The organism is Imperialibacter sp. (genome assembly GCF_048007035.1).
Lineage (GTDB): Bacteria > Bacteroidota > Bacteroidia > Cytophagales > Cyclobacteriaceae > Imperialibacter.
The window spans coordinates 3,082,132-3,138,614 of sequence record NZ_CP180355.1 but is presented as its reverse complement, the minus strand read 5'-3'; the positions used below and the strand labels follow the sequence as shown (position 1 = coordinate 3,138,614).

General features: G+C 45.8%; 57 protein-coding genes, 2 tRNA genes and 1 pseudogene (2 of these 60 only partly in view). 30 read left to right on the top strand and 30 right to left on the bottom strand.

Translation table 11 applies throughout. The annotated features are described in order from the left end of the window. Positions 1–764, bottom strand: partial view of a serine hydrolase domain-containing protein gene (locus ACMVP2_RS13525; protein ID WP_416868054.1) — the 5' portion only. The gene continues 805 nt to the left of window position 1, outside the view; 764 of the gene's 1,569 nt are visible here — the first part of the coding sequence; it begins with the start codon at positions 762–764; its stop codon lies off the left edge, out of view. 92 nt (positions 765–856) lie between these two features. Next, positions 857–1,159, bottom strand: coding sequence for a DUF4286 family protein (locus tag ACMVP2_RS13520; protein ID WP_151996240.1), 303 nt, complete (start codon positions 1,157–1,159; stop codon positions 857–859). 105 nt (positions 1,160–1,264) lie between these two features. Here ACMVP2_RS13520 and ACMVP2_RS13515 point away from each other — a divergent pair, with 105 nt between their 5' ends. The 10 genes from ACMVP2_RS13515 (at position 1,265) to ACMVP2_RS13470 (ending at position 9,385) form a co-directional block, all read left to right on the top strand. Next, positions 1,265–1,888 (top strand): carotenoid biosynthesis protein, encoded by a 624-nt coding sequence (locus ACMVP2_RS13515; RefSeq protein ID WP_339784742.1) that lies wholly within the window; start codon positions 1,265–1,267, stop codon positions 1,886–1,888. A gap of 98 nt (positions 1,889–1,986) precedes the next feature. After that, positions 1,987–2,880, top strand: coding sequence for a MerR family transcriptional regulator (locus tag ACMVP2_RS13510; RefSeq protein WP_339784740.1), 894 nt, complete (start codon positions 1,987–1,989; stop codon positions 2,878–2,880). A 212-nt stretch (positions 2,881–3,092) separates the two neighbouring features. Continuing rightward, positions 3,093–3,605, top strand: coding sequence for an RNA polymerase sigma factor (locus ACMVP2_RS13505; RefSeq protein WP_151996237.1), 513 nt, complete (start codon positions 3,093–3,095; stop codon positions 3,603–3,605). Between the two features lie 3 nt (positions 3,606–3,608). After that, on the top strand, positions 3,609–5,087 hold the full coding sequence (locus ACMVP2_RS13500; RefSeq protein WP_416868053.1) for a phytoene desaturase family protein: 1,479 nt from the start codon (positions 3,609–3,611) through the stop codon (positions 5,085–5,087). 10 nt (positions 5,088–5,097) lie between these two features. Then, entirely contained in the window at positions 5,098–5,940 is an 843-nt protein-coding gene (locus ACMVP2_RS13495) for a phytoene/squalene synthase family protein (RefSeq protein WP_416868052.1), read from the top strand. Then, positions 5,940–6,635 (top strand): lycopene cyclase domain-containing protein, encoded by a 696-nt coding sequence (locus tag ACMVP2_RS13490; protein ID WP_339784733.1) that lies wholly within the window; start codon positions 5,940–5,942, stop codon positions 6,633–6,635. Before ACMVP2_RS13495 ends, ACMVP2_RS13490 begins: the two co-directional genes overlap by 1 nt. A gap of 21 nt (positions 6,636–6,656) precedes the next feature. Beyond that, a complete protein-coding gene (locus ACMVP2_RS13485) occupies positions 6,657–7,502 on the top strand; it encodes a 4-hydroxy-3-methylbut-2-enyl diphosphate reductase (protein WP_339784731.1) in 846 nt (281 codons plus the stop codon). Positions 7,503–7,527: 25 nt separating this feature from the next. Continuing rightward, positions 7,528–7,983, top strand: a complete 456-nt coding sequence (locus ACMVP2_RS13480) for a beta-carotene hydroxylase (RefSeq protein WP_416868051.1) — start codon at positions 7,528–7,530, stop codon at positions 7,981–7,983. Between the two features lie 82 nt (positions 7,984–8,065). Then, positions 8,066–8,665 (top strand): DUF4190 domain-containing protein, encoded by a 600-nt coding sequence (locus ACMVP2_RS13475; protein WP_416868050.1) that lies wholly within the window; start codon positions 8,066–8,068, stop codon positions 8,663–8,665. Between the two features lie 189 nt (positions 8,666–8,854). After that, complete coding sequence (locus ACMVP2_RS13470) at positions 8,855–9,385, top strand: DUF4190 domain-containing protein (RefSeq protein WP_416868049.1); 531 nt, start codon at positions 8,855–8,857, stop codon at positions 9,383–9,385. Between the two features lie 41 nt (positions 9,386–9,426). Here the strand turns inward: ACMVP2_RS13470 and ACMVP2_RS13465 are convergent, their stop codons facing one another. From ACMVP2_RS13465 to ACMVP2_RS13455, 3 genes and pseudogenes are all read right to left on the bottom strand, one after another. Next, on the bottom strand, positions 9,427–11,793 hold the full coding sequence (locus tag ACMVP2_RS13465) for an ABC transporter permease (RefSeq protein ID WP_416868201.1): 2,367 nt from the start codon (positions 11,791–11,793) through the stop codon (positions 9,427–9,429). 45 nt (positions 11,794–11,838) lie between these two features. Next, a pseudogene (locus ACMVP2_RS13460) lies at positions 11,839–12,024 on the bottom strand (permease prefix domain 2-containing transporter); the annotation flags it as partial. A 3-nt stretch (positions 12,025–12,027) separates the two neighbouring features. Then, positions 12,028–12,360, bottom strand: a complete 333-nt coding sequence (locus tag ACMVP2_RS13455; RefSeq protein WP_339784725.1) for a PadR family transcriptional regulator — start codon at positions 12,358–12,360, stop codon at positions 12,028–12,030. A gap of 130 nt (positions 12,361–12,490) precedes the next feature. Between ACMVP2_RS13455 and ACMVP2_RS13450 the strand changes: the two genes are divergently transcribed. After that, complete coding sequence (locus ACMVP2_RS13450; protein WP_416868048.1) at positions 12,491–13,093, top strand: DUF1223 domain-containing protein; 603 nt, start codon at positions 12,491–12,493, stop codon at positions 13,091–13,093. A 180-nt stretch (positions 13,094–13,273) separates the two neighbouring features. Here the strand turns inward: ACMVP2_RS13450 and ACMVP2_RS13445 are convergent, their stop codons facing one another. Further along, positions 13,274–14,533, bottom strand: coding sequence for a dipeptidase (locus tag ACMVP2_RS13445; protein WP_339784721.1), 1,260 nt, complete (start codon positions 14,531–14,533; stop codon positions 13,274–13,276). Positions 14,534–14,809: 276 nt separating this feature from the next. Here ACMVP2_RS13445 and ACMVP2_RS13440 point away from each other — a divergent pair, with 276 nt between their 5' ends. The 4 genes from ACMVP2_RS13440 to ACMVP2_RS13425 are packed head-to-tail and all read left to right on the top strand — an operon-like array spanning position 14,810 to position 17,307. Next, positions 14,810–15,079 (top strand): cytochrome b5 domain-containing protein, encoded by a 270-nt coding sequence (locus tag ACMVP2_RS13440; protein WP_151996227.1) that lies wholly within the window; start codon positions 14,810–14,812, stop codon positions 15,077–15,079. Then, a complete protein-coding gene (locus ACMVP2_RS13435; RefSeq protein ID WP_339784715.1) occupies positions 15,076–15,939 on the top strand; it encodes a BadF/BadG/BcrA/BcrD ATPase family protein in 864 nt (287 codons plus the stop codon). The genes ACMVP2_RS13440 and ACMVP2_RS13435 overlap by 4 nt, the downstream gene beginning before the upstream one ends. Then, positions 15,936–16,745, top strand: a complete 810-nt coding sequence (gene murQ / locus ACMVP2_RS13430; RefSeq protein WP_339784713.1) for an N-acetylmuramic acid 6-phosphate etherase — start codon at positions 15,936–15,938, stop codon at positions 16,743–16,745. The genes ACMVP2_RS13435 and murQ overlap by 4 nt, the downstream gene beginning before the upstream one ends. Then, complete coding sequence (locus ACMVP2_RS13425; RefSeq protein ID WP_416868047.1) at positions 16,738–17,307, top strand: hypothetical protein; 570 nt, start codon at positions 16,738–16,740, stop codon at positions 17,305–17,307. Before murQ ends, ACMVP2_RS13425 begins: the two co-directional genes overlap by 8 nt. A gap of 45 nt (positions 17,308–17,352) precedes the next feature. Here ACMVP2_RS13425 and ACMVP2_RS13420 read toward each other — a convergent pair whose 3' ends face one another. The 5 genes from ACMVP2_RS13420 to ACMVP2_RS13400 form a co-directional block, all read right to left on the bottom strand. Then, positions 17,353–18,264, bottom strand: a complete 912-nt coding sequence (locus tag ACMVP2_RS13420) for a hypothetical protein (RefSeq protein ID WP_416868046.1) — start codon at positions 18,262–18,264, stop codon at positions 17,353–17,355. An 82-nt stretch (positions 18,265–18,346) separates the two neighbouring features. Next, positions 18,347–18,949, bottom strand: a complete 603-nt coding sequence (locus tag ACMVP2_RS13415) for a SprT-like domain-containing protein (protein WP_416868045.1) — start codon at positions 18,947–18,949, stop codon at positions 18,347–18,349. Between the two features lie 6 nt (positions 18,950–18,955). After that, positions 18,956–19,309: a hypothetical protein gene (locus tag ACMVP2_RS13410; RefSeq protein ID WP_416868044.1), complete on the bottom strand. Its 354-nt coding sequence runs from the start codon at positions 19,307–19,309 to the stop codon at positions 18,956–18,958. A 14-nt stretch (positions 19,310–19,323) separates the two neighbouring features. Beyond that, positions 19,324–20,634, bottom strand: a complete 1,311-nt coding sequence (der, locus tag ACMVP2_RS13405) for a ribosome biogenesis GTPase Der (protein ID WP_350097427.1) — start codon at positions 20,632–20,634, stop codon at positions 19,324–19,326. 173 nt (positions 20,635–20,807) lie between these two features. After that, positions 20,808–20,880: transfer RNA gene (locus ACMVP2_RS13400), tRNA-Met, on the bottom strand. Positions 20,881–20,957: 77 nt separating this feature from the next. Here ACMVP2_RS13400 and era point away from each other — a divergent pair. From era to ACMVP2_RS13370, 6 genes are all read left to right on the top strand, one after another. Beyond that, entirely contained in the window at positions 20,958–21,872 is a 915-nt protein-coding gene (gene era / locus ACMVP2_RS13395; protein WP_416868043.1) for a GTPase Era, read from the top strand. Positions 21,873–22,075: 203 nt separating this feature from the next. After that, on the top strand, positions 22,076–22,900 hold the full coding sequence (locus ACMVP2_RS13390) for a hypothetical protein (protein WP_416868042.1): 825 nt from the start codon (positions 22,076–22,078) through the stop codon (positions 22,898–22,900). A gap of 2 nt (positions 22,901–22,902) precedes the next feature. Next, entirely contained in the window at positions 22,903–23,721 is an 819-nt protein-coding gene (locus ACMVP2_RS13385) for a hypothetical protein (protein ID WP_416868041.1), read from the top strand. Further along, positions 23,718–24,545, top strand: a complete 828-nt coding sequence (locus tag ACMVP2_RS13380) for a hypothetical protein (RefSeq protein ID WP_416868040.1) — start codon at positions 23,718–23,720, stop codon at positions 24,543–24,545. The genes ACMVP2_RS13385 and ACMVP2_RS13380 overlap by 4 nt, the downstream gene beginning before the upstream one ends. Before the next feature lie 85 nt (positions 24,546–24,630). Next, a complete protein-coding gene (locus ACMVP2_RS13375; protein ID WP_416868039.1) occupies positions 24,631–25,524 on the top strand; it encodes a bile acid:sodium symporter family protein in 894 nt (297 codons plus the stop codon). Positions 25,525–25,539: 15 nt separating this feature from the next. After that, positions 25,540–26,550, top strand: coding sequence for a 1-acyl-sn-glycerol-3-phosphate acyltransferase (locus ACMVP2_RS13370; RefSeq protein ID WP_416868038.1), 1,011 nt, complete (start codon positions 25,540–25,542; stop codon positions 26,548–26,550). Here the strand turns inward: ACMVP2_RS13370 and ACMVP2_RS13365 are convergent. From ACMVP2_RS13365 to ACMVP2_RS13340, 6 genes are all read right to left on the bottom strand, one after another. Continuing rightward, complete coding sequence (locus ACMVP2_RS13365) at positions 26,547–27,719, bottom strand: AIR synthase related protein (protein WP_416868037.1); 1,173 nt, start codon at positions 27,717–27,719, stop codon at positions 26,547–26,549. The two genes, ACMVP2_RS13370 and ACMVP2_RS13365, sit on opposite strands and share 4 nt — an antisense overlap. Positions 27,720–27,802: 83 nt before the next feature. Beyond that, complete coding sequence (locus tag ACMVP2_RS13360; RefSeq protein WP_416868036.1) at positions 27,803–28,351, bottom strand: 2'-5' RNA ligase family protein; 549 nt, start codon at positions 28,349–28,351, stop codon at positions 27,803–27,805. After that, positions 28,351–30,369, bottom strand: coding sequence for an OmpA family protein (locus ACMVP2_RS13355; RefSeq protein WP_416868035.1), 2,019 nt, complete (start codon positions 30,367–30,369; stop codon positions 28,351–28,353). Before ACMVP2_RS13355 ends, ACMVP2_RS13360 begins: the two co-directional genes overlap by 1 nt. Positions 30,370–30,424: 55 nt before the next feature. Next, positions 30,425–30,928, bottom strand: a complete 504-nt coding sequence (locus ACMVP2_RS13350) for a hypothetical protein (protein ID WP_416868034.1) — start codon at positions 30,926–30,928, stop codon at positions 30,425–30,427. Between the two features lie 99 nt (positions 30,929–31,027). After that, positions 31,028–31,825: a (Fe-S)-binding protein gene (locus tag ACMVP2_RS13345; protein WP_416868033.1), complete on the bottom strand. Its 798-nt coding sequence runs from the start codon at positions 31,823–31,825 to the stop codon at positions 31,028–31,030. Positions 31,826–31,828: 3 nt separating this feature from the next. Continuing rightward, positions 31,829–33,163, bottom strand: coding sequence for a 4Fe-4S dicluster domain-containing protein (locus ACMVP2_RS13340; RefSeq protein WP_416868032.1), 1,335 nt, complete (start codon positions 33,161–33,163; stop codon positions 31,829–31,831). Between the two features lie 85 nt (positions 33,164–33,248). Between ACMVP2_RS13340 and ACMVP2_RS13335 the strand changes: the two genes are divergently transcribed. Beyond that, positions 33,249–33,321: transfer RNA gene (locus tag ACMVP2_RS13335), tRNA-Phe, on the top strand. A 272-nt stretch (positions 33,322–33,593) separates the two neighbouring features. Here the strand turns inward: ACMVP2_RS13335 and ACMVP2_RS13330 are convergent. The 7 genes from ACMVP2_RS13330 to ACMVP2_RS13300 all read right to left on the bottom strand — a co-directional run bounded on the left by ACMVP2_RS13330 (position 33,594) and on the right by ACMVP2_RS13300 (position 38,504). After that, positions 33,594–34,724, bottom strand: a complete 1,131-nt coding sequence (locus ACMVP2_RS13330; RefSeq protein ID WP_416868031.1) for a pseudouridine synthase — start codon at positions 34,722–34,724, stop codon at positions 33,594–33,596. A gap of 27 nt (positions 34,725–34,751) precedes the next feature. Next, complete coding sequence (gene scpB, locus ACMVP2_RS13325; protein ID WP_416868030.1) at positions 34,752–35,318, bottom strand: SMC-Scp complex subunit ScpB; 567 nt, start codon at positions 35,316–35,318, stop codon at positions 34,752–34,754. Between the two features lie 21 nt (positions 35,319–35,339). Continuing rightward, positions 35,340–35,729 carry a TraR/DksA family transcriptional regulator gene (locus ACMVP2_RS13320; RefSeq protein WP_317489381.1) on the bottom strand — a complete coding sequence of 130 codons (390 nt, stop codon included), beginning with the start codon at positions 35,727–35,729 and terminating at the stop codon, positions 35,340–35,342. Positions 35,730–35,839: 110 nt separating this feature from the next. Beyond that, positions 35,840–36,136 carry a ribosome hibernation-promoting factor, HPF/YfiA family gene (gene hpf / locus ACMVP2_RS13315; protein WP_151996202.1) on the bottom strand — a complete coding sequence of 99 codons (297 nt, stop codon included), beginning with the start codon at positions 36,134–36,136 and terminating at the stop codon, positions 35,840–35,842. 26 nt (positions 36,137–36,162) lie between these two features. Beyond that, positions 36,163–37,041, bottom strand: a complete 879-nt coding sequence (locus tag ACMVP2_RS13310) for a tyrosine-type recombinase/integrase (protein WP_416868029.1) — start codon at positions 37,039–37,041, stop codon at positions 36,163–36,165. Between the two features lie 48 nt (positions 37,042–37,089). Next, the gene (gene rpsU / locus ACMVP2_RS13305) at positions 37,090–37,284 is read right to left on the bottom strand and encodes a 30S ribosomal protein S21 (protein ID WP_151996200.1); all 195 of its coding nucleotides are present in this window, start codon (positions 37,282–37,284) and stop codon (positions 37,090–37,092) included. 56 nt (positions 37,285–37,340) lie between these two features. Continuing rightward, on the bottom strand, positions 37,341–38,504 hold the full coding sequence (locus ACMVP2_RS13300) for an acyl-CoA dehydrogenase family protein (protein ID WP_416868028.1): 1,164 nt from the start codon (positions 38,502–38,504) through the stop codon (positions 37,341–37,343). A 196-nt stretch (positions 38,505–38,700) separates the two neighbouring features. Between ACMVP2_RS13300 and ACMVP2_RS13295 the strand changes: the two genes are divergently transcribed. The 3 genes from ACMVP2_RS13295 to rfbB are packed head-to-tail and all read left to right on the top strand — an operon-like array spanning position 38,701 to position 42,087. Further along, a complete protein-coding gene (locus ACMVP2_RS13295) occupies positions 38,701–40,017 on the top strand; it encodes a UDP-glucose/GDP-mannose dehydrogenase family protein (RefSeq protein WP_339791111.1) in 1,317 nt (438 codons plus the stop codon). After that, on the top strand, positions 40,007–41,038 hold the full coding sequence (gene galE, locus ACMVP2_RS13290; protein ID WP_416868027.1) for a UDP-glucose 4-epimerase GalE: 1,032 nt from the start codon (positions 40,007–40,009) through the stop codon (positions 41,036–41,038). Before ACMVP2_RS13295 ends, galE begins: the two co-directional genes overlap by 11 nt. Beyond that, complete coding sequence (gene rfbB, locus ACMVP2_RS13285; protein ID WP_416868026.1) at positions 41,035–42,087, top strand: dTDP-glucose 4,6-dehydratase; 1,053 nt, start codon at positions 41,035–41,037, stop codon at positions 42,085–42,087. Before galE ends, rfbB begins: the two co-directional genes overlap by 4 nt. A gap of 17 nt (positions 42,088–42,104) precedes the next feature. Here the strand turns inward: rfbB and cysS are convergent, their stop codons facing one another. Beyond that, positions 42,105–43,595: a cysteine--tRNA ligase gene (cysS, locus tag ACMVP2_RS13280; protein ID WP_416868025.1), complete on the bottom strand. Its 1,491-nt coding sequence runs from the start codon at positions 43,593–43,595 to the stop codon at positions 42,105–42,107. A gap of 213 nt (positions 43,596–43,808) precedes the next feature. Between cysS and rimP the strand changes: the two genes are divergently transcribed. The 3 genes from rimP to infB are packed head-to-tail and all read left to right on the top strand — an operon-like array spanning position 43,809 to position 48,371. Beyond that, positions 43,809–44,258: a ribosome maturation factor RimP gene (gene rimP / locus ACMVP2_RS13275; RefSeq protein WP_416868024.1), complete on the top strand. Its 450-nt coding sequence runs from the start codon at positions 43,809–43,811 to the stop codon at positions 44,256–44,258. A 10-nt stretch (positions 44,259–44,268) separates the two neighbouring features. Next, positions 44,269–45,510, top strand: coding sequence for a transcription termination factor NusA (gene nusA, locus ACMVP2_RS13270; RefSeq protein ID WP_317489373.1), 1,242 nt, complete (start codon positions 44,269–44,271; stop codon positions 45,508–45,510). A 38-nt stretch (positions 45,511–45,548) separates the two neighbouring features. After that, positions 45,549–48,371, top strand: coding sequence for a translation initiation factor IF-2 (infB, locus tag ACMVP2_RS13265; protein ID WP_416868023.1), 2,823 nt, complete (start codon positions 45,549–45,551; stop codon positions 48,369–48,371). A gap of 223 nt (positions 48,372–48,594) precedes the next feature. Here infB and ACMVP2_RS13260 read toward each other — a convergent pair whose 3' ends face one another. Further along, a complete protein-coding gene (locus tag ACMVP2_RS13260) occupies positions 48,595–49,485 on the bottom strand; it encodes a sugar phosphate nucleotidyltransferase (RefSeq protein WP_416868022.1) in 891 nt (296 codons plus the stop codon). Between the two features lie 87 nt (positions 49,486–49,572). Between ACMVP2_RS13260 and ACMVP2_RS13255 the strand changes: the two genes are divergently transcribed. Together ACMVP2_RS13255 and ACMVP2_RS13250 are read left to right on the top strand one after the other, a co-directional pair. Next, on the top strand, positions 49,573–51,381 hold the full coding sequence (locus tag ACMVP2_RS13255) for a sodium:solute symporter family protein (protein ID WP_339791100.1): 1,809 nt from the start codon (positions 49,573–49,575) through the stop codon (positions 51,379–51,381). A 7-nt stretch (positions 51,382–51,388) separates the two neighbouring features. Further along, on the top strand, positions 51,389–52,126 hold the full coding sequence (locus ACMVP2_RS13250; protein ID WP_416868021.1) for a DJ-1/PfpI family protein: 738 nt from the start codon (positions 51,389–51,391) through the stop codon (positions 52,124–52,126). Positions 52,127–52,146: 20 nt separating this feature from the next. Here the strand turns inward: ACMVP2_RS13250 and ACMVP2_RS13245 are convergent, their stop codons facing one another. From ACMVP2_RS13245 to ACMVP2_RS13230, 4 genes are all read right to left on the bottom strand, one after another. Beyond that, on the bottom strand, positions 52,147–53,193 hold the full coding sequence (locus tag ACMVP2_RS13245) for a hypothetical protein (protein ID WP_416868020.1): 1,047 nt from the start codon (positions 53,191–53,193) through the stop codon (positions 52,147–52,149). A gap of 98 nt (positions 53,194–53,291) precedes the next feature. Continuing rightward, positions 53,292–54,749, bottom strand: coding sequence for a M28 family peptidase (locus tag ACMVP2_RS13240; protein ID WP_416868019.1), 1,458 nt, complete (start codon positions 54,747–54,749; stop codon positions 53,292–53,294). 145 nt (positions 54,750–54,894) lie between these two features. Next, entirely contained in the window at positions 54,895–55,485 is a 591-nt protein-coding gene (locus ACMVP2_RS13235; RefSeq protein WP_151997578.1) for a NifU family protein, read from the bottom strand. Positions 55,486–55,597: 112 nt separating this feature from the next. Next, on the bottom strand, positions 55,598–56,483 hold the 3' portion of the coding sequence (locus ACMVP2_RS13230) for a dicarboxylate/amino acid:cation symporter (protein WP_416868018.1). Its footprint extends 449 nt past the window's final position; 886 of the gene's 1,335 nt are visible here — the last part of the coding sequence; its start codon lies off the right edge, out of view; it ends in the stop codon at positions 55,598–55,600.

The window sequence follows — 56,483 nt, the reverse complement described above, 5'->3', positions numbered from 1 at the left end:
CACTTACCTTTTTGGAGCAAAAGTTGTCCAAATTTAGCCATGTCCTCCGTCTTCAACCTTAGCCCCCAGCCACCTGTGTTGTTGCCCGCCGGATCAGTCTCCCAATCGATCCCCTGAATATGCAAAGGATCGAACAGCCTTGATTTCAAATAGTCGATGACTTTTTGCCCTGTTACTTTGGTTACAATAGCCGACAGCATATAAGTAGCCATCGAATTGTAGAGAAATTTAGTTCCAGGCTTGTTGATGATGGGCGTGTAAAGGAATGACTTTACCCAGAGGCTGTCGCCAGGTATGGTGGCCGACGGGTCTGGATCCTGCCCCACCGACATGGTGAGCAGGTCTTTGACCGTGAGGGCGGCCATGAAGTCGCTCACGCTATCAGTAACATATTCTGGGAAAAACGAAATAACCGAGTCGTTGACAGTCAGCAATTTTTCCGTAACAGCAAACCCAATGGCTGTTGAAGTAAAGCTTTTGCTTGTAGAGTACATGGTGTGCGGCAGCTCTGGGCCATAGGGGCTCCACCAGCTCTCGGCGATCACTTTTCCGTGCCGCAGAAACATGAAACTGTGGAATTCGTGCTTGCTGGTGTCAGCTGATTCAAGAAAGGCCTGAATACTGGAGGAGGGTACGCCCTCTGCTTCCGGAACGCCCCTTGGAAGGTCAATAATTTTTTCCTCTACAGGCTTTTCGCAGGCGGCAAGAAAAAGAAAAAACAGGTATGCCCCATAAAGGGCCTTCATATTGAACTGCTTGATCATAACGAAAGTAGTATAGAGTGAATTTAGCTAATAAAACTACTACTACTTCCTTTGATTAGCAATGGGATGGTGCAAGGGCAGAACAGCAATTACTACACCTCCTCCATCAGCGTTCGAAAAGCTACGTGTTTGTTTTTGTACCTTTCCATATGAGCTTGTACCAGGGCTGGTGCGTATGTTTCAAGATATTCGTTTACCTGTTTCACAGAGGCAGCAAAAAATTGCACACTGTATGTGGCACTTCCGTCCCCTTCGTCGTGCAATAGCTTGAATATTTTGCTCTCAACAAACATTCCCGTAGCCATTACTTTTGGCACATGGATGGACTTTATCCAATGCAGCCATTCGTCTTCAACTACTGATTCTATATTAACCGTGACGTTGTATAATACCATAAATTCAGCCCTTCAGCAGGGGTAGACTGTTAAACAAGTTGGCAAATTCTGTACTATTTTCAAACCAAACAAGCAGCGGCAAGTTTACCTTTCTAACTTTGAGTAATGAGCAGTAAAAACAAGGCGGCACTGGTAATTGTGGTACTTCATGTGGTTGGCACTATTGGCATGCTGTTGCCAGCGTGGGCACCTTTGATGAGGCAACTGACGCCTCTCAACCTTTTGATAGTGGCAGCGCTTGTGGTCATTTTTCAGCAAAACAAAACCCCTCCCTTCTACGCCTATGCATTGCTGTGTTTTTTAATGGCCTTTTTTAGTGAGGTAGTTGGCGTACAAACCGGCTGGCCATTCGGAAGTTACGAATACGGAGCCACATTGGGGCCCAAGCTCTTCGGCGTGCCTTTGCTTATCGGCACCAACTGGCTGATACTGGTAGTATGTACAGCTTCTCTTACACGCTCTATCAACAACAAGTGGCTGGCATCACTGGCTGGTGCATTGCTGATGGTGGGATTGGATATATTGCTGGAGCCGGTTGCTATCATGTCGGACTACTGGAGCTGGCAGGGGTCTGGCATTCCTATTCAAAACTATGTGAGCTGGGGAGCACTTGCCTTTGTGCTCCATAGCATACTTCACCATTTTGGTTTTGAAAACAAAAATGAGCTAGCCCAATACGTTATTTTGTCTCAGGCATCTTTCTTTGCGCTGGTCGGCTACCTGGGCTAACAAAGTTTTTCAAACATTTTAGTTGAGCATTAAGTTTGTCTCATCATAAACCGATTATAAGATCACGTTTAAATTAGAGTGCGATAACGTTTAAGTAAGTGAGCAACTATTCAATCAAAGACCTCGAGCATTTATCTGGCATCAAAGCCCATACCATCCGGATTTGGGAGCAACGGTACAATTTTATCAAGCCCAGCCGCTCCGAAACCAATATAAGGAGCTACGACGATCTCGATTTGAAGCTTATCCTCAATGTTTCGCTGTTGAAAGACAACGGATTCAAGATTTCTCACATCGCTGACATGAGCTCTCAGGAAATTGCTGAGGAAGTTCTGGCCCTTACCGACAAACACCTGCGTTTTCCTGAGCAAATCCATGCACTCACGTTAGCGATGATTGATATGGACGAAGACAGGTTCGAAAAAATCATGTCGTCTAACATTCTAAAGCTAGGATTCGAAAAGACGATGCTTAATATCGTCTATCCATTTCTCTCTAAAATCGGCATCCTTTGGCAAACCGGAAGTATCAATCCCGCACAGGAGCATTTCATTTCGAACCTGATCCGTCAAAAGCTGATAGTTGCCATTGACGGACAATATTCGTCGGACCCTTCAAATGCAACCAAATACCTCCTTTATCTTCCGGAAGGTGAGCTTCATGAGTTGAGCCTTCTTTTTGCCGACTATGTGATCAGATCCAGGCACAATAAAAGCATTTACCTTGGGCAGTCGCTACCTCTTCAGGATCTGGTGTCTGTTTATAACCTGCACAAGCCCGAATTTATTCTTTCCATTCTCACATCGGTTCCTGGCATCGACCAGGTGCAAGGCTATGTCAATAAGCTTTCGGGACTTTTCCCCGAGTCAACCATTCTTCTGTCCGGGTATCAGGTAATAGGACAGGATATCCAAACCCCCGACAATGTGATCATTTTTACTCGCTCCGAGCAGATCACGAGTTTTGTTGAAGAACATAGCGCCGAAGCGTAGTATTCTCAAAGCCCTCAGTCTTCTTTTTTTTCAAAAAAACAGGATACACATGTATCGACAGGTAAAAAACCGCATGCTGTGCTTCGGTTTTCGTATGGGATCACTCTGTCTTGCCTAATAATTTTGTTTAACTATTTTAAAAATAAATTAAACAAAACATTGTTGTTTGTTTAATAGTTTGTAGTTTTGATTAAACAAAATAACTGAACGATATGACGGCTTTAGAATTCAATTACACTCTCAAAGAAATGTCAGGATCATTGAAACCATTCGCACTGAAACTAACCAGGGACATGGAAGATGCGAATGACCTCATTCAGGAAACAATGTTGAAGGCATTCAAAAACCGTGAAAAATTTGCCCCCGGCACCAATATCAAGGCATGGTTATACACAATTATGAAGAACACCTTTATTACCAACTACCAAAGAATGGTGAGAAGGAACACCTTCATAGACACAACTGATAATCTGCACTACATCAACTCATCAGGGAGCAGTGTGCAAAACGATGCCTATTCCAGCTTTACAATGGAGGACATTGAACAAGCGCTGAACAACGTAGATGATGTATACAAGAGCCCGTTCATGATGTATTTCCGGGGATTCAAGTACCACGAGATTGCAGACAAGCTTCAAATACCGATTGGCACTGTTAAAAACCGTATCCACATTGCCCGCAAGGAATTAAAGGCTAAATTGACTCCTTACGCTCACAGCTTCTAATTTATGCCAGCACTGGATATTTGCGTTATCGGCTCAGGTTTTGCAGGGCTATCAGCAGCCACTTGTCTGGCTGATCAGGGCCACAATGTCATTTTACTAGAAAAAAATAAAACGATTGGAGGCAGGGCAAGGAAGCTTGAAGCCGATGGCTTCATGTTCGACATGGGCCCCTCCTGGTATTGGATGCCTGATGTTTTTGATCGGTATTTTGCGCTTTTCGGCAAGAAGCCCTCCGACTACTACCATTTAAAAAGGCTCGACCCGTCTTACACCGTGGTGTTTGATAAGGATGACCACATGAAGGTGCCTGCCAAAATGAGTGAACTGGAGGCTCTTTTTGAATCACTTGAAAAGGGCGCCGGGAAAAAATTGCAGGCCTTTCTTTCCCAGGCAGAATACAAGTATGAAGTTGGCATCAATGACCTTGTGTACAAACCGAGCCGCTCATTGCTCGAGTTCATCGACCCCCGGCTCTTAAAGGGACTGGTAAAGATGGATGTGTTTCAAAGTATGCACAGTCACGTCCGAAAATTCTTTACCAACGACAAACTCATCCGGCTGATGGAATTCCCGGTGCTCTTTCTTGGCGCCATACCAGAAAACACACCGGCGTTGTACAGCCTGATGAACTATGCCGACATGTCGCTGGGCACCTGGTACCCGGAGGGAGGCATGTATAAAGTGATTGAGGCAATGGTTAGCCTGGCAGAGGAGAAAGGTGTGAAGATCCTGACTGACCATGAAGTGGAGAAAATAGTGGCAAAGAATGGGAAAGCTGAAAGTGTGCTTACCGCCAAAGGTGCCTTCAAAGCTGATGTGGTGGTGGCCGGTGCCGACTACCACCATGTAGACCAGCACCTGCTCGACTATGAGCACAGAAATTATAGCCCAAAATATTGGGAGAAAAGAACCATGGCTCCTTCCAGCCTATTGTTCTACATCGGGCTGAACAAGAAACTGAAAAACATTACCCATCACATGCTGTTCTTCGACGAGGATTTTGGCCCTCATGCGAAAGAAATTTATGAAACGCCGGATTGGCCAAGTAATCCCTTATTCTATTTATCTGCCACTTCGGTAACAGACGATACTGTGGCCCCCAAAGGCTGCGAAAACCTTATTCTGCTCATCCCGGTAGCACCAGGCCTGAAAGATGATGAAGCAACGAGGGAAAAATACTACAATATCATCATGGACAGGCTGGAGATTTTAATCGGGCAGGAAGTGAAAAACCATGTGGTATTTAAACAAAGCTATGCACACAACGATTTCATAAAGGACTACCACGCTTTCAGAGGAAATGCCTACGGCCTCGCCAATACTTTGAAACAAACGGCGATTCTGAAGCCTTCGTTGAAAAATCGGTATTTGAAAAACTTATATTATACCGGGCAATTAACAGTACCCGGCCCGGGTGTGCCCCCGACGCTTATTTCCGGCCAGGTAGTAGCCAATGAAATAAAAAAAGACTTTGTCAGATAATAGTAACACTATGAACCACATAGATCTTTTTGACAGCACTGCATTAAAAGTGAGCCAGCTGGTGACAGAGCGCTACAGCACGTCTTTCACCCTTGGTATTAAAACACTGCACAAAAAATTCAGAGATCCTGTGTTCGCCATTTACGGCTTTGTGAGATATGCTGATGAAATAGTGGATACCTTTCATGACCACGACAAAAAGGCCCTGCTGGAAAGATTTAGAAAAGACACCTACGATGCTATTGATGAAAAACTAAGCTTCAACCCTATCCTGCACTCGTTCCAGGCAGTTGTCAATCAATACAAGATCGAAAATGAACTGATCGACGCCTTTCTGCACAGTATGGAAATGGACATTCTCCAGAATGAGTACAACGAAAGTGGTTATCAGGAGTATATCTACGGCTCGGCAGAGGTAGTTGGGCTCATGTGCCTGCGAGTGTTTTGCGAAGGGGATGACAAGCAATTCCAATCGCTAAAAATGCCTGCCCGAAGGCTGGGCGCCGCCTTTCAAAAGGTGAATTTTCTAAGAGACATCAAGAGCGATTTTAAAGAAAGAGGACGCACCTATTTTCCCGGTGTAGACTTCAATAATTTCTCACAAATAAGCAAGGCTCAGATTGAATCAGACATTCAGCAGGACTTCGACGCTGCCTATGAAGGCATCAAAAGGTTGCCCAAGGGAGCCCGGCTTGGCGTGTACCTGGCTTACGTGTACTACCTGACGCTTTTCAGCAAGATTAAAAGGCTGCCGGTTGCCAGAATCATGACTGAGAGGATAAGAATACCAGACTCGAAGAAGATCATTTTGCTGTTCCAAACCTACCTAAAGCATAGTTTAAACAGCTTCTGATGTCTCTCTATCTTTGGCTACATATTGCCACGATCTCATTTCCCCTCGTCAGGTCATTCGAACCAAGAATTGCCTATGCCTCCAGATGGAAGGCATTATTTCCCGGCATTATTCTAACTGCCGGTTTCTTTATTGTTTGGGATGTCATCTTCACAAAAGATGGCGTCTGGGGCTTCAACGCCGATTACCTCACCGGGCTGTTTTTATTTCATCTTCCCATTGAAGAGTGGCTCTTCTTTTTCACCGTCCCATTCGCTTCAGTATTTATTTATGACTGTGTAATTTATTTTGACACAGGAAATAGGCTAAACGTAAAGCTAAACTGGCTGGCGACTCTGCTGGGTGTCCTCTTGATAATTCTGGCCGCTCTTAACATACACAGAGACTACACCTTCTACAGTTTTCTGTTCGGTGGGCTGCTGCTGCTTGCTCAGGGGCTTTTATTAAAGTCTGCCTACCTGGGGCATTTCTTTGTGGCATACCTCATCCATCTTATCCCCTTTCTGCTGGTCAATGGCATCCTCACTGGGGGAGTGACTGAGGCACCTATTGTTTGGTACAACAATGCGGAAAATGTCGGAATACGAATTTGGACGATACCTGTTGAAGACATGGTGTATGCGCTGCTGCTGTTGCTCATGAACATTACCTATTACGAATTCTTTAAATCGAGATTTGGTCTCAAACATAATTGAGGTTAGGTGGTTAAGTAAAGTATGTTGAACCTACGTGTAAATATCGATCCTCATTCTGGCTTCTGCTTTGGAGTGGTGTATGCCATAGAAATGGCGGAAGACATTCTGGAGGAGGAAGGACGTCTGTTTTGCCTTGGCGATATTGTACACAACGACGAGGAAGTGAAACGGCTTGAAAAGAAAGGGCTGAAGATCATCAATCACGACGAGTTAGGTGATATCAGGGACGCCAAAGTGTTGATCAGGGCGCATGGCGAGCCGCCATCGACCTATTCTTTGGCTGTTGACAACAACCTGGAGCTGATAGATGCGTCGTGCCCTGTGGTACTCAAGCTTCAAAACAGGATCAAGAATTCTTTCGACAAAAAGGAAACGATTTACATCTATGGCAAGCCTGGTCACGCCGAAGTAGTCGGACTGCTTGGCCAGACCAACAACGAGGCAGTAGTTTTTCAGGATATCGCTGAACTGGACATCCCTTCGCTGCCAAGGGAATTGACGCTGTATAGCCAGACTACCAAAAGCACGGATAAGTTCTACGAAATTACTCGCATGCTCACGGAGGCAGGCATCAGAGTGAACCCGAATGATACGATATGCCGACAGGTGTCGAACAGAGACAAGGAATTAAGAGACTTTGCCCGGCATTTTGACAAGATTGTGTTTGTGTCAGGCACAAAGTCGTCGAACGGCAAAGTGCTTTATCAGGTATGCAAAAACACCAATCCTGACACTCATTTTATCAGCAACGCTGCGGAGCTGGAGAAACAATGGTTTAAACCTGGTGACACGGTTGGCATTTGCGGTGCCACGTCCACACCCATGTGGCTAATGGAGTCAGTAAGAGACGAGTTGCTGACCTATTGATTATCTTTGTAGTGAAATTCTTGAAATGATCTGGTTGTTCTACACCTTTCTAGTCATTGGCACTTTCTTCTTTATGGAAGCAGTAGCATGGTTTACTCACAAATACATCATGCATGGCATTTTGTGGACATGGCACAGGTCGCACCACAAGCTGCACAACCACACACTGGAGCGCAACGACCTGTTTGCCCTGGTGTTCAGCATTCCCTCCATCGCTTGTATAGTCCTGGGATCTGAATTTCCCGAAATTCGGTGGCTAATGTTTGTTGGCTTTGGCATTCTGGCCTACGGGCTTTTTTACTTCATTTTTCACGACATCATTGTACATCGGCGGATCAAGATCAAGTACAAAGCCAAAAGCAAATACATGAAGCGGATCATGCATGCCCACCACGTACACCACGAAGTGCACACGAAAGAAGGAGCAAGAGCTTTTGGGTTTTTGTATGCGCCGAAGAAATATGACAAGGAAATAAAGTAACATTAAAGCACTTATTTTTCCTTTTTGACTGTATTTTGCCTGTCAAATGAGGCATATTATTCCATTTCTACTTTTTGGTTTTTTGTTGACTCAGTGCAAGTCCAGAAGCTATTATAGATTCTCACCTCCACCTGCCAGCACCTACGAGCAACTCCGTGCCTCTGCATTAAACAATGTAGACTACCAAAATGCAGCCATCGATTCTCTCATCCCGAATGCCACTACACCCGAGAACCTTGAGAGTGGGCAAGATGGTGACAGTCTGTATTCACTTCATGAAAGTCCAGGAAGCCAGAAAAAGGTTTCCACCTCTTCTAAAAAATCTTTCTTGATTAGCTCTTCACACAAAGAACAACCAAAAAATGATGCATGGGCCAACCCCAATCAGGACGACCTGAAGCCCAATGCGCTTGCACACGTGACCTTTTTTTCTGCCATTGGGCTCATACTTTTCTACGTGTTTTTATTATTACCATTTTCATCGCCCATAGGTGTCATATTGGGCCTCTCCATGGCGATTATATCCTTAGCAACCGGCATAATTTCGCTCCCTCAGATCAAAAAATATCATGAAATGGGCAAGCATTTAGCCATTTTCGGAATATCTGCAGGGGGGCTGGCGTTTATTCTAGCTATTTTAGCACTCATACAGATTAGTAAGGCTCCTCCGATTTGGCCGTAGAAATTTATTGCCCTCTACAGCGAGGGAACAAAACTTTGAAATAGCCACGCTCTATATAGTGCTGAAAATGTGCTTCCATTTACTATTTTGCTTGCGAAATAAACACGCACAATGAGGTTGACAGTAGTTAGTTTGCTTTTCTTAGTAATTTTGACGCAATGCAAAGCACCTAAACCGTATCAATTTCACTTGCATTTTTCAAAAAAGTCCGAAAAATTTCATTCAAATGAATTTATCCCGGGCGCTGAGGAGGAAGACCCCTTTTTTGACACGCTGACGTATTTCGAAAAAGACCAGGAAAAAGAATCGCTATACTCGCCGGAGTTCAAAGCTAAAAACCTGAGTCTGGGCCTTGCGGGAAGCGCCTCTGATTCATCCATTGTACCGATCGACCCAGAAATCCTCAAAAGGGACACCTCTCAACTGTCTCCCAGAAATAGCACCATTCAAAAAACCAGCAGTTTGGCACAAATAAGTTTCTTCTCTGCACTGGCCACTATTGCACTGTTCCTTTTACCTATTTCGTACCCCGCTCTTGCTTCTTTTTTGTTCTTAGCCGCTGCCGCCTCAGCCCTAACCATCGGACTGATTGCCATTCAGCGCATTAGAAAGGAGAACCAAAGTGGCTATGGCATGGCTCTGTTTGGAATGAGCATCGGCACCCTTGTGCTGTCGATAGTCGCCCTGTTTGCTTTCTATGGTTATGTCTTGAATCAGTAGCCCGTTGGGTAGTCATTTGCTGATCTGGAACACAGTGCCATTTACTCATCCCTCAAAGCCAGCACCGGATTTTCCTTCGCCGCTCTTAACACAATGAGGCCAACGCTGCTCAGGGCAAACAACAAAACGAGTCCACCAGCACCCACGAATATTGCCGGATCCAAAGCTATATGGTAAGCAAAGCCCTGGAGGAATTCGTCCATCAGGTAATACGCTGCGGGAATGGCAATCACGAAAGCTATCGCCACCAGTAGTAAATAACCCTTCGTTAACGACACCGCCAACTCGCTCAGCGATGCACCCATTACTTTTCTGATACTGATTTCCTTTCGTTTTCGCCGGGTCATGAACGAGGCCACACTAAACAGGCCAAGCGATGCAATGATCAATGCCAGTATTGAGAAAAGTGCGGCAGAAAAGCCAATTCGTTCCTGCTCGGCATACATGTCGGCAAATTCCTGGTCAACAAAAAAGTAGTCGAGACCCTCGTAAGACTGCAACTCCTGCCAGTCGGCCTCCACCCTCGCAAGCACCTCCTGGGTTTTACCTGGCTCAAACCGAATGACTACAAAGTTGAAAAAGTCCTGGATGGGGTAGTGCATAAGCGGTTCGATATCATTTTTTAGCGATTGATAATGAAAATCCTCTGTTACACCCACCACCTTTACAAGGGTACATCCGGCTTCCCCTCCATCACAAAGGTACTTCCCTTCTATCGACTCCCAGCCCAAGGCCTCCATTGCTTTCCTGTTAATAACCGCTGCGTTGGAGTCGCTGGCCAGGGTTCTGTCGAAGCTCCGGCCTTCCACAAATTTCACTCCGAGTGTCTCAAAATAGTTGCTGGCTACGTAGGCCTGCTTCATGTGTAGCCCGTTTTGAGCATCATCTTTATCAGTCAACCGATTGTAATTATCCCAGTATCTTCCTGGCACATTGTGTCCAAAGCTGACAGAGCCAACACCGGGCACCGACCTATACTCATCCTGCCAAAGCTTGATTCGTTTGAGCGCTTTCTCCGAATCACTAAAGTTTTCGGAATTAACTGAGATAGCCAGCAACTGGTCGTCAGCAAAATTGAGGTCTTGCTCTTTCATAAATTGAATTTGCTTCCAAACCACCAGTGTTCCTGCCATCATAAAAATTGAAGCGGCGAACTGGAAGACCAGCAAAGACTTTCGCACGACATCGCCCGATTTCCCCACGGAACCCGCTCCATTCAGGCCTTCCTTCGGCTTAATGGAAGTGGCATAAAAAGAAGGGAACAGCCCACTGAGGAGCCCCAGGCAAAAGACAAGCATCAGGGAGACTCCAATGAGATTGAAATAGTCAAGCGTGGTAAGTTGCAGTTCTATTGAAAACCTTTCTTCAAGGCCAGGGAGTGCCAGGTAAACGACCAGCCAGGCTAATGCTGCCGCTAAAAAATTCACCATGAGCGACTCAATGATAAACTGCGATATGAGCTGCTGTCTCTTTGAGCCAAGCACCTTTCTTATCGTTACTTCTCTGATCCTGACAAGCGCCTGTGCCGTGGCCATATTGATAAAATTGACCGAGGCTATAGAAACTATTATCACTGCCACTATAGCGAGCAGATTAACAATCGACGCATTGTCTGTATCCACAGTTCGGTAGGCAGCCAGCGGCAACAGGGCAATGGCAATATCCTGTTGTTTGTTCGCAAAATTATCTGCCACAATTTTTGCTAGTTTATCATCAATCCTTTCCGGCGTCACACCCTTTTCCAGCATGGCAAAAGCCGGCATGAAGGTGTTGTACCAGTTGGCCATATCTGGATCCATCAGCCATTCAGGCCTGTTGTCCCATCCTGTGAGCACATCAAACTGCATGCTGCTGTTTGATGGCAAATCTTCCAAAACCGCCCCGACTAACCAGGTTTTTTTTGACTGGCTTTCCTGAACTTGCTTGCCTACGGCGGGCTCAAAACCAAACAATTTTTTTGCGACCGTCTCAGTAATTGCCAACTGATCCTTTGTCGACAGCGTCTGTTGCAAATCTCCTTCTTTGACTTTAAAGTCAAACATCAACGCAAAATCAGGATCGACAAGTTTGATGACTTCATGAACTCTTCCATTGTTGGTTTCGAGCCACGGACTGTTCCAGCCGCCGTACCGTGTAGACAGTACTACTTCAGGCAAATCTTCCTTTAATTTAGAAGCCAAGGGCACTTTGCTTTGAAAGTAGGGCTTGCCACCCGCTTCGCTCTCGCCCACTACATACAACTGTGCACTGTTCGCATGGAAGTTGTCGAACGAGCGCTCGAACCTCACAACCAGAAACAACAACACCGAAGCAGCGATACCCAGCGAAAGGCCCAAAAGGTTGATCAGGGTATAAGCACGGTACTTCTTCAGATTTCTGAAACTTACTTTTAGATGATCCTGAAACATAAAAAATGGATTTACTGATGACGGAATAACTGACTTTAAAAGTTTCGGTCGGATGAGTCGGGCGATCTCCCAAATGAAGAGCCATTTCAATTTTCCCGGAGAATTTTCCAGAGCCTTTTGCTCGTATATTTCCAAAAGATCCCCTTCAATCTCTTCCAGAAAATCTGCTTTACAGATTGCCCTAAAAAATCGCATCGGTAAGCGAGGCGGAACAAATTGGGGGGATCTCATGGCTTACGTAAATTTTAAAACTATCGAAGGTATCTCAGACCACAGCTGGGCACGGATGTCTTTGATCTCCTGCAAAGCTTTTTGGGCAGACGCCGTAACTTTGTAATACTTCTTCCGCTTGCCTCCACGCACATTGGAGGTTTCGCCCCATGCAGAGTCGAGATAGCCTTTTTCCTCCAGCCTCTTCAGTGCTGTTTGCAACGCCCCCACGCTGGTACCATAACCCAGTCTGCTCTCCAGCTCATTCTTAATCGACACACCATAGGCGTCGTTATGCAATACAGCAATAGTCAGCAACACAATTTCCTCAAATTCCCCTAGCTGTGTTTTCTTCATAATTTATATTTTTCCGAAATGTAGAGGTTATCATATTAAATTCCTAATTGAAGAGGTTATAAAATCTTTAGCAGTGCACGATTGTCGGCTGGCTTACAGCATATCAGGCCTCTATTTTGTACCTTCAAATATGAAAAAGTGGACAATTGCTATTGGCGTCGTGCTGGCAACTGGCATCGCTGCTTTTCTAACTTCGAAGCCGTTTGTTGAAAAAGAGTCCCTAATTTCTACCTCCAGCAGCGGAACCTTTGCTGTGTTAGAGCTTTTCACATCACAAGGCTGTTCCAGCTGCCCAGCCGCAGACCAGCTTCTTAATTCAATTATTGAAGAAGCTGCTGCCAGAGGTGAGCCCGTCTTCGGCTTGTCTTTTCATGTAAGTTACTGGGACTACCTTGGCTGGAAAGATCCATATGCAAGTTCGGCCTACAACGTTCGGCAAGGCAACTATGTCAACCAACTAAAGGCTGGCAATGTCTACACCCCCCAAATGGTGGTCAATGGAAAAGTTGAATTCGTGGGCTCTTCCCGGAAGGAGGCGGATAGCGCCATCAAAACTGCTTTGGCTAAACCGGGAGGCTATTCGCTAAAAGTTTCAGTGGTTGAAAACGGCGGAGAGCTCCTGGTAAAATATGCCCTGGACAAAGTACCTAACCAGGCATTGATCAATATCGCCCTGGTAAAAAATGAGGTTGAAAACCATGTTGCAAGGGAGAGAACAAAGGACGAACACTGACCCACAAAAACGTTGTTGCGGAGTTTCAAACAGTGGCGGCAGAAGCGGCTGGAGAAGTTTCATTTTCCTTGCCAAACGGTTTGGAACCCGAAGACAGTTCCATAATTGCCTACCTCCAAAATAAAAATGACCTGGCCATCATTGCTGCTTGCCAGGTCATCTTATAATCTCCTGTGCGGCTTAGGCGCCCTTCAGCTCTTTAGATTTATCAAGCACTGCGTTCCAAACTCTGAACACGTTCTGGTAACAAATTTTGGCAATATCCTCTTCGGTGTAGCCACGCTTCAAAAGCTCGTAAATTAGGTTGGGAAACTCAGAAACATCTTTTAAGCCGGTTGGCAGCGAGTCACCCACACCGTCATAGTCAGAACCCAGACCAACATGGTCAATCCCGGCTATCTCTACCACATGGTCAATGTGGTCAGCCACCACACCTACCGTAGCAAACAGGTTGATGGCAGAATCAGCCACATATTGCTTCATATACGCCTGCGCAGTAGAATCTCTGTAGCTCAATCCGTTTTCAGCCAACCAGTTGGTCATGTGCTCCCGCACCTTTTCGCTTTTTTCCCTTACTTCGCCTGAAAGGAAGCTCGACCCGAAGTTGATTTGGATCACACCCCCATTCTCGCCCAGCATCTTGATCATTTCATCAGACATATTGCGCTCGAAGCCCGGCGTGAAATACCGGCAGGATGAGTGAGAAGCGATAGCAGGCACGTCAGTCAGTGCCATCACATCATAAAATGTGCTGTCCGACACATGCGAAATATCCACCATGATGCCCTGCTTGTTCATTTCTTTCACAACCTCCTCACCAAATGGGCTCAAGCCGTTCCAGGTGTAAGTGGTATCGTAGCTGGAGTCGCAAATCTGGTTGTCTTTACCATGGGTAAGCGTGATATAGTTGATCCCTCTATCAGCGAAGTACGCCACATTGGCCAGGTCTTCCATTAAGGGAGCTCCGTTTTCCATTCCCATCGGCAGCGATATCAAACCAGCTTTAAAGTTCTCTTCAATTGCAGCAGGCGTCTTGGCCAAAGCAAATTTATCGGGGTAAGTAGTTGTCAGCTTTTCCACCATACCAATCAGCGAATCGGCCAGGTCTTTGGCTTCCTGTGTTACACCGTAGCTCGACGGAATGTAAATCGACATCATAGGCGCATCCAGACCTCCCTCCTTTGCCCGCACATAATCGAAGTTGCCCTCCGGCGTGCGAACTGACACGTCCATAATTTCCTTTTTCAGGATGAAGCCCGCCACCTTCATTCGATAGGGCAAATCAACGTGGCCATCAGTCAGTATAAATTTATGAGCAAGTGTGTCTGCGTATGCCCTCAGCTCGTCGTCCGACATGGTCGAAACATCTTTCTTGTCTTCATTTGGAGTACTGCACGCCGCTAATACAGCAATTAAAAGGCAGTAGACTAGTTTTTTCATTGTTTTGGGTTTAGTTACGCCATGAAATTAAGTGCAAATGACAAAGAAACCAATAGTTTGTTGTAGAGAACGAAGGAAAACAGCACCTAATTCGCTGTTTCATCTAACAAAATGAGAAAATGATTAATAATAGTATAATATTTAAACCGAAGTGAATGTGGCACTTCGAATTAATTAACTTGCCTGAAAGTGGAGCCTTACGTCTAAATCTGTAGTTGGGCCATGCGGTCGAAAAAATCAAAAACAGCCTAAAATTGAATTGTGTGCGCACACAATATGGATAATTCAAATTTATTGCCGATATTTACAGCCAATCAGCTGGCGCTTCGCAACGGACAGGACCGAGAGGAGGTTTGGATTGCCTACAAGGGGTTCATTTACGATGTGAGCCTTTCCAGGCTTTGGCGAACCGGACTACACTACGAACACTGGGCAGGGCAGGATCTTACCGGTGAATTACCCGATGCGCCACACACTGATTCAGTTTTTGATAAATTCAAATGCATTGGGCGCTTGTCCGGGCATGAAAACACCCAAACACAATGATTCTAATTGCAGACAGTGGGGCAACAAAAATAGAATGGCGTTTGATCACAGAAGACGGCCAAATCAAGCAAGCCAGCTCTGAGGGTTACAATCCCTACGTTCAAGAAGATGAAGACCTCCGAAAAGGAGTGCAGGAACACGTGCTTCAAGTGGTAGGGGCGCACAAAATAACGGAGCTGGCGTTTTATGGTGCTGGCTGCGGAAGCGTGGAAAAAAATAAAAAAGTAGCGGAAGTACTAAGACCATTTTTCCCGGCAGCCTCCATTGAAGTCAACAACGATCTATTAGCTGCCGCACGGGCACTATGTGGTAACGAGCCAGGCATTGCCTGCATTTTGGGCACCGGATCCAACTCGTGCTATTACGACGGTGAAAAAATTGCTGCACAAGTACCCTCACTCGGCTATGTGCTGGGCGATGAGGGAAGCGGTGCCAATATGGGCAAAAAGTTACTCATAGCAGCCATCAGAAACAGGCTCCCATCCTCTCTGCAGGAGGCGTTCAACAAAAGATTTGCATTGACGGAAGAAGACCTGCTTGAAAACGTGTACAAAAAGAAGTACCCATCCAGGTTTCTGGCCAGTTTCATGAAGTTCCTGATGCACCACATCAAGGAGCCGTATGTGTACAAGCTGGTCTACGATTCATTCACCGAATTTTTCACGGAGATAGTCATGTCTTACAAAGACCACGACAAACTTCCCGTGCACTTCACCGGCTCGGTGGCCTTCTATTATGGCAACATCCTGCGCCAGGCAGCAAGCGATCAGGGTGTCACGGTCAAAAACATCATTGAGGGCCCAATAGCAGGCCTCACGCTGTATCATCAGGAAAAAACCTTTGGAACGAGTAAAGTATGAGCACCACCGAAAGCAGTTCATCTTACAATGACCTGGAACAAATGTCTGTTCTGGAGCTTTTGACCAACATTAACAAGGAAGACCAAACAGTTCCTTTGGCTGTTCAGAAAGCATTGCCCCAAATAGAGGCGCTGATCTCCCAGATCGTACCCCGTATGAAAGATGGTGGCAGACTGTTTTACATCGGGGCTGGTACCAGTGGCAGGCTGGCGATTGTGGACGCCTCCGAATGCCCGCCAACCTATGGGGTTTCGCCTAATGTGGTAGTGGGCATTATGGCCGGCGGCGACAAAGCCATCAGAAAATCGGTAGAACATGCCGAAGATGACCCAAACCAGGCGTGGAAAGACCTTGAGGCATACAAGCCAACAGCAAAAGACACACTTATTGGAGTTGCCGCATCTGGCAGAACGCCTTATGTAATCGGAGGGGTGTCGGAAGCGAGGAAAAAAGGACTGCTCACGGGCTGCATCACCTGCAACTCAGGCACTAAGCTGGCCGAAGCAGTAGAATATCCTATTGAGGCGGTGGTAGGGCCGGAGTTTGTAACCGGCAGCACCCGCATGAAATCGGGCACAGCCCAAAAACTGGTACTCAACATGATCAGCACCACGGTGATGATACAGCTGGGCCATGTGAAAGGTAACAAAATGGTGGACATGCAGCTGAGCAATGAGAAGCTGGTGCAACGGGGCGTGCGCATGGTGATGGATGAGCTGAAAATCGAAGAACCGCTGGCTGCGGAGCTCCTGCAAAAATATGGTTCAGTGAGAGGAGCAGTCGACAATTACCCGTCGCATGCATGAACTAGAGCCTTTCTACCGATGGCTTACCTATTACGACCCTTCCACGGATCCCAACTCCCCTTTTGAAGGGAAAGAATACAACTACGACGTTTACTCCGAAACTGTGTACGGCTACTTCCTCGCCCCCGGCTGGGATTATATGGGGTCCGAAACGCTTTACATGAAAATCCTCTACGCCGAGTACGACGAAGGCTATGTCGTTTTTGAGTTCATTGGCGAATGGAACGATGCCCTGCACAACGACATCATGCACCTGAAGCGGAACATCGTTGAGCACTTCGAGCGGTACGACATCAACAAATTCATTCTCATAGGTGAGAATGTGCTCAATTTCCATGGTTCCGACGACTCCTACTACGAAGAATGGTTTGAGGAAGTGGAAGATGGCTGGATTGCCATGGTCGGTTTTCGGGATTTTGTACTTGATGAAATGAAAAACTTCAATATCGACTCCTACGTCAACTTTGGCGGCACCCTACAGATCGACAACTGGAGAACCCTGACGCCGAAAATCTTCTATCAATTAGTGGAGCAGCAGATACAGAGGAGGATTGGGGGGTGAAATGGTCATCCCTTAGTTTATACCTACGACAACTTCACTTATAAATCACTTTTGAGATCGTAGTTGTTTTTCAGACCTCAGCCAATAAATATTTTTATCCAGTTTTCCCACGATGGTACGAAGCTCAAATGATCCATGCATAATACTCGTGGATTTCAGTTCGTGAGTAGTATAAACCAAGCGATAAGAGCCATAGGTATCATGATTGAAATAAGTACAGACAGAATCGTCTTCAATGTATACGTACTCTCTAACCAGCTTAAGCTTTTCCAAGAATTCAGCAAACTCCCCCTTGTCGGATTCCAAATACTCCACTACAGAGTTCGGAACCTGCTCAATCGTCACGTCATTGAGTGTATACACCCACTGGTTTTGGTATGTCTTTGGCAGATAACCTTCCCGCTCAATTGTCAACGTTCCACTGAAAATCTCGTCGTTATTTTGACGTCGCTCCCGAGTTGGTGTCAAGCCTTCAAAATTGCTATAATTTATCTTATGCATCCCTTTTGATCTAGATAACTCGAAATGTTTTAGCCTAAGCGTATAGTCATTTCGCCATTCCCGATAGTTGGCAGATATCATCCTATTGGTTCTCGATTTCAGGAAGGAAAAGATGGCATCAAATTCAGCTAACTCGTGCTTATAATAAGCAGGAAATTCATTCTGCTCAAATTTACCACGTCGGTAATCAATGTAGTGATGTTGAAGAAAAACTGTCCAAACAACTGTAGCTGCCACAGTCCCGAGAAGAATTACCTTGAATAGTAAATAAAACCGACTTCTGTCAAACGGCATATAAGAATGTCTTTCAAAGGAGATTGGCTTCTCAGTCTGAGTATTAATGTTAGACTTTGGTAAATCAACATCGTCTCCATACACTTGCTTAAGTTTCTTGAATGCTTTTTTGGGCTTTCTTGTGTAATTTTCCCTACGCATTCCAAAACCCATGTAACCCATAGCGAAAAAGTTGGTTTTTGGGAACGTTTATTAAACCTAAAAAATGCCCCTCGTCCGATAAGTTAAAGAAAATAAGTCAATATCACCCCAACCTCTCCACCCTCGCCACTTCCGAAATCAAATACTTCCTTCCGGTCTTCATCTCCAGACAAATGGAGCGGGTGCGCTTTTTGCCTTCTTTTTTGAAATGTCGTGATTCAAGCAGGAATTCTTCACCAATGACAAGCTCTGCCAGCAATATGCCACTTTTGTGCACATCATATTTGGAAAGGGCCATCATCAGGGCGGGGTCGGAGCAGGAAGCCGCTTTGGGGTTGGCCAGATGGCGGCGGAGCTTCAGCCCCAGCTCATAAGGAAACGCTCCAGCTTCCACCATAGGAAACAGCACTTCCTTAAAAGTGTTTTTCCACTCAGCACCATGAGGGGCTATTCGTCGGCCATATTTTTCGAAAGCCTGCAGGTGGGCTACCTCGTGCAGATAGGTAACCGTAAAAGCATAGGGGTTGAGGTCTTGATTGACTGTAATAATGGGCTTCTTGCCCTTATTAAAGCGGAAGTCGCCGAGCTTGGTGGAGCGGCCTTTGACCACCTTCAGTGTGAAGCCATGCTTCACCCAAAGGTCAAAACAATACTGGGAAGCCTTTGGCGGCAGGTATTTTTCGAAAACTGCAAACTGTGACTGCAAGCGGGCTTAAGGTAAGTCTTCTACGTCTCTCTCAATGGTGATTTTCACATCCTTTAAATCACGATGGATGTTGCGAAGCTCTTTCCTGATTTGCTCTCTTATTTTCCGCACATCTCTGTCTGACACGTCTACTTTGATCACGATATCGTCGAGCCCATCCTCCAGATCTATCCTGATCTCCTCTACATCATCCATGGCATCGCCGAGCGATTCCTCCACGTCTTCGAGGGCTTCGTTGATGATGTCCTCAATTTCGTCTCCGTCAACATCAATGGTTATGCTGAACCTATTGTCGTCACGTCGGTCGCTGCATGAGCTGATCATGAAAGCGACAAAAAGTATTGCTAACAACTTTTTCATAGGATAAAACTACCCTATTTCTGTCTGAAAAACAACGTGATGGGTGAACCGGTAAAACCAAAGTGACCACGCAGTTTATTTATCAAATACCGCTGATAGGATTCTTTGATGTACTGAGGATTGCTACAGAAAAAGGCGAATGAAGGCGTCTTTGTCGGAAGCTGCGTGATGTATTTGATGTTGATAATTTTGCTTTTGACAGACGGCGGCGGAAATTTTTCTATTTCCTTCAACATAATATCATTCAGCTTGGAGGTCGGAACCTTTTTTATTCGGTTCTCGTGAATTTCCATGGCCAGCTCAATCGCCTGAAAAATTCTCTTCTTGGTTACTACAGACGTGAATATGATGGGTACATACGCCATATCGCCAAGCTTTTCTATCATGGCTTTGGTAAACTTGTCGGCGGTTTTCTCGTCCTTCTCCACCAGGTCCCACTTGTTCACCATGATCATGATGCCTTTTTTGTACTTGTGGGCCAGGTTGATAATGCTCATGTCCTGCGCTTCCAGGCCAAGTGTTGCATCGATCATGACAATACTCACGTCGCTGTCCTGAAGGGCCTGAATGGATCGCAGCACAGAGAAAAACTCTATGTCTTCCTTCACCTTGGCTTTCTTGCGAATACCAGCGGTATCTGTCAGAATAAAGTCCTTGTTAAAAAGGGTATAGCGGGTATCGATAGCATCACGGGTGGTGCCGGCCACATTGGTTACAATGGTTCGATCCTTGCCAACCAACATATTCAGAAAAGAAGATTTGCCTACATTGGGCCTTCCCAGAATAGCGATGCGGGGTATGTCTTTGCCCGGATCTTCGTCGCCGTCTTCCTCAAAATGCTTTACTACTTCGTCCAGCAACTCGCCCGTACCCGAACCGCTATTGGAAGAAATAGGAAACAAGTGCTCTCCAAGTCCCAGCTCGTAAAACTCATTGGCAGCAAATATTCGTTCGGTGTTATCGGCTTTGTTGGCCACAAGCAGTACAGGCTTGTTTACACTCCTCACCACGTTGGCAAAGTCCCTGTCCCATGGCGTAACTCCCTCACCGCAGTCAACCATAAATAGAATGACCGACGCTTCTTCGAGCGCTTCTACCACCTGCTCTCTGATGGCAGCTTCAAAAATATCATCTGACCCCACCACATATCCGCCGGTATCAATCACCGTAAAATATTTACCAATCCACTCGGCATAGCCGTAGTGGCGATCCCTGGTTACGCCGGGTTCGTTGTCCATAATGGCCTTTTTCTTCTCAATCAGTCTGTTGAAGAAAGTGGATTTGCCCACGTTGGGCCTGCCTACAATTGCTACGATATTTGCCACTGGAAAATAAAAGATTAGTAATAATGAATGAGGAAATCAGCCACGATGGCTCCGCTGAAAACAAATACTATTGGTAAAATTCGTCATAATAATTCAGAAAAGCTCCTCCGGCTTTTTCGCTACCATAACAACGCATAACAAAAAGGCCTCAGCGTGCGCTGAGGCCTTGTTAGTAGCGGGGACAGGACTCGAACCTGTGGCCTTCGGGTTATGAGCCCGACGAGCTACCAACTGCTCCACCCCGCGATATGTTTGTTAAAGGGCTACAAATGTAAGGCAGCTTTTAAGCAAAAACAAGTACCTTTACAGAATAATTCAAAAGAATGTCAAAAAAATCTACTGATCAGCCGCCGACAGCGTTCCGCTCTGGATTTGTGTCCATCATCGGCAAACCCAACGTCGGCAAATCTACCCTCATGAACGCCCTCATTGGCGAGCGCCTCTCCATCATCACTGCAAAGGCCCAAACTACCCGTCACCGCATTTTTGGCATTCTGACAGGCAAAGATTTTCAGATAGTGTACTCCGACACACCCGGGGTAATGAAGCCTCAGTATGAGCTGCAGGAGGCAATGATGCGTTTTGTGTACCAGTCGCTGGAAGATGCAGATATGATCCTTTTTGTTGTCGAACTGGGCGACAAAATGGATGGCGACAACGTCGAAATTCTGGAGCTCCTGAGGAAGAGCGGCGTACCGGCCCTTTTTGTGATCAACAAAATCGACAAGTCAAAAGGCAGCCAGCTGGAGGACAAAGTGACCTACTTCAAAGAGTTTTCGGGTGATATTCCTATTCTCTGCATCTCCGCCCTCGACAAGACCAATCTGGAGCCACTGTTTGACCAGATACTAGAAAAGCTGCCTGTCCATCCGCCCTACTTCCCTGAAGATGAAATGACAGACCGAACCGAGCGGTTTTTTGCATCAGAAATCATCAGAGAGAAAATATTTCTGAACTACAAAAAGGAAGTGCCTTATAGCTGCGAAGTAATCATTGCTTCATTCAAAGAGGAAGAAAAAATTATCCGGGTGATGGCGGAGATTTTTGTTGAGCGAGCCACGCAAAGGGCGATCATTATTGGTCATGGGGGGCTGGCTCTGAAAAAAGTGGGTATAGAGGCAAGGAAGGACATGGAAGCATTCTTCGGCAAGCAGGTTCATCTCGAAACCTATGTGAGGGTTGAAAAAGACTGGCGGCAAAATAAGCTCAAGTTGAAAAGGTTTGGCTATGTGGATTGAACCCCAGCCAAAAAATGACTTCTACCACATGCTTTTGAGCTACGGAAGGTCAGTCATAATTCACCAAAAATAGATTCCCAAAAAACTTTCTTTCCTGCCAACAAACAGGAAAAACTTCTCCTTATTCATCATAATAAAACTATCAGCTTTTCCATTTTCTAAATTATTCCTATTTTAAGCACTTGCTCAAACAGGAATAACCAATGCTATCCAGAAAAAATGGCCTCATATCGGGTATTATAATATTTACATATTTTTTTCCACAAACATTCTACGGGCAGGAAGTTATTATAGGGAACGCCCTGAGCTCTGACAATGCGCTTTTGAATATTGGCTCAGACAAGGGCATATTACTTCCCCGGCTTACTTCCGTGCAGCGGGCTGCAATACCCAGCCCCGCCAATGGATTGATTGTATACGACATCGAACAACACTGCTATTACTACTATAACAGCCGCAGTGGCTGGGAAGCGATGAAGCCGGTGCCAGCGGGAATAATTACGATGTGGTATGGGGATATTTCTACCTACTTTCCCGGAGGCGTGGGGGTTAAGCACATGGCAGGGTGGGCGATTTGCGACGGTAACAATGGAAGACCAAATCTGGGAGGCAAATTCGTAGCTGGCTACTCAGGGTCAGGAGACTATGCGACTATTAATGGCACGCCTGGAGGATCTGGAACAGTAGGCCTTGGAGTAGATAACTTGCCAAGCCATACTCACACCATTACTGACCCAGGTCACAACCATGCCGTCACACTTCCCGCAAACACAAGTCATACGCACACTATCAGCTACAGCTCCAGTAGCTATGGAGCAACTTTCGGGCGGGCCGACGATCATCTCTCCACCATCGCCTATAGAGATGGTGGCACTATTGTTGACTATGACGTCACAACAGGCAATGGTTCTTTTTCCGCATCGATGAGTCCCGCTAGTGCAAACATTTCATTGCAAAACAATGGGTCGGGTGCTGCCTTCGACAACCGCCCACCTTTCTATGTTCTTGTTTACATCATGAAATTATAGCCATGAAGTTTCCAGCTAAAATTAATCTGATTTTTGTGTTTGCCTTTCTCCTGGCCAACTATACCAACGCTCAACAAGGCGCAGCCATAGGAACGACTAACCCGGAGCCGTCGGCGGCCTTTCAGGTTGGAGAAAGGATTTCCAATATCAATAAAGGAGTGCTCATACCACGAACTACTACATCAATTGTCGACCCCACCGATGGGCTGCTTGTATATAACATATCCTCCGGATTCCTTGCCTACTCCCAGGGGGGCGTTTGGACAGATATTACACCAGTACCCTCCGGCACCGTTATTATGTGGGGAGGAGATGTCTCAAGCTTGCCGGATGGCTGGGTGCTCTGCGACGGAAACACCTATAATCTGCAAGGGGCTGTAACATCAGGTGGCATCCCAACGCCCAACCTAAGGAGCCAATTTATAGCTGGCTATTCTAACGCCGGAGACTATGCCACGCTGAACTCCGTCACCGCAGGTGGAGCCTTTCATACACTTACGGAGGCCGAAATGCCTTCACATTCACACGCCATCTCATCTGATCACACGCACAGCATAGGTTTTACTCCAGGTGCTCACGATCACGATTTCTCTGTCAGCGACGCCGAAAAGAGCACCGGCGCTATCGCAGGCGCCAGCACTGCACCTGTTGCCGGATTTCACTATCTCCCGGTAGCCAACCCCAAATCAACTTCAAAGGTAGGAACGGCCATTGGCGTTAGCGGTTCGACGACAGGGATTTCCGTGGGGGAAACCGGCTCAAGTCAGGCCATCGACAATAGACCCCCGTATTATGTATTGGCCTTTATAATGAAGCTATGAAAAAGAGAATTCAACCTCATCGATGGCTACATGCCGTTGCCTTCATTTTTATAAGTTTCTCCTCAAAGGCACAGGAATCAACAGACTTTCTTTTTATTGGCACTGGGCCAACCCCGCCTTACGAAAAGGCCGTCGTTGTCATTGATGTCCAGGAAAAAAACAAAGGTGTACTATTGCCCAACTACGCTGCCGGAACCAACGACGGCACCAACCATAGAAGCCACCCGCTGGCGTCCGAAGAAGGAATGATGTACTACGACTCTAACGGAAATAACGTGAGTGTATACAATAGCACCAATGGTGTTTGGAATTCATTGGGTTTTCTCCCGGTCAAAAGCATCGTGATGTGGAGTGGAGATCCAAACGCACTTCCAGCTGGCTGGTATCTCTGCGATGGTGAAAATGGCACTCCGGATTTAAGAGGCAGGTTTATTGTGGGTCTGAACCCTGGTGGTTCAGACTATCCCTCCAAGGGCCCAAGTGGCGGTTTTAACCATATAACGATTAACGAGGCCATGCTGCCTAACCATTCACATGGGGTAAACGACCCTGGTCATGGCCATGCGGCTACCTTGACTCATGATCATAATTATTCTGTCACAGAATACCGATCCATTATTCCGAACACAAATAAAAGCATGGTGGGGCCGGGGGGCTCTCCAAGCAACACAAGTTCGGTCACCACAAGCTCAGCCTCATTTACCGGCACGTTCTCTGTCTCCTCAAGCGGTGTAGGAGCAACTGCTGGCGCTACCGGGGGAGGTCAACAATACGACAACCGACCTCCTTATCTCGTACTGGCCTTTATTATGCGAGTAAACTAGTCAAAAAAGGCGGCCGCAGAAGGAGATTTAGATATCCGCTGAACGACCATTTTTCTTACTATCTTTCGCCTTCCTTAAATACAACATGGAAGCGATAGACAGTGTGCACCTCAATTTTAACCAGGGAACAGCCTGGGGCCTTAACTTTCTGCTGGCTTTTATTATGTTCAGCGTTGCTATCGAACTCACAGTTACCGATTTTAAAAAGATTGCTCAATACCCGAAGGCAGCTTTGATCGGGATAGTCTCTCAATTTCTTCTTCTCCCATTTCTGACTTTCCTGCTCATACGTGCCTGGGAGCCTGCTCCAAGTATTGCCCTCGGCATGATTATGGTAGCCGCTTGTCCTGGTGGCAATGTCTCCAATTTTTTCTCTTTTATGGCAAAAGGTAATGTGGCGCTGTCCGTCACCCTTACAGCCTTTTCGACTGTAGGGGCTATTCTTTTCACCCCGATCAACCTGTCTTTCTGGGCTAGTCAATACGAGCCAACCGCCAGATTGCTGACCAAAGTGGATCTTTCAGTTTTAGATGTGTTTACCGCTGTATTCATTATACTAGGCGTGCCACTTCTCGTCGGCATGACAGCAAAACACAAAGCCCCCGAATGGTGCCTGAAATATGGCAATGTGTTTCGTAAGGTTTCACTGGGCATCTTTGCACTATTCGTTGTTGGAGCACTTACCGCTAACTACGAAATATTTTATAAACACATTTACCTGGTTGTCATCCTGGTATTGATCCATAATGGGCTTGCTCTGGGCGGAGGTTATGCCCTGGCCAGATTCTCGGGTTTGACTTCCACCGATCGCCGGACAATTGCTATTGAAACAGGAATTCAAAATTCAGGCTTGGGACTTTTGCTCATATTTACTTTTTTTGACGGCTTGGGAGGCATGGCGCTGATTGCCGCCTGGTGGGGCATCTGGCACATGGTATCCGGGATGACGGTCAGTTACCTGTGGTCCCGTTCCAATTAAACTTTAACGACATTCATGCTTTATTTCATTTTTCGGCCAATTGTTAGGGTCGCTCTATGGTTTTTTTACGGCCATTTAAAGGTTTCCGGCCTCGAAAATTTACCCAGGAATGCTCCTGTTATACTTGCCCCTAATCATCAGAATTCCTTTTTAGATGCTATTCTGCCGGCCTGTTTTCAGCCCCGGTCACTCCATTTCCTCACCCGCTCTGACGTTTTCAAAAAAGGACTGATACAAAAAATTCTTTTTGGCTTTCATATGTGGCCTGTGTACAGGCAGCGTGATGGCAAGGATACACTAGGAAAAAATGAAGAAGTGTTTAAAAACTGTAGTCAGCTGCTGAGGAGTAATGGATGTCTGCTACTGTTTCCGGAAGGTGACCAGATTTGCGCACACAACCTTAGGTCTCTAAAAAAAGGAATGGCTCGCATCGCCTTTCAAACCGCTGAGGAATCCAACTTTGAAAAGGAAATTTACATTGTGCCAGTGGGGTTGAATTACGAGCATTACTGGAATTTCAATACGGCGTTTCAGATGCGGTTCGGCAAACCAATAAAAGTGCTCGATTTTCAGAAAGACTATCAAGAGAGCGAACAAAAAGGGCTCCTGTCACTTACCAAAGCAGTGAGTGAGGGTATGGAGCAGGAGATCATCCAGATTGGCAGCCGGGCCAATGAGCATTTTTGGTTCGAAGAGGCGGGCCTTTCAGGGGTGGATTTAACGTCACCTGAATTTTTCAGAAACATAGACGTTGACTCAAGACCTGCGCCCAAGCCAAAGAAAAGAAAAATCAACGCCCTTGCCCGTGCTTTACACTGGCCCGTGCTCACACTCCTTGCCAGTTTTTTGAAAAGTAAAATCAAAGACAACAAGTTTCTTGGTGCGGTAAAGTTCGGAATGGGCATGGTCTTCTTCCCGATATATTACCTGATTGTATTCACCGCCGCTGTAGCGCTTTCTGGCAGTTGGTGGCTGGGAGCGGGATTAATTGTTTTTATGACTCTATCCCTGAAGATAAAAAGCTAAGCTTTGCTGTACTCAAAAGTGCCATGCGCACTGGAAATCGTGACAAGCGGGCTAGCTGAGGCCTTCACCTCACCTATAATTTGCGCATCAACTCCGAAACTGTTGGCAATTTGAATCATGTTCTCAGCTGAATCAGCGTCGGTATATATTTCCATCCGATGCCCCATATTGAACACTTTGTACATCTCCTTCCAATCCGTACCACTTTCTTCCTGAATGATCCTGAATAGAGGAGGTACATCAAACATGTTGTTTTTTACAACATGATTCTCAGTGATAAAGTGGAGTACTTTGGTTTGTGCTCCCCCGCTGCAATGGACAATTCCATCAATCGCTGCCCGGTGGTGTTTAAAAATCTCCATCATCACAGGTGCGTATGTCCTTGTGGGAGACAGCACCAGCTTGCCCATATCCAATGGCACGCCAGCTACCCTGTCGGTTAGCTTGTATTTCCCTGAGTACACCAGGTCTCTTGCTACAGCAGCATCATAACTTTCCGGATACTTGTCTGCATAGGCTTTTTCAAAAACATCGTGACGTGCAGAGGTGAGTCCGTTGCTGCCCATACCTCCGTTGTAAGCGGCTTCGTATGTCGTCTGCCCATAAGATGCCAGTCCAACAATCACATTTCCTGGCTTTATGCCATCAGTAGTAATCACGTCCGAGCGTTTCATTCTGGCGATCACCGTGCTGTCTACTATGATGGTTCGAACCAGATCGCCAACGTCGGCAGTTTCTCCGCCGGTCAGCGCTATGTTCACACCATGATCCCGAAGCAGTTGCAGCACTTCCTCAGTACCGTTGATAATCGCAGAGATGACTTCTCCGGGCACTTTGTGCTTATTACGTCCAATGGTAGAGGAAAGTAAAATATTGTCAGTGGCGCCTACGCAGAGCAGGTCGTCGGTGTTCATAATGACTGCGTCCTGAGCAATACCCTTCCAAACACTCAAGTCTCCTGTTTCTTTCCAATACAGGTAGGCGAGCGATGATTTGGTGCCTGCACCATCAGCATGCATGATATTGCACCACTCAGCGTCGCTGCCCAGCATGTCAGGCACAATCTTGCAAAATGCTTTGGGGAAAAGGCCCTTGTCAAGTTTAGAAATTGCCTGGTGCACGTCTTCCTTATCGGCCGACACACCTCGTTGCAGGTAGCGCTCGTTCATGTGGCAAAAATAAGCGACCCACAAGAATTGTTTGTCCTCTTTAACTAATTAATTGAAAACTAATGAAGACACGGCAACCCAGATCAAATAGCGAACTCCTTCAAAAGGATGTTTTTCCTTGTTTCCGGGTCTTCTTTGTAGACGACAATTTTCCGGCATTCAAAAGCATCGGGAACAGACGCACTGGCAAGAAACTTAATCGCCTTGTCGTAGTTGTCGCCCTTGATGTAGTTGCCAATGGTGATGTGGTGCCTCAGGTATTTTTCAAAATCCTCATGCTGAGGTTTCTCTCCCAACAAATATTCTTTGAAGGCCTGGTGAAGGCTATTGGTTAATACCCTTAGAGGAAGCGATTTCTCCACATCCACAAAAATCAGCCCCCTGCCGGGCGCCGTAATTTTATTCAGCGAAATATCGAACGGAAGAGCCCCTGTCAATACCTTTTCGACTGCCTGCACCAAGGGCTCAAGGTGGCCCGGTTCAACTTTCAGATAAATGAGGGAAATGTGTGGCTCATAATCCCAATAAAAATAGTTGCCTATTTTCTCCCTGAGCTGGAGCTTGAGTTTTTGGATATAAGAATAGACAGGCTCTGTGGGGAGCAAAAATACCTTTACAGTGTCGAACGCCATTACTCTTGCTCTCCTCCATTTCCCCGTTTAAAATACTTGTCAAACTCATCGTCCTCCAGCGAGCCAGGCTGGTCTTCGTCTTCTATGATGAACTTAGACTTGTCGTATTTTGTCACTTTAAATTCGGTGCGGCGGTTGACCTGATGCTCCTCCTCAGATTGTGCTTCTTTGATGATCAACTGAGTTTCTCCGTAGCCTCGGGCCACCATACGGGAGGCGTTTATCCCCTGCGAAACAAGGTATCTAACTGCTGATCTTGCCCTTCTATCAGAAAGGTCAAGGTTGTAATCATCAGGAGCCCGATCATCTGTATGAGAAGCAAGCTCAATTTCAATCTCCGGGTTATCTCTCATGAGCTGCGCCAGCTTGTCGAGTTCCACGGCGGCATCGGCCCTGATGTCGTCCTTGTCCAGATCGTAGTAGATATTTTCCAACACAATCGGCTTCTGCATAATAATTTTCTCGAGCCGGATTTTTGTCTCAAAAGTTACGTTAGTGATCAGCTCAGTAAGTGTGCTTCTGTCAGGGGTTTTACCTACAGTGCTAAAGTCGATCCTTGTGGTGAAGTAGTCTGGCTTTTCGGCTACCAGGTAATAGTTTTCCTCCCCAAAAACCTGGAAATTAAAAGAGCCATCATCACCCGTAAATGTTTCGCTAATCAGCTTGTCATCTTTTTCATCCAAAAGCCTCACTTTGGTATTGCCAAGAATCTCATCCGTTCCTGTAACCCCTGGTGTGACTGTTGTGCCCGCCAAATGGAAATTGATAATTTTCAGATTAGGGTCGTCATTGACAAAGGTATAGATGTCGTCATCGCCCTTTCCGCCAGGCCTGTTGGAAGAAAAGAAGCCTCTGGTAGGATTAAAAAGGAACAAGCCAAAATCGTCTCCTTCCGAGTTGACTGGTGCCCCAAGGTTGTCAACCCTCATAGCTCCTCCCTGCCTCTTGGCCACAAAAATATCCATGCTACCAAGCCCAGGATGTCCGTTGGAGGAAAAATAGAGTGACCCGTCTTCCGCCATATAAGGAAATGCTTCGTCACCCGCTGTGTTGATTTCCGGCCCCAGGTTTCTGATATCCACCCATCTGCCCCGGTTGTTTAACGTGGCCGAATAGATGTCGCTGCCACCCAGTCCGCCGGGCCTGTCCGACGCCCAGTACAGTGTAGTACCATCGGGGCTCATTGCAGGACTGCTGTCCCACGACGAAGGCTCGTTGACGTTGACCGGCCTTGGGGTGGACCAGCGTCCGTTTCTGTAGCGGGTAAAAAACAAATTAATTTGCTCGGCATCGCTGCTTTTCCCTGTGTTACCTTTGGCAAAAATCATGGTGTAGCCATCAGGCGAAAAAGCAACAGACCCTTCGTTCACTCCCGGGTCGTTAATTATCGGATCCAGTGCTTTCAACGATGTGAGGTCAACAACTGCCCCTCTTGTTTTCACACTGTAAATATCTGTAAAACCTGTGCCAGTGGCCTTGTATACTTTTCCGCCATCTCTGTTGGAGGTGAAATACAAGTCGCCCTTATTGTACACTGGGCTATATTCCGCAGCTGGTGTGTTCACCGTTTCAAGGTTTTTTACTCTGTAGTACGACTCTCTGTCTTTTAAAAGATCAAGCTTCTCAAGGCTGGCCAGGTCATCTTCCGCAAGCTTCTTGATAGATGGCGTTGAGGCTTTCAGCAAATAGTCGTTCAGCGCATCTTTCGCATCCTCATATTTCCCTACAGCTTTCAGGGCCTGAGCATAATCAAACCAGGCCATTTCATCATCAATGCCATTCTGAATAGCCGCCCGGTAGTAGGGCATCCCCTGGCCAATTTTGTTCGACTTCTTGTAAGCTTCCGCAAGCCGATAATTTAGATCCGGATCCCGTGGATTTTTCTTCACCAGTGTTTGATACTGGTTGATAGCGACGTCATATTCCGCATTGGCATATGACTTCTCTGCTTTTTTGGAAACACTGCATCCAGCCAGAAAAAACAATCCCAATACTAGTCCCAAACAGGTGTTTCTCATAACAACTACAATTAAACGAGGTACAACCTTCAAACACTCAATTTAACGAATGTCCCTATTGAAAGGTATGCGCAGTTTTAAAATAACGTTTCAACCAGGTGTCTCCAGCCGGCACCACCCAATTCGCTTTCAGGTCTTGCTTTGTACTTATCAGTGTGTTGAATACCCGAGAATCGGCCTCTAGCTCACCTCCCGCTACCTTTGGCTTTATTTCCTGCAGCTTAATCCTTTCCAGAGATTCACCGTTTTTAAAAATCACAGTGTCTCTTGTAAAAAAGTCTGCTTTAAGTTTTTTCTGAAGCACCTGGAGTTCGTGAACAGACGCATCAATACTGCAACCTGAAGCACCAGAAGACGATTCGTCGACTGCGATGATGACAAATACTTTGTTTTCTATGATGAAAGAACTCGTAAGCGGCTGGTTATGGGCCTTCCAGGAATCAAGAAATGAAGTAAGCGAACCGGAAAGCCATTCCACTTCTTCGTCGGTAAGGAATCTATTGCATTGGTACACCCACAGCCTACTGGTGTCCTCCATCTGATCAAAAGGAATAAACATGCCTTATAATTTTTAGTAAATATAAAAGCCCGGGGCTATATGAACTAATCGAGCCGTTGCTATTACTAATAATTACAATAAAACTAAAGTTCCAATCACCTACGAATTTGACAGGTCAGGGTTTGACGCCAGAATAAGCTCTGCCAGATCAAGCACCCTCACTTGACTTTCCTTTTCCTTGTTCTTTACCCCATCCGACAGCATGGTCATGCAGAACGGACAAGCGGCGGCTATTACCTCCGCACCGGTTGACAGCGCCTCCTCCGTTCGTTCAATATTAATTTCCTTGTTCCCTTTTTCAGCGTCCTTAAACATTTGTGCTCCTCCGGCACCGCAGCAAAGGCCATTAGTTCTGCATCTCTTCATTTCTACCAGGTCAGCATCAAGTGCGGAAATCACCTCTCTAGGCGCTTCATACACCTGATTGGCCCGACCGAGATAACAGCTGTCATGATAAGTAATCTTTTTACCCTTAAAGGCCCCGCCAGCCACCTTCACTCTGCCTTCATTGATAAGTTGCTGTAGGTAAGTAGAGTGGTGGATCACCTCGTAGTCGCCGCCGAGGCTGGGGTATTCATTCTTCAATGTATTGAAACAGTGAGGGCAGGCAGTCACTATCTTTTTTATTTCATAGCCATTAAGCACCTGAATATTGGCCATGGCCTGCATTTGAAACAAAAACTCATTTCCCGCACGCTTGGCCGGATCACCGGTGCAGGCCTCCTCCTGGCCCAAAACTGCAAATTTTATCCCGGCATGGTTCAGGATTTTAACAAAGGCGGTTGTCACTCTCTTGTAACGGTCATCAAAAGATCCGGCACAGCCTACCCAGAACAACACTTCCGGCGACTCTCCTTTTGCAGCCATTTCGGCCATCGTTGCTATCTTATACTCCATTGCTTAGTCGTTTGAAGGTTCTTGTTTCAGTTCGTCGGCCCACTTGAACCGGTCGGAGGGAGGGAATTTCCAAGGGGCAAAATTATTCTCGATATTTGAAAACATCGTATTCCAGGATGCTGGCGAGCCCGATTCTTCCATGGCCACATACTGGCGCATCTGTACGATGATATTCAAAGGGTCAATGTTAACCGGACAGGCTTCAGTACAGGCATTGCATGTGGTGCAAGCGTTGATCTCCTCTTTGGAAATATGGTCACCAAGAAGAGACTTGCCGTCTGCTCCTGGCTCTCCACCCCTAGCAAGAAAGCTCCCGTACTCTTCTACCCGATCTCTCGTGTCCATCATGATTTTTCGGGGGGACAGCTTTTTGCCAGTTATATTGGCCGGACATTCGGAGGTACAGCGACCGCACTCAGTGCAGGCGTAGGCGTCCATCAGGTTCTTCCAGCTCAAGTCGACCACATCTTTAGCACCAAATCTCCCTACCTCAGCTGGCGGTGCGGCCTGATCCGACTGAATGCCGAGCATCATTTTTACCTCGTTGGTCACTGTTTCCATGTTCTCAAACTTTCCTTTCGCATTCAAGTTGGTGTACCATGTGTTCGGGAACGCCATAAAAATGTGCAGGTGCTTTGAGTAAGTAACATAAATAGCGAAGGCCAGAATGCCAATAATATGAAACCACCATGCAAACCGTTCAACAACTACCAGCGTCCCAGGGCTCATTCCGTCGAATATTGGAATAAGCAGAGAGCTGATGTAGAGGTTACCTGTTTGATGATAGGCTTCCGGCATTTGCCCTTGCAGCAGTTGATCGGTGGCATTCATAGTCAGAATGGCCAGCATCAGTATGCCTTCAATCACCAAAATAAGATTGCCGTCCAGTGCCGGCCACCCCTTCATCTCAGGCTTAGTGAATCTTGGCACTCTCAAAATATTTCTCCTTATCAAAAAGACAACACAGGCAACTAAAACTGCCAGCGCAAGAAATTCGAAAAAATTAATTGCCACACCATAAATGCTGCCGAGCAAAGGAGCAAACAGCCTGTGCGTTCCCAATATACCGTCGAGCACAAACTCCAGCACCTCCAGATTGATAATGAGAAAGCCTGTATAAATAAAGAAGTGAAAAAAGGCAGGAATAAAACGTTTAAACATTTTCCTTTGACCGAAAGCCACAAGCAGCATGGTTTTCCATCTTTCACTTTTGCGATCCGATCTGTCAATGGATCGTCCCAATAAAATATTTTTTCTTATCTGCCGTATTCGACCGAGAAGCATAAAGCCCGCAACGGCCAGAATAGCTAAAAAAGCAATTTGCGGAAGGTAGGTCATGTTGTTTGTCGCTAGTTTCCTTTATTTTTCAAAATGTTTTTGGATCAAATCATTTAATCCATACTTTTGCATTCTCATTTCTGAGGGTGCTGTAGCTCAGTTGGTAGAGCATCGGACTGAAAATCCGTGAGTCGGTGGTTCGAATCCACTCAGCACCACATCCCTTAAATGCCTTCGCTAGCGAAGGCATTTTCTTTTTTACCTCCCCGGCCCTTTTTTTTCAACCCAGCGATAATCTTTCAACTGCGCTTTCATTGTTTCGAAGATATAAAGGATTTGTGAAAAATAGTATGCATGCATACTAATTAATTGACCGAAAACATCCCAGTCAACAACAATTCGAAAAACGACTCATGGACGTTGCCAGGGAACCGGAATGGCTCCCATGCAGCAGCAAAACTAAAGAGGTTGTAAAGCCTGTGAGACTGAATTAGGTGAAGTTCTTCAGCATATTAATTTCCGACTTCGTAAGCATACGCCAGGTGCCCCTGGTAAGGTCTTTTTTGGTAAGCCCTCCATACATCACCCTGTCGAGCTTCACAACGTCGTAGCCCAGGTACTCAAAAATACGTCTGACAATCCTGTTTCTACCGACATGGATCTCGATGCCAATTCCTATCGAGTCTGGTGACACGATTTGAATGTCGTCTGGCTGAACGAGGCCATCCTGCAGCTCCAGTCCGGCCTTTATTTTAGCCAGGTCCTCAGCCTTCAATGGTTTATTCAGCTCAACATAGTAAATCTTCTTTACCATGTGTGACGGGTGACTCAGTTTTTTAGCCAGTTCACCATCGTTGGTAAAAAGCAACAGCCCACTTGTGTTCCTGTCGAGCCTGCCAACGGGATAAATCCGCTCTTCACAGGCATTGGCCACCAGTTTCATCACAGTCTTCCTGTTCTGCGGATCGGTAACTGTAGTTATAAAATCTCTGGGCTTGTTCAACAGCAGATAAACCAGCTTCTCAGCCTTCATCACCCTTCCATCAAACTTCACAACGTCCTTTGGCCCCACCTTAAGCCCAAGCTCGGTTACCACCTTACCATTGATGGTCACTTTTCCCTCTTCAATCAGCCTATCAGCCTCCCTACGTGAAGCGATGCCAGCATTAGCAAGGTATTTATTCAAGCGCACTGGCTCATTGGGAGACACAGGCTTCTCATCGTATTTATGCTTAAAAGGCTTCCCTGCCGCCCCGCCTTTTCTCGGGCCTTTTGGTGCACCTTTGCCTTTTGGCTTACCGGCAAAACGGGAAGTCCTTTCGAACGCTCCTTCTGTAGCGTTGTCAGGCGAACTTCTTTTCACACGACCAGTCGGCTTTTCACCAAAGCTACCTGCCGATTTCCTGGGACGGCTGGTGCCCTCTGAAGAACCTCGCCTATTCCGGCCTTCCGACGGCTGACTTGAGCCATCAGCAGAGCCTGTAGCAGGCCCCTTGCGCCTGGCAGAAGGCCCTGGCCTTTTAGGGCCATCGCTTCTCTTGCCTGGCTCGCTACGTTTGCCCGCACCAAAAGACGGCTTATCGTCGGAGAATTTCTTTCCTCCTTTAAATGGTTTCTTCATAAGTGGAATGTAATAAAAAAAGAGGGGTTATTCTTCCGATTTGGTCTCCCCAATCTCATTTTCTTCTTTGAGAAAGTCTTTGGGGGTCGGCATTTCCTTCAAATCGTTAATGCCAAAGTAGTCCATAAATTTGCTGCTAGTGCCGTATAAGAGCGGCCTGCCCACACCTTCTGACTTGCCCTTAATTTCAACAAGCTCCTTTTCCAGCAGCTTTTGCACAGCGTAGTCGCAATTAACGCCACGAATTTGCTCGATCTCCGATTTGGTCATTGGCTGCTTGTAGGCAATAATCGACAAAGTCTCGAGAGAGGAAGTGGACAACCGTCGTTTGGATTGCTGCTTCAGCAAAATGCCAATACTGGCCTGGTAGGCTGGTTTGGTGAGAAACTGATAACCTCCTCCAGACTTTACAGGTTCAAAGGCAAAGGTTTCCGCACTATATTTTTCTTTTAGTTTTTCAATCGCAAGGGAGATGTCATCTCCAGGCACTTCAGTGCCGAACATTTCTTCGAGTGTACTCTTCAGTTCTTCATCCTTTACCGGCTTGGGTGAGCAAAAGATGAGCGCTTCAATATGATTAACAAGATAATCCAACTGCTATAAACCCCTGCGAATTTAGTTTCGTGACTGCTTCAATTTAGCTTCAATAGAATGCATAGTGTGGGGAACAGCTTTTAAACGTTCCTTAGAGATCAGCTTTCCAGTATCAACGCAAATGCCATAGGTGCCATTTTTTATCCTTACCATGGCATTTTCGAGTTGCACCATAAATTTTTGCTGCCTTGATGCCAGCTGGCTCAGATTTTCTTTTTCCATCATGTCGGCCCCGTCTTCCAGCACCTTTATGTTTCCTGAGGTATTATCCGTGCCTTCATCGTTGCTTCGGCTAAGCGACTCCTTGATGTATTTAAGCTCACTTCGTGCCTTATCGAGCTTTTGAGAGATTATTTCCTCAAATTCTTTAAGCTCTTCGTCTGAGTATCTGGTTCTTTCGTCTTGGCTCATAGCATTTCAAATTTTACCTAACCTGGCGCCCCAAAGGTTTTCAAAAATAAGGCAAATGTATGTTTTCATACCTGAAAAAGAAAGGCCCGCTACTAAACGGGCCTTTCTTTTTAAGCTACTTTTTGCTTTTCCTTAAATTTTTTCAGTTGCCTTCGCAAGGCTTCCACTGCCAGATCGGTTGCAGCTTCAAAAGATTTAGACTGCTCTTTGGCAAACAATTGCGAGCCAGGAATATTCAGCTTTATTTCAACTACTTTGTTTTCTACATCATTCTTCTCGAGACGCATAAATACTTCACCATCTATAATCCTGTCATAAAAGGTATTTAGCTTATCGGTTTTCTTTTGAATGAAGTCCAACAATTTAATGTCGGCGTCGAAGTGGATTGAATGCATCTGCAGTTTCATAATACTAAAATTTAAGGGTACAACAATTAAGCCTTTGGATGGGCTTGTTTATAAACAGACTTCAGCTTATCAAGTGTATTGTGTGTGTACACCTGAGTAGCTGCTAAATTGGCATGTCCAAGTAAATCTTTTACAGCGTTAAGATCAGCTCCTTTATTGAGCAAATGGGTGGCGAAGGTGTGTCTAAGTACGTGCGGGCTTTTCTTTTCCGAGCTAGTAACCATATTCAAATACGCTTTTACCGTCCTGTAAATCATCATAGGATAGGCCTTACCTCCCTCATCAGTTACTATCAAAAAGTTAGAGAAATTTTCAGACAAATGCTCCTTCTTAAGGAGAATATATTTTCTAACTTCTTCAACAAGCGGGGCCGGAATAGGGATCACCCTTTCTTTGTTTCGCTTGCCTAATACCTTAACGTGCCCCTGATAGAAATTGATGTCTTCATCCTTTAAATTAATTAGTTCGGAAAGGCGTATGCCTGTGCCATACAAAAAATCGAGAACAAGCTTATCTCTGCCACCAACAAACCCCTCCGGAAAAGGAATCTGGTCAAGCAGTGTGGTCATTTCGCTTTCCCTCACGAAGGAGGGCAGCATTTTGGAAGTTTTAAGCGGCTTGAGCTTGTCGGCTGGGCTTTTTTCGATCTCCTCCCTACGCAGAAGAAACTTGTAGTATGACTTGAGAGAGGCAATTTTCCTGTTAACTGACTTGCTTTCCAGGCCCTGTTCAACAAGGTGGATAAGCCAGGTTCTCAATGCCTGGTAGTTGGCATCCTTTAACCCGTAAGAAAATTCACTATTTAGAAATGACTCAGCCTGAGTTAGATCACTCTTATATGAGGTAAGGGTATGGGGGCTAAGCCTCTTTTCGAATTGGAGGTATTTGAGAAAAGAATCAATCATAAGTTAGTGAAATCACCTTATTCACTAACTTATGAAATATATCCGCTATTATAAATTTTCCTGACCCATCATTTGCTGACGGTAGGCGGCTTTGATTTTTTCTTCTCTGTTTTTTACAGAAGGCTTAACAAAGAAAGTACGGCTGCGAAGCTCCTTAAGAACACCTGTTCTTTCGAATTTCTTCTTGAATCTCTTAAGTGCCTTGTCGATTGACTCGTTTTCCTTAATGTTTACTACGATCATTTCGTTAATTAATTATGGGCTGCAAAGATAAAGTTTTTAATTCCAAAAACTCAAATTTATTTCAATAGTTCTCTTGAGATCACCACCTTTTGAATTTCAGAGGTTCCCTCGCCAATAGTGCAGAGCTTAGCATCCCGATAAAATTTCTCGACCGGGTAGTCCTTGGTGAAGCCATAGCCCCCGAAAATCTGCACTGCGTTGTTGGCCACCGAAACGGCCACTTCAGAAGCGTAGTATTTCGCCATTGCAGATTCCTTTGTCACTTTTCCCTTCCTGTTTTTTATGGCGCCTGCCTGATCGGTGAGCAGTTTGGCTGCTTCCAATTGGGTGGCCATTTCGGCAAGCATAAAGGAAATTCCCTGAAAGGAAGAAATAGGCTTATTGAATTGATGTCTTTCCTGTGAATAGGCCAATGCAGCCTGCAAAGCGCCTTCAGCAATGCCACAACTTAACGCAGCTATTGATATCCGGCCTCCATCCAAAACTTTTAATGATTGTATAAAGCCGTCGCCAACATCTCCCAGAAGGTTTTTCTCGGGAATTCTACAGTCCTGAAATATCATTTCAGCTGTTTCAGACGCCCTCATGCCCAGCTTATCTTCCTTTCGGCCTCCGGCAAAGCCTGGTGTGCCTCTCTCGACTATAAAAGCCGACATGCCATGAGAATCACCCGTTTTGCCAGTTCTTGCTATCAAAACAGCTATGTCGCCAGAAATGCCGTGGGTAATAAAATTTTTGGCTCCATTGATCACCCATTCCTTCCCATCCTTCACTGCTGTAGTTTTCATATTGGCAGCGTCCGAGCCTGTGTTAGGTTCGGTAAGCCCCCAGGCACCAATCCATTCTCCTGATGCTAGCTTTGGCAGCCACTTCTTTTTTTGCTCGTCATTTCCAAATTGAAGCAGGTGCCCCGTGCAGAGGGAATTGTGGGCAGCCAGTGAAAGCCCTATGGAAGGATCCACTTTCGATATTTCTATAATAGCGGTGATGTATTCGAGATAGCCAAATCCTGACCCACCCAGTTCGTGAGGCACCATCACTCCCATAAGACCAAGCTCTCCCATTTTATGAAAAAGCTCTTTAGGAAAGTGCTGGGACTCATCCCACTTTTTAATGTTTGGAGAAATTTCCACCCTGGCAAAATCTCGCACCATTTCCTCAATCATCTTTTGGTTTTCCAACTCAACTTCCTCGTTTCGTTCTTTTGTCAATGTATCCATGTTGTTTATTTGGGCTGTATAAAATAAAAACGCAATTGTCCATCGTTAGTTTAAACCAACCACCAGCAATCTATCACTGCTGGTCTTAATGTCAGGTTTAATTAACTCCAAAAAACGTTCATTTACCGAAAGAACTGGTGTAATTATTTTGCAGATTGATAGATTTGCAGCAGACTAATAAGAAAATCCGAACAATATGAAAATTGCTGTAGTTGGAACTGGCTATGTTGGACTTGTGACTGGTACCTGCTTCGCCGAGACGGGGAACCACGTAACGTGTGTTGACATCGACGAAAAGAAGGTTGAAAAACTTAAGAATCAGATCATGCCCATTTATGAGCCTGGTTTGGACGTTCTCTTTGAAAGGAATATTAAGCAGGGCAGACTCGATTTCACTACCAACCTTAAGGAAGGTATCAAGGACGCAAAAATTATTTTTCTGGCACTACCCACACCTCCCGGTGAAGATGGCTCTGCCGACCTTAAATATATATTGAAGGTGGCCAGCGACCTTGGCCCTATTCTTAGCGAGTACACAGTAATTGTTGATAAAAGCACTGTCCCTGTTGGCACTGCCGACAAGGTACATGCTCAAATAGCAAAAAATGCAAAAGTGCCCTTTGACGTGGTTTCAAATCCTGAGTTCCTTAGAGAAGGTGTCGCAGTGGATGATTTCATGAAGCCAGACAGAGTGGTGATTGGCACCAGCTCGGACAAAGCGAGAAAAGTGATGGATCAGCTTTATGCACCATTCGTTCGCCAGGGTAACCCGGTTATTTTTATGGATGAGAAATCAGCAGAGCTCACGAAGTATGCCGCCAACTCATTCCTCGCCACCAAAATCACATTCATGAATGAGATTGCCAACATGTGTGAACTATTGGGTGCAGATGTTGACATGGTTAGAAAAGGGATTGGCACAGATACCAGGATCGGAAAGAGATTCCTTTTTGCTGGCATCGGATACGGTGGAAGCTGTTTTCCAAAGGATGTGCAGGCATTGGCCAAATCAGCACAGGAAGTTAAATATGACTTTAAGCTTCTAACCTCGGTAATGGATGTGAATCAGGAGCAGAAAACCAAACTGATCCATCGTGCCAAAGCATTTTACAATGGGAGCCTGAAGGGCAAGACTTTCGGTATCTGGGGTCTGGCATTTAAGCCCTATACAGACGACATCAGAGAAGCACCAGCCTTAGAGAACATTAAAGAGTTGCTTGCACTTGGTGCCAAAGTGAAGGTGTACGATCCGGAAGCCATGGAAAACGTTAAAGAGCTTTTCGGCAACACCATAGAATTCTGTAGCGACGAGTATGCTGCAGTTGATGGTGCTGATGCACTGTTTATTATGACGGAATGGCCTGTTTTCAGAACGCCTGAGTTTGACAAGCTTCAGTCTCTGCTCAAGTCTAAGGTTATTTTTGACGGCAGAAACTTGTACGACACACAAGCGATGGAAGATCTAGGGTTTACATACTTCAGCATCGGTAGAAAAGACGTTGATGGCAAATAATCAAATTCTCGTCACAGGCGGACTTGGTTATATTGGCTCCCATACGGTTGTGGAGCTGATCAATGCCGGTTTCGAGCCGATCATTATCGACAACCTGTCTAATTCCGAGGTCAAAGTATTAGATGCTATCGAGAAGATCACCGGCAAGAGGTGCCTATTTCACCAGGTTGAAATGTGCAACTATCCTGAGCTGGAATCAATTTTTATAAAATACCCTGAAATGAAGGCAGCAATCCATTTTGCTGCCTTCCTTTTGGTCAACGAATCTGTCGACAATCCGCTTAAGTATTATGAGAACAACTTATTGTCGACTATCAACCTTCTAAGGTGTCAGTCAAAGTTTGGAACCAAAGGGTTGATTTTTTCGTCGTCCTGCACTGTATACGGAAATCCCGAAGTATTGCCCGTCGCTGAAAACGCACCCATTCAGGAGGCTGTTTCTCCCTATGGCAACACCAAAAAAATGTGCGAGGACATCATCAGAGACGCAACTGTTGCCTCCGACGTAATGGCGATAGCTTTGAGATACTTCAACCCCATTGGCGCACACCCTACATCGCTGATTGGCGAGGTTCAGCATGGAATGCCACATCATTTGGTGCCTTTTATTACTGAAACGGCGCACGGGAAAAGGGAGTTTCTCAGAGTTTTTGGTGACGACTACAACACAGTTGACGGATCGTGTGTCAGAGACTATATCCATGTAATGGATGTAGCCAAAGCGCACGTAAATGCGGTGCAGCGGTTCGCAAATGGAGCCATGGAGTCTTCATACGAAGTATACAATCTGGGCATGGGAGTGGGTATGTCGGTGATCCAAATGATTCAGGCATTCGAAAGAGCAACAGGTATTAACATCCCTTATAAAATTGTTGACCGAAGGGGAGGCGATGTCGAAGCAGTTTATGCAGATACGTCTCTCGCCAACAAAAAATTGAATTGGAAAACTCAATTCGGCATTGAAGAGGCTTTAAAATCAGCCTGGGACTGGGAAATAGCACAGGCAAAACTGAAACAATGAAAAAAATATTAATTACCGGAGGAGCTGGCTTTATTGGCTCGCATGTGGTGAGGCTGTTTGTAAATAAATATCCTGATTATAAGATTTTCAATCTTGACAATCTTACGTACGCCGGCAATCTGGAAAACTTAAGAGATATTGAAGATCGTCCGAACTATACTTTTGTGAAAGGGGATATTACAGACGAGAAATTTATTTTTGACCTCTTCAAAAAAGAACAGTTTGACGGCGTACTGCACCTTGCCGCTGAGTCTCATGTAGACAGGTCTATCTCCAACCCAATGGCGTTCATAAAAACGAACGTTATTGGCACAGTTACCTTGCTAAATGCCGCAAAGGACATTTGGAAAGATTCGTTCGAAGGAAAGAGGTTCTACCATATTTCAACCGATGAGGTGTATGGCTCACTTGGTGACGAAGGCTTCTTCACAGAAACCACTTCCTATGACCCACAATCACCCTATTCAGCCTCAAAGGCAAGCTCAGACCATTTTGTGCGGGCTTATGCCAACACTTACGGGCTCCCTGTGGTGGTTACAAACTGTTCGAACAACTACGGGCCTTACCATTTTCCGGAGAAGCTTATTCCGCTTTGCATTCATAACATCAAAAACAGCAAACCTTTGCCAGTTTATGGAAAAGGCGAAAACATCAGGGACTGGCTGTATGTGGTTGATCATGCAAGAGCCATAGATACTGTGTTCCACAAGGGCACAATTGGCGAAACCTACAATATTGGTGGGTTTAATGAGTGGACAAACATTGATGTGGTGAAGCTTCTTTGCAAAATCATGGACAAAAAGCTGGGCAGGCCGGAAGGGACTTCTGAAAAGCTCATTACCTACGTAAAAGATCGTGCCGGTCACGACATGAGGTATGCCATTGACGCCAACAAGATCATGAAAGAGCTGGGCTGGGAGCCTTCGTTGCAGTTTGAAGAGGGGCTCGAAAAAACAGTAGAGTGGTACCTGGCCAATGACGCCTGGTTAAGCAATGTTACCTCAGGCGACTATATGAAGTACTATAGCGATCAGTACGAGAAAAGATAAACCAAAAATGATTGGGCTTATTCTTCGTAAGCCCAATCAATTCCCTGCTTCATATCTTTTAAGGTAATTCCCTCATTTTTGAGCAAGCTCCTTATTTCATCTACTTTTTCATAGTTTTTAGCTTCCTTCGCCTCTTTATAAAGCGTAAGCAAAATACCGATGAGGTTCTTAGGTTCTACCGCCAGTTCTTCTTTTAGCCCGAGAATCTCTTCCACAAAATTTAGATAAGTCGATTTCAGCTTATCGAAGCCCTCTTGTCCGATTTCTCCATACTTAAGTCCACCTGTTTGCAGCGAGTTGATCTTTTTCAAAAGATTGAACAGGTGCCCAATAGTAAGCGCAGTGTTGAAATCGTCGTTCATTGCCCTGTAGCAATTATCTGCCAAACCATTGATTTGGTCGACAGCCTGCTGATTCAAGGCCACTCCTTCTTCCGGAACGAACTTCATTTCCTTAATAAGCTTCAATCCATTCATCAGCTTCTTGTAGCCTTTGTTCGCAGCAGATAAAGCTTCATTTGAAAAATCGAGGGTACTGGCATAGTGGCTCTGCAGCATGAAGAAACGCACCGTCATTGGGCTGTAAGGCTTGTCAAGCAGTTCGTGTGTGCCAGTGATTAGCTCTGACGGCAGAAAGGAATTACCCAGCGACTTACTCATCTTCTGGCCATTAACTGTTAGCATGTTCGTATGCAGCCAGTATTTCACAGGCTCTTTACCGGACGCACCCACTGATTGAGCTATTTCACATTCATGGTGGGGGAACTTCAGGTCCATGCCACCGCCGTGTATATCAAATGACTCTCCAAGGTATTTAGTGCTCATCACGGAGCACTCCAGATGCCAGCCGGGGAAACCAATACCCCAGGGAGAGTTCCAACGCATGATATGTTCGGTAGAGGCATTCTTCCAGATAGCAAAATCCAACGGATTTCTCTTTTCATCCTGCCCATCGAGCGCCCGGGTGTTAGCAATTAAATCATCAACGACTCTGCCAGAGAGTTTACCATATTGATATTTCTCATTGAATTTGCCTATATCAAAATACACAGAGCCCTTCGATTCGTAAGCATAACCCTGCTCGATAATCGTTTTGATCATCTCGATTTGTTCGAGAATATGGCCAGTTGCCGTCGGTTCTATGCTGGGAGGCAAAGCGTTGAAAATATCCATCACCTGATGGAACCCATTGGTGTATTTTTGCACCACCTCCATGGGCTCCAGGTTCATGAGCTTTGCCCGTTTTCCTATTTTATCCTCTCCGTCGTCAGTATCGCCCGTCAAGTGCCCTACATCTGTAATATTTCTGACGTAGCGAACCTTGTATCCCAGATGCAAAAGGTATCTGTAAATAATGTCGAAACTGATAAACGTGCGAACATTACCCAAATGCACATCATTGTAAACCGTAGGCCCGCACACATACATGCCCACGTAGGGCGCATTGATGGGCACAAACTCTTCCTTTTGCTTAGTTAAAGAATTGAATAATCTTAGTTTCGGGATCATGCGGCAAATTTAACAATTGTAAGCAGAAGGCAACATTCTTTATTTAAGGAGTCCTCCGCTTAACATATTTGCATTCAAACGATCACAAGAACACTTTGTTTGGGAGAAGTTTGAGAAGGCTCTTTTGTTAACAAGAAAAATTAATATAAATTTGCGGCTGGATTAAGAAAAAAGGGGACGAGCGTCCCCTTTCTTTATATAGTTTGGTTTGGTATGGCTGAAGAATCGATCATAAAAGGTTGGCTTGATGAAATGATAGACAGTAGCCTGTTTGTGGTCGAAGTATCGCTAACCGGCCCAAAAAGCTACCAAAAGCTAAGAGTATTTCTGGATGGCGACAATGGAATCACCATCGAACAGTGTGCGAAGATTAGCCGGAAACTAGCTGCCAAACTAGATGAAGAAGACTTGATCAAAGATGCGTATCAGCTGGAGGTATCTTCTGCGGGCATTGACCAACCGTTAAAACTGCTTAGGCAGTACTATAAGAACATAGGCAGGTCGGTGAAGGTGTTTAAGACCGACGGAAAGGAAGAAAAAGGCAAGCTGGCAGCTGTGAGTGAACAAGAGATTCAAATCGAAGTAAAAAATAAAAAAGTCACCGAAATGAGCACAATACTATTTCAGGACATTCATCATACAAAAGTTTTAGTCACCTTTTAGGCAGTTTACTATGGATAGCGTATTTCTTATAGAATCCTTTGCGGATTTTGCAAAGAGAAAAAACATTGACCGCCCAACAATGATCCGTATCCTGGAGGATGTGTTCAGGACTATGATCAGGAAGAGATTTGAAACTGATGAAAACTTTGACATCATTATCAATGCGGACAAAGGAGACCTTGAGATTTGGCGATTCAGAGAAATCGTTGACGATAACTCGGAAGACATTTGGGATCACGATAAAGTAAGCCTTACAGAAGCGAGAAAAATAGAGCCTGACTTTGAGATTGGAGAAGAAGTAGCAGAAGAAGTTAAGCTTGAAGACTTTGGTAGAAGAGCGGTACAAATGGCCCGCCAAACGCTTATTCAGAAAATCAAAGACCTTGAAAAGGACATTCTTTTCCAGAAATATAAAGAACTCGTTGGCGAGATTATCCTTGGTGAAGTTTACCAGGTGCTTGGAAGAGAGATATTGCTGGTTGACGCTGAAGGGAATGAGTTGATACTGCCAAAATTTGAGCAGATCCCTAAGGATCGCTTCAAGAAGGGAGAAAATGTGCGTGCGATTGTTCATAGAGTGGAAATGGTCAATGGAAACCCAAAGATTATTCTTTCCCGAACTTCGACGGTTTTCCTTGAAAGACTTTTCGAAAGCGAAGTACCCGAGGTGTATGATGGCTTGATCACCATTAAAAAAGTGGTTCGTGAGCCTGGCGAAAGAGCCAAGGTAGCAGTAGAGTCGTACGACGATAGGATTGATCCGGTTGGCGCCTGTGTGGGTATGAAAGGCTCAAGGATTCACAGCATCGTGAGAGAGCTTGAAAATGAAAATATAGACGTTATCAACTATACTGAAAACACTGAGCTGTATATATCCAGGGCATTGAGTCCTGCGAAAATATCCAGCATGAAAGTGGAGCCCGAAAATGGAAGAGTGTCGGTGTACCTCAAACCTGATCAGGTATCGTTGGCGATCGGAAAAGGCGGACAAAATATCAAGCTGGCCAGCCGCTTGGTGGATCTTGAAATCGATGTGTTCCGTGAGCTTGAAGGCCACGAAGTAGAGGACGTATCGCTCGATGAGTTTTCAGATGAAATTGAGGGCTGGGTAATTGACGAGCTCAAGAAAATCGGCCTCGACACTGCCCGTAGCGTTCTTAATTTGACAAAGGAAGAACTCATCCGAAGGACCGATTTGGAGGAGGAAACAGTACAAGATGTGCTCTCTATCCTACGTCAGGAATTTGAATAATAATTTTAATAACACGCTTTAAAGAGTCATATTTGCGTATGAGTGAAGACAGAATGTGGAGACTAAGCCAGGTCGCCAGAAAGTTGAATGTTGGTACAAATACCGTCATTCAGGCTCTGGAGAAGAAGGGCTTTTCAATCGATAGCAGCCCGAATGCCAAGCTCACTCAGGAGCAGTACGATATTTTGGCAAGAGAATTTGCTACTTCTGCCCACGAGAAAGAAGAAGCTTCCGGCATTACTATTGGTAAGAAGCATTCTGACAATGTGGTTATCAATACGAACTCTCCACAGGAGAGCGGATCGTCTGATGAAGAAGAAGAAATCTTAATAAAGAACCTTTCCAGCAAAGAGCAGCCTAAGGAAGAAGCTGTTGAAGAAGTGGAGGAGCCAACAACTCAAACCCCTAAACTTCAGGGAATTAAAGTAGTTGGTAAAATCGACCTTGAGCCCAAAAAAGCTCCCAAAAAGGAAGAGGAACCAGCCCCCAAAGCTGCTACTCCTGAGCCTCCTAAGGAGGAAAAGAAAGTAGTAGAGGAAGCACCTAAAGTAGAGGCCAAAGTGGAAACACCTGAGCCTCCCACCGAAGTTGTTGAAGAACCCAAGGCTCCAAAAGAAGAACCCAAAGAGGCTCCTGAAAAAGTTGCAGAGGAGCCGCCAATGCTGGCCAAACCTGAGCCAATTATCAAAAAAGAAGATCGGGTAATTGAGGCTAAAGCCGACGCTCTCAAGGGTCTGACTGTTCTTGGAAAAATAGAACTGCCAGAAGCAAAGAAAAAGCAGCCAGTTGCCAGCTCTGACGATAGAGACAAAAAGAAAAAGAAACGCCCTCGTAAGCGCATAGTTGTTGAAGGAAAAGACGGTGGTGACACTCCGAGATTCAAAAAACCAGAAGGAGACAGACCTGCCGGCGCACCAGGTAAGGGCCGATTTGAGAAGAAAGAAGAGGTTTCTGACAAGGAAATCCAGGATAAAATAAAAGCTACTCTCGCCAGATTAAGCAAAGGCAGTAAGCCAGGCCAGGGAGCCAACAGGTCGAAGTACAGAAGGGACAAGAGATCAGCCAAAGCTGAGGCGGAAGAGGAGAAGATGCTTCAGCAGCAGGAAGATTCGAAGACACTTAAGGTGACTGAGTTTATTTCTGCCAATGACCTTGCCTCACTGATGGGGGTTTCTGTTAACGATGTAATTTCTGCTTGTTTGAGCATGGGAATCTTCGTTTCCATTAACCAGCGTCTCGATGCAGAAACCATTACTGTGATAGCAGACGAATTCGGTTTTGATATTGAATTCTCAACCTCAGAAGAAGAGTCGGAAGCTATTAATACTGAGGACGATATTGAGGACGATGAGCCCAGAGCTCCTATCGTTACCATCATGGGCCACGTTGACCACGGTAAAACTTCCCTTCTCGACTATATCAGGAAGACCAAAGTTACAGCCGGTGAGGCCGGTGGTATCACACAGCACATAGGTGCATATGATGTAGAGACAACGGGCGGCAACAAAATTGCCTTCCTTGACACACCCGGTCACGAGGCATTTACCGCCATGCGTGCAAGAGGTGCAGCACTTACCGATATTGCAATTATTGTGGTGGCAGCGGACGACAACGTGATGCCTCAAACCAAGGAAGCCATTAACCACGCAAAAGTGGCTGGTGTTCCAATAGTAATTGCTATCAACAAAGTTGACAAGGCAAACGCCAACCCAAATAAGATCAAAGAAGAGCTATCCCAAATCAACATTCTTGTGGAGGATTGGGGTGGAAAATACCAATGCCAGGAGATTTCAGCGAAAACAGGACAGGGCATTGACGACCTGTTAGAAAAAGTACTTCTGGAAGCTGAGATTCTTGAGCTGAAAGCTAAGGCTTCTAAAAAGGCCGTAGGAAGTGTTATCGAAGCTTCTCTTGACAAAGGCAGAGGTTACGTAGCTACCGTGATGGTGCAAAACGGAACCCTGAATATTGGTGACGTGGTATTGGCTGGCTCTCACTTCGGCAAAGTGAAAGCGATGTTCGACCACAGAGGCACCAGGCTGAAACAAGCGGGACCTTCCACACCAGTGCTTTTGCTGGGGCTTGATGGTGCGCCTCAGGCGGGTGAAAAGCTGAACGTAATGGAAAGTGACCGTGAGGCACGTGACATTGCCTACAAGCGTCAGCAAATCCAACGTGAGCAGAACCTTCGGACTAAGAAGCACATTACGCTTGATGAAATTGGGCGTCGTTTGGCCATTGGCTCATTTAGAGAACTCAATGTCATTGTGAAAGGTGATGTGGATGGCTCTATTGAGGCACTAGCCGACTCACTGCTTAAGCTTTCTACACCGGAAGTCCAAGTTAACATCATACATAAAGCAGTAGGCCAGATTTCAGAATCAGACGTCTTGCTAGCCTCCGCTTCCGATGCGATCATCGTTGGCTTCCAGGTACGTCCTTCGTCTAGTGCACGCCGCTTGGCCGAACAGGAAGAAATCGAGATCAGACTTTACTCCATCATCTACGATGCCATCAACGAAATCAAAGATGCCATGGAAGGCATGCTGGCACCGGAGTTCCAGGAGGTTATTACTGGTAACGTAGAGATTCGTGAAGTATTTAAAATTTCGAAAGTTGGTACTGTAGCTGGCTGTATGGTGACTGATGGTTTCATTAAGAGAAACAATCAGATCAGAATAATACGTGACGGTATTGTGGTTTATACTGGCGAAATACAGCAGCTCCGCAGATTCAAAGACGACGTGGCCGAAGTAAAACAAGGTTACGAATGCGGAATAAGCATCAAAAACTTCAATAACCTCGAAGAAGGGGATATCATTGAAGGCTTTGAGCAACGTGAAGTAAAACGCTCTCTTTAAGAGAGGTCATACATAAAACTAAATCCGGCCAGTTGGCCGGATTTTTTTGTTTCTGGAACCATGAAACTACTCCAGGCAGCACTACTCTTTTTATTCTTTCTGACGTCAGCAGGCCTTTACCGCCCCTGGTGGGTGCTGTGGTGGCTACCCCGTCAAAACAGAAAAAAGGTACTCCTGATTTATGGAATACCTTTTCTTCTGATACTTGTCTTTTATGCTGTTTTCAGCTGAGCCCGGAAGGATACTCTCCGCTACTGACCAGCTGATGCAATTTTTTCATAACCATATCTTTCTCCTGGCTATAGGTTACACCCATCCAATCGTTGCCATCAGGCAGCACATCAACAATAGCATTCTTCTTCTGCATCAGGTTTGTAACTGCTGACGGAATATAAAACTCTGCCTTCAGCTCATTTTTATTGGCTTGATAGAATTCCTCCCAAATACCCACAAGTTCAGGAAACAAAGCTGGAGTGAAACCCCAAAAGTTCATCGAGACGAAGCCTTTGGGATCTAAAATTTCCGGGTTGTTTACGTTTTCCTCATTGACAATATTTGCACCCGACTGAAGTATTTTGGTTTTCTCCACTACAGAAATCAATTTGCCTTCAGCATCCACATTGCAAATACCTCTTGCCACCGATCCGGCATCTGAGAGCGTCTCCATCAAAGGATAGCCCACCATGCTAAAATGAAGAGCAGTTGGGTCAACCGACTGAAGGAATTTTCCCATTGCCAAATAAGCCTTTCTCCCATAAAAGTCGTCGGCATTGATAATAGCGAACGGCTCTTTTACCACGTCTTTCGTCGCAAGTACAGCCTGGCCAGTTCCCCACGGCTTCACCCTGTCAGGATGCTGCGCAGGGGGTGTCTGAAATACAAACTCAATCTCAATCTTATCACCCCACCACTTATTCAGGTGCTTGTACAAAACGTCCCGCAAATCTTTACGGGTGATAATAACCACCTTGTTAAAACCTGCTTGAATTGAGTCATAAATTCCATAGTCCATCAGCCACTCACCAGAGGGCCCAAAAGAGTCGGCCTGCTTTATTCCACCGTATCGACTTCCTATCCCGGCGGCCAGTATTACCAAACTTGTTGATTGCGTCATATTATCTGTAATTCTTTTTTTAATGGGGTCTGTTTCGGCATGCAAATTTTATATTTTACGGGTTCGAAACAAAAACTATACTCCAAAATGGTCTTAAGCACACTCGACTGGGTAATAATAGCGGTTTTTTTTGCTATTGTAGTAGGAATTGGATGGGTTGCCTCACTCACCGCTGGGAAAAGCACCTCTGAATACTTTTTAGGTGGAAGAGGAATGCCGTGGTGGCTACTGGGGATTTCCATGGTAGCTTGTACCTTTTCAGCCGATACTCCCAACCTTGTCACGGGCATGGTTAGAGAAAACGGAGTGGCCAAAAACTGGGCCTGGTGGGCGTTTCTAATCACAGGTATGGTAACCGTTTTCATCTATGCCAGGCTTTGGAGGCGCTCCAATGTAATGACCGACCTGGAGTTTTATGAGTTGCGGTACAGCGGCAAGTACGCTTCCTTCCTACGGGGATTCAGGTCCCTGTATCTTGGCATTTTCTTCAACTGCCTGATCATGGGAACAGTTACACTGGCCGCCATTAAGATTGGGCAAATCATGCTCGGCATCGAAAACCCTGTCTACATCGTGGTGGGTGCTTCAATAGGGGTTGTTATTTATGCAACGATAGGCGGCATAAAAGGAGTAATCTGGGCAGATTTTTTTCAGTATTCTATCGCCATGCTTGGTGCCGTGATAGCCGCAGTGGTTGCAGTCAGCGATGAGAGAGTAGGCGGCCTGACCAAGCTGCTGGCCCACCCGGCTGTAATGCCTAAACTGGATATTTTCCCAAGTTTTGACGACCCAAAGCAGTTCTTGCCTTTACTCATTATCCCCATCGCAGTGCAGTGGTGGTCAGTTTGGTACCCTGGTGCAGAGCCTGGCGGCGGCGGCTATATTGCGCAGCGAATGTTGTCAGCCAAAGATGAAAAGAATGCAATAGGTGCTACGTTACTTTTTAATTTCGCACACTACGCACTCCGCCCATGGCCATGGATTCTGGTGGCCCTTGCGTCGCTGGTTATCTTCCCCGACCTGGCATCAATAAAAGCTGAGTTCCCCGGCATTAGCGATAACTACCTGGGCCACGACATCGCCTATCCAGCCATGCTAACGCTTTTGGGCACTGGATGGAAGGGGCTTGTAGTTGCTTCGATTATTGCGGCCTACATGTCTACCATTGGAACGCACCTCAACTGGGGCTCATCCTACGTGGTCAACGACTTTTATAAGCGCTTTGTAAAGCCAGACGCCACTGAAAAACAGCAAGTGTCTATCGCCAGATTCACCACTGTTGGACTGATGGTTTTTGCAGCCACATTTTCCCTCACTATCCTTAAGAATGCCACCCAGGCCTTCGATATCCTTCTTCTCTCAGGAGCAGGCACTGGTGCCATTTACATACTGAGGTGGTTTTGGTGGAGAATCAACGCTCTTACCGAAATTGTTGCCATGGTAGTTGCCACTGTGCTAGCCTTTCTGCTGGTGCTGGTCATTAGCCCCGAAGCACTTGAGAACGCTTATCTGGACATTTTCTCAACTCGCCTTCTAATTTCCCTGTTTGGTGTGAGTGCTGCATGGATCTCCACTACTCTGCTCACTAAGCCAGAGGATAAAGAGACCCTGAGGAGCTTCTACCTTAGGACTCAACCCGGCGGGCCTGGGTGGAAAAAGGTCGTTGATGAAGCCATGAGTGAGGGAATTGTGCTGGATGCATCCAAAGGAGCAAACTGGCAAATGCCACTACAAATAATGATGGTGTTTGTCGGTTGTGTGAGCATCTACTGCTCGCTGTTTGGCATAGGAAGCTTTATCTACGGAAACATCGGCCTTGGCTTTGGTCTTTTGGGCATAGCCGCAGCTGGTACGTTTATTCTGTTCAGAAACCTGGGCAAGCTTTCATTGAAGTAAGTGCCTTATGGATAATAGGAAGATTAATATTGCTGCTGTTGCCCTGGGAACAGCACTCCTATTTTCCTTGCAGGCATGTCAACAAAACGGGGAATCCGCAGCAGCAGATTTCTCGTTTGCCTCTTCTCACCTGCCGACTGACACACTGAATGTTGGCTTCCTCGCCATCAATGGTGTATACAATTCGGAGCTAATGGCGCCTTTTGACGTGTTTCAGCATACCGTATTTCACACCACACCAGGCATGAAAACATTTATCGTGTCTCCCACCCATGAGCCGATCAAAACATTTGAAGGGATCAGAATCATACCCGATTTCAGTTTTGAAGATACTCCGACGATTGATGTACTGGTGGTGCCAAGTACTGAGCACAACATGGATACCGATTTGCAGGATTCCGTTCTGATTGAATTTGTCAAAGAAAAGGGCTCCCAAGCCAAATTTATTATGTCGTTGTGTGATGGCGCATTTCTTTTGGCCAAAGCTGGCCTCCTTGATGAGGTAAAGTGCACCACATTCCCCTCAGACATTGCGAGGTTTAAAGAAACCTTCCCTCACCTCAATGTACAGGAGGGTTACAGCTTTGTGCATGACGGAAAAGCCATTACTTCCTCAGGCGGCGCCAAATCATACGATCCTGCCATGTACCTGGTGGAATATCTGTATGGTGACAAAGTGGCCAGAGGCATAGGGGGCGGCTTAGTGATCGACTGGAGGCTTGAAGAAGTAAAGCACCTGAGATAGGGCAAATAACGAGCTTTCAGCTAATCCTGAAACTCGAATCGTTTGCTGAATGTCTCCGTTCGTTTGGACTTATAATCATAAATCCTGATTTCAAAAAAGTAATGCCCTCTGTCTATAAGCTCTTGAAAATTGTATTGGAGCACTGCCAGCTTATAGTCTTTCACAAATTTATTGGAAAGTGTTCGCTTACTAACTGCATCCGTGATGGTCACTTGCAGATTAGTGTTTTTTCGAACAGCAAAGGGGAAAAACACTGTCGTGTTCTGCCTTGCTGGCGTTGGTTCAGTTAGTGCAGCCTGTTGATGTAGATACAACCTGTGCTCGTTGTTGGCGTCAACGAGATAAACATCATAAGAGTACTTTCCAAATTCCATCAGGGTGTCTTTCAACAGGTATTCAGACCCCACGCCACCACGGCTATTGAAAGCCAATGGCAACTGCCAACGTTTATTGTCAGTCTTACTTGCTCTTATAACGGAAAAATGGCTCACCTGCGATGTATCGGGCTGGTATTCCCAGCGCAACTCGACTGTTTTCTCATTGACCTCCAATAATCCTTCCGCCAAAGGGTCTTCGATCAGCACCGGAAGTCCATTGGCTTTGTCCGACACCTCGATAGTAAAATCGCAGAAGTCTCCCAGGTACCCGTCTATTATCATAAAGTGCCTGACATTAGGCTCAGGGCTATTTACTTTAAAATAAAAATCGTCGGCGGTGGCAGGTGAGTTGCAGGAGATAATCTCGTAGGTCTCCGTTTGGCAAAGTTCACCTTTGAAAACGACGAGCTGTACGCCCCTACCATCCTTGCAGCGCTCGTGCCGCACATTGATGTAAAATGAACTGCCATCAGCAGGTATATAGGAAAACCACTGATCGTTGTGGTACTGTATGCATTGGCCGGTAAGCTTTTCGTCAATGCAGGCTCTCTCCACAGTATTGTTGTCGGTAGAAGAGTGTGTAGGCGTATTAAGAACTAGTTGGCTAACACCAGTTGACAGGTCATTAGAAGTTTGAGCTTTGGCCCAAAAAGTGATCAAAAACAGAATTAATGTAAAAAGCGCCCTCATTATGTGACATTTGGCCTTACAGCAAGATACACACCACTTACTCCACTGGGAAATAAAAAAGGGGCAGCCGCCCCTTTATATTATATATGTGTTTCTTGTCAATCGTCAGCTGACCATCTCCAGTCGCCCTGAATCCTCAGCTTAAGCTTCAAGCCCTGATCTTCCAGCAACTTGCGAGTGCTTTCGTCATCCAGCTTAGCTGCTGGAAGCTCCTGAGCCCTGTCCAATTCGTAAAGCATCATGCTGCAAAAGCGAACATTGTTGATCAGATGCTCTTCATTCACAAGGTCGATGTCATCGCAGTCAGCATGATAACAGTCGTACACCGAACGATCCAGGTTACTTACCGGTGCGAAGAAGGGGACGCCTTCCAGCATAAACGACTGATGGTCGCTATGAAGACCAGCCCTGTTCGCAAATTTATTAGTGAATGTGCTATCCACTGCCTTGATCCTGTCGCCTGCATCTACAAAAAACTTTTCGGCCTCCAACCTGCCACCAGCATTAAATCCAACAGCATTAGAGGAAGCGTCCAGATTGAAAACATATTTCAGGTTCTCAATTTCGCCTGATTCTTTGAGGGCATTAACATAATGTTTCGAACCCAGCAGTCCTTCTTCTTCCCCCATCCACATCACAAACTTAAGTGTTCTGCGTGGCTTGATGTCCAGCGCCTTAAAGGTTCGGGCTATGTCGATAACAGAGAAAGAACCGATGCCGTTGTCGATAGCACCCGTTGCCAAATCCCACGAGTCGAGGTGGCCGCCGGTAAGAATAACTTCGCTGGCCTTGTCTGTTCCAGGGATAGTGGCCACCACATTTCTTGCTTTGATCACTTCGCTGAAGTTTGTCATTTCAAGCTTGGCTTTCACCGCTCCGGCAGCCAGCTTGTCTTTTAATGAAAGGCCATCCTCATAGCCAATGCACACCGCAGGAATTGGAATAAGGCTTCCGGTAACCGAGGCAGTTCCGGTCAATAAAACCCCACCTTCTACCTGGTTGAAGAAAATAATTCCGGCAGCGCCATTGTCGATCGCCAGTTTTGTTTTTTCAGACCTATGCAAGTTTTTAGAAGGGTCGACTGTCTCAGGCAAAATACTTATATATACGAATACAACCTTCCCCTCTGCTGCGCCCGGGTTAGCCTCGTAGTCTTCTTCTATTCCGTTGCCCATGTCAATAATTTCGCCTTCAAGGTTTACACTAACAGGTGAGTGGGCCAGGCTGACAGAGCTTACCTCTTCCCAATCGGATCCACTACTAAACTGCGTTTTTACTTCTCCACGGCTCCACGACTCAACCTCGAAGGGGTCATATTCAACGTCGATGCCATACGACTTGAAGAGGTTGTAGGTGTATTCCTCGGCTTTAGCGCCATTCTCAGACCCGGTGAGTCTGTGTCCTACTGTTGCCATGCAATCTGCAAGCGTAGGATACACTTTTGAGTTAGCCAGCGTCTCTTTGTTGATCTCCTCCAGCATGTTCACTGGCGGCTTTTGCTCACAGCCAGCTATGGCAAGTGTGGCAGCAAATAAAACGGTTAAATGTCTTTTCATTGATTGAAATTTAGGTTAGTCCTGCGATTTACTAACAAAAAAGGAGAACCTGAAAGGTATTTTTATTGATGGTTATCCAGTTTTAGAATAAAAAAAGCCCCGAAGTGAATCCCTCCGAGGCTAAGTATCTTTGTAACTATTGCGTTTATAGGCTGACTGCCTCTACTGACTGCACTTCAGGCACCATTCTTTTGAGCAAGTTCTCAATACCTGCTTTCAATGTCACCATGCTGGAAGGACAGCCGCTGCAAGAGCCCTGCAATGCTACTTTTACAACGCCGTCTTCAAAATCCTGGAACACAATGGCTCCGCCGTCCGACTCAACTGCAGGCTTGATGTATTCTTCCAACACGCTCTTGATGTTTTTTACCACATCCGGGTCGCTGTCGAGTATGTCGTTTTGAAGGGGATCGGCCTTTATCAAAACAGGTTTTTCAGCTTCCAGGTATTCCCTGATATGGGTTTTCAGCTGATCCTGAATATCTATCCACTCCACATTTTCGTCCTTTGTGATCGTTACAAAGTTATTCATGTAGAATACCCTCTTTACAAAGGCGTAGTTGAAAAGCTCTTTAGCCAGGGGGGCATGCTCAGCGCTCGCCTCATCGGGGAAGTCATAGTTTTCACCTTCCCCTACCAACATAAAGTTGGCGACAAATTTTAATGAATTGGGGTTGGGATTGTTCTCCAGATACAGAGTAACAAGCCTTTGAGACTTCTTTATCGTAGATTCCATTGGTTTCAGAATTTTAACTTACTTAGGAACAACCTGCTGCCAAATAAGTTCAGTAGTGCTGTTATGTGTTTTAATGCACCAAAGATACAACCTGTCAACGACAAATACCCGCTCAGGAACCGGCGTCAGAATTAAGGAGGCCTTTGTCAAATTCGCTGGCGAGGTCGCCCTCCGAGGCAGCCACTATCACAGCTACCGAGGCATCACCGGTAACATTCACAATGGTGCGAACCATGTCGAGAGGCCTGTCAATAGCAATTATCAAGGCTAGCCCTTCAGGCTCCACACCTATAGCGCCCAACACGATCACCAGCATAATTAGCCCCGCACTTGGTACAGCCGCCGCTCCAATAGACGACAAGGTGGCGGTGAGCACGATAATTAGCTGGTCAGCGAGCGTAAGATCGTGGCCAAAAGCCTGCGCAATAAACACGGCCGATACTGCCTGGTGAATGCTGGTGCCGTCCATGTTGATGGTGGCACCAAGAGGAAGCACAAAGCTTGTGACTTCTTCCGACACACCAAGGTTTTTCTCCACACAATCCATGGTTACAGGCAGAGTAGCCGCACTCGAGCTTGTTGTGAATGCCAACATCTGAGCCGGAAAAATACCCTTGATGAATTGTACGTACTTTATTTTTGTGAAAATTCTAATAAAGAGGGGGTATATAAGAAAAATCATAGTACCCAGTCCTCCAAGAACTGTGAGGGCGTAAACCCCCAGTGCTTTAAACAAATCAACAGCACCTGAAGGGTCATCTCCGGCGATATCAACAAGCAGCCCTGCAATGAGCGCAAAAACGCCGATTGGAGCATACTTCATTATAATATGCACAACATTCAACAGGGTGATATTAATACCCTCGAAAAAACCCTTTACCGGCTCAAGTTTGTCTTTCGGCGACATCACCATGGCGATGCCCAGCATGAATGCAAAGAAGATCACCTGCAGCATAGCCCCGTTGTCAGTAGCAGCCTTAAAAAAGTTGTCAGGCACA

What these genes read in the sequence shown, in the direction of transcription:
- ACMVP2_RS13520 (WP_151996240.1), bottom strand. Translation starts at nt 1,159, where the DNA reads ATGGTATTATACAACGTCACGGTTAATATAGAATCAGTAGTTGAAGAC.
- ACMVP2_RS13515 (WP_339784742.1), top strand. Translation starts at nt 1,265, where the DNA reads ATGAGCAGTAAAAACAAGGCGGCACTGGTAATTGTGGTACTTCATGTG.
- ACMVP2_RS13505 (WP_151996237.1), top strand. Translation starts at nt 3,093, where the DNA reads ATGACGGCTTTAGAATTCAATTACACTCTCAAAGAAATGTCAGGATCA.
- ACMVP2_RS13500 (WP_416868053.1), top strand. Translation starts at nt 3,609, where the DNA reads ATGCCAGCACTGGATATTTGCGTTATCGGCTCAGGTTTTGCAGGGCTA.
- ACMVP2_RS13495 (WP_416868052.1), top strand. Translation starts at nt 5,098, where the DNA reads ATGAACCACATAGATCTTTTTGACAGCACTGCATTAAAAGTGAGCCAG.
- ACMVP2_RS13490 (WP_339784733.1), top strand. Translation starts at nt 5,940, where the DNA reads ATGTCTCTCTATCTTTGGCTACATATTGCCACGATCTCATTTCCCCTC.
- ACMVP2_RS13485 (WP_339784731.1), top strand. Translation starts at nt 6,657, where the DNA reads ATGTTGAACCTACGTGTAAATATCGATCCTCATTCTGGCTTCTGCTTT.
- ACMVP2_RS13480 (WP_416868051.1), top strand. Translation starts at nt 7,528, where the DNA reads ATGATCTGGTTGTTCTACACCTTTCTAGTCATTGGCACTTTCTTCTTT.
- ACMVP2_RS13465 (WP_416868201.1), bottom strand. Translation starts at nt 11,793, where the DNA reads ATGTTTCAGGATCATCTAAAAGTAAGTTTCAGAAATCTGAAGAAGTAC.
- ACMVP2_RS13455 (WP_339784725.1), bottom strand. Translation starts at nt 12,360, where the DNA reads ATGAAGAAAACACAGCTAGGGGAATTTGAGGAAATTGTGTTGCTGACT.
- ACMVP2_RS13450 (WP_416868048.1), top strand. Translation starts at nt 12,491, where the DNA reads ATGAAAAAGTGGACAATTGCTATTGGCGTCGTGCTGGCAACTGGCATC.
- ACMVP2_RS13445 (WP_339784721.1), bottom strand. Translation starts at nt 14,533, where the DNA reads ATGAAAAAACTAGTCTACTGCCTTTTAATTGCTGTATTAGCGGCGTGC.
- ACMVP2_RS13440 (WP_151996227.1), top strand. Translation starts at nt 14,810, where the DNA reads ATGGATAATTCAAATTTATTGCCGATATTTACAGCCAATCAGCTGGCG.
- ACMVP2_RS13435 (WP_339784715.1), top strand. Translation starts at nt 15,076, where the DNA reads ATGATTCTAATTGCAGACAGTGGGGCAACAAAAATAGAATGGCGTTTG.
- murQ (WP_339784713.1), top strand. Translation starts at nt 15,936, where the DNA reads ATGAGCACCACCGAAAGCAGTTCATCTTACAATGACCTGGAACAAATG.
- ACMVP2_RS13425 (WP_416868047.1), top strand. Translation starts at nt 16,738, where the DNA reads ATGCATGAACTAGAGCCTTTCTACCGATGGCTTACCTATTACGACCCT.
- ACMVP2_RS13420 (WP_416868046.1), bottom strand. Translation starts at nt 18,264, where the DNA reads ATGGGTTACATGGGTTTTGGAATGCGTAGGGAAAATTACACAAGAAAG.
- ACMVP2_RS13410 (WP_416868044.1), bottom strand. Translation starts at nt 19,309, where the DNA reads ATGAAAAAGTTGTTAGCAATACTTTTTGTCGCTTTCATGATCAGCTCA.
- era (WP_416868043.1), top strand. Translation starts at nt 20,958, where the DNA reads ATGTCAAAAAAATCTACTGATCAGCCGCCGACAGCGTTCCGCTCTGGA.
- ACMVP2_RS13390 (WP_416868042.1), top strand. Translation starts at nt 22,076, where the DNA reads ATGCTATCCAGAAAAAATGGCCTCATATCGGGTATTATAATATTTACA.
- ACMVP2_RS13385 (WP_416868041.1), top strand. Translation starts at nt 22,903, where the DNA reads ATGAAGTTTCCAGCTAAAATTAATCTGATTTTTGTGTTTGCCTTTCTC.
- ACMVP2_RS13380 (WP_416868040.1), top strand. Translation starts at nt 23,718, where the DNA reads ATGAAAAAGAGAATTCAACCTCATCGATGGCTACATGCCGTTGCCTTC.
- ACMVP2_RS13375 (WP_416868039.1), top strand. Translation starts at nt 24,631, where the DNA reads ATGGAAGCGATAGACAGTGTGCACCTCAATTTTAACCAGGGAACAGCC.
- ACMVP2_RS13370 (WP_416868038.1), top strand. Translation starts at nt 25,540, where the DNA reads ATGCTTTATTTCATTTTTCGGCCAATTGTTAGGGTCGCTCTATGGTTT.
- ACMVP2_RS13365 (WP_416868037.1), bottom strand. Translation starts at nt 27,719, where the DNA reads ATGAACGAGCGCTACCTGCAACGAGGTGTGTCGGCCGATAAGGAAGAC.
- ACMVP2_RS13360 (WP_416868036.1), bottom strand. Translation starts at nt 28,351, where the DNA reads ATGGCGTTCGACACTGTAAAGGTATTTTTGCTCCCCACAGAGCCTGTC.
- ACMVP2_RS13355 (WP_416868035.1), bottom strand. Translation starts at nt 30,369, where the DNA reads ATGAGAAACACCTGTTTGGGACTAGTATTGGGATTGTTTTTTCTGGCT.
- ACMVP2_RS13350 (WP_416868034.1), bottom strand. Translation starts at nt 30,928, where the DNA reads ATGTTTATTCCTTTTGATCAGATGGAGGACACCAGTAGGCTGTGGGTG.
- ACMVP2_RS13345 (WP_416868033.1), bottom strand. Translation starts at nt 31,825, where the DNA reads ATGGAGTATAAGATAGCAACGATGGCCGAAATGGCTGCAAAAGGAGAG.
- ACMVP2_RS13340 (WP_416868032.1), bottom strand. Translation starts at nt 33,163, where the DNA reads ATGACCTACCTTCCGCAAATTGCTTTTTTAGCTATTCTGGCCGTTGCG.
- ACMVP2_RS13330 (WP_416868031.1), bottom strand. Translation starts at nt 34,724, where the DNA reads ATGAAGAAACCATTTAAAGGAGGAAAGAAATTCTCCGACGATAAGCCG.
- ACMVP2_RS13320 (WP_317489381.1), bottom strand. Translation starts at nt 35,729, where the DNA reads ATGAGCCAAGACGAAAGAACCAGATACTCAGACGAAGAGCTTAAAGAA.
- hpf (WP_151996202.1), bottom strand. Translation starts at nt 36,136, where the DNA reads ATGAAACTGCAGATGCATTCAATCCACTTCGACGCCGACATTAAATTG.
- ACMVP2_RS13310 (WP_416868029.1), bottom strand. Translation starts at nt 37,041, where the DNA reads ATGATTGATTCTTTTCTCAAATACCTCCAATTCGAAAAGAGGCTTAGC.
- rpsU (WP_151996200.1), bottom strand. Translation starts at nt 37,284, where the DNA reads ATGATCGTAGTAAACATTAAGGAAAACGAGTCAATCGACAAGGCACTT.
- ACMVP2_RS13300 (WP_416868028.1), bottom strand. Translation starts at nt 38,504, where the DNA reads ATGGATACATTGACAAAAGAACGAAACGAGGAAGTTGAGTTGGAAAAC.
- ACMVP2_RS13295 (WP_339791111.1), top strand. Translation starts at nt 38,701, where the DNA reads ATGAAAATTGCTGTAGTTGGAACTGGCTATGTTGGACTTGTGACTGGT.
- galE (WP_416868027.1), top strand. Translation starts at nt 40,007, where the DNA reads ATGGCAAATAATCAAATTCTCGTCACAGGCGGACTTGGTTATATTGGC.
- rfbB (WP_416868026.1), top strand. Translation starts at nt 41,035, where the DNA reads ATGAAAAAAATATTAATTACCGGAGGAGCTGGCTTTATTGGCTCGCAT.
- cysS (WP_416868025.1), bottom strand. Translation starts at nt 43,595, where the DNA reads ATGATCCCGAAACTAAGATTATTCAATTCTTTAACTAAGCAAAAGGAA.
- rimP (WP_416868024.1), top strand. Translation starts at nt 43,809, where the DNA reads ATGGCTGAAGAATCGATCATAAAAGGTTGGCTTGATGAAATGATAGAC.
- nusA (WP_317489373.1), top strand. Translation starts at nt 44,269, where the DNA reads ATGGATAGCGTATTTCTTATAGAATCCTTTGCGGATTTTGCAAAGAGA.
- infB (WP_416868023.1), top strand. Translation starts at nt 45,549, where the DNA reads ATGAGTGAAGACAGAATGTGGAGACTAAGCCAGGTCGCCAGAAAGTTG.
- ACMVP2_RS13260 (WP_416868022.1), bottom strand. Translation starts at nt 49,485, where the DNA reads ATGACGCAATCAACAAGTTTGGTAATACTGGCCGCCGGGATAGGAAGT.
- ACMVP2_RS13255 (WP_339791100.1), top strand. Translation starts at nt 49,573, where the DNA reads ATGGTCTTAAGCACACTCGACTGGGTAATAATAGCGGTTTTTTTTGCT.
- ACMVP2_RS13250 (WP_416868021.1), top strand. Translation starts at nt 51,389, where the DNA reads ATGGATAATAGGAAGATTAATATTGCTGCTGTTGCCCTGGGAACAGCA.
- ACMVP2_RS13245 (WP_416868020.1), bottom strand. Translation starts at nt 53,193, where the DNA reads ATGAGGGCGCTTTTTACATTAATTCTGTTTTTGATCACTTTTTGGGCC.
- ACMVP2_RS13240 (WP_416868019.1), bottom strand. Translation starts at nt 54,749, where the DNA reads ATGAAAAGACATTTAACCGTTTTATTTGCTGCCACACTTGCCATAGCT.
- ACMVP2_RS13235 (WP_151997578.1), bottom strand. Translation starts at nt 55,485, where the DNA reads ATGGAATCTACGATAAAGAAGTCTCAAAGGCTTGTTACTCTGTATCTG.